Consider the following 49119-nt stretch of genomic DNA (forward strand, 5'->3'; position numbering starts at 1 on the left):
GAATTGATGATTATTCATATGATGATTTAGCTAATCTTTTAGCTATGCACATAAGGGACTATAAAGATATTAATGAGGACAATTCTTATGAAATGGCAAAAGCCGTAATTGATGAGGTTTCAACAACTTTAAAACTAAAATATAGTGATGATGAATTTTTACGTGAAATCATTGAAGTTCCAAACTCTGGTGTAGAAATGGGTAAAATGGGTGTTGGTTCACGTGGAGCAGGAGACTTTTTTGTACATAGAAGAATTGCAGATATTGTATCATCTACAAACACAGCATCATTAGTTAATCCGTCAGAGCAAGATGATGGAGGGGTTATAAAAGCAAAAGCTAAAAATGATGAAGTTTATATTACAACAGCAGTAGACGGAATACACTCTCGTTTAAGTGAATATCCATTTTTAGGAGGTTTTCATGTAACTAGAGCAACTTTAAGAGATGTTTGTGTAATGGGGGCAGACCCAGTAGCTATTTTAAGTGATGTTCACCTAGCAGATGATGGAGATGTTAGTAAAATTTTTGACTTTACGGCAGGAGTTGCAGCAGTTTCTGAGCTAGTAAATGTTCCAATAGTTGCAGGAAGTACCTTAAGAGTGGGGGGGGACATGGTTTTAGGAGATAGATTTGTTTCAGCTGTTGGAAGTGTAGGAGTTTCAAATTATCCTCCAACTGCAAGAAAAGGAGCAACAAATGGCGATGTAATTTTACTAACAGAAGGATCTGGTGGAGGAACAATAACAACAACAGCACTTTATAATGGATTTTTCGATGTTATATGGGATACAATGAACGTTAACTTTGTTCAAGCATCACATGCGCTATTTGAGAATGACCTTGTAAAAGACATTCATGCAATGACGGATGTAACAAATGGAGGACTACGTGGTGACGCTCATGAAATATCAAATACAACAGGGGTTGGATTAGAATTCGATGAAGAAGAAATTCGCAAAATGGTAGCTCCAAATGTATTAAGCATGCTTGAAACCTTAAATATAGATCATTTAGGTGTTTCAACAGATTCTTTAATGTTAATAGTTCCTGAAGACATTGTTGGGGATGTTAAAAAAGCCGTTAGTAGCTATGATGTAGCTATTGGTGAAATTGGTTCAGTAAACAATTCAGGAGAAGCAATTTTAAATAAAGAAGATGGTAGTAGTGAAAAATTAGTGCCGCTATTTAGGGAAGCTGCTTATACTAAAATAAAAAAGCTAGTAGGTGATACAACTCCCGAGGACTTTGAAGCTATGAAACAAAAAGTCCAGAAAGCTTGCGATGATGCAATATCTAAAAAAGAAAAAGTAATTAACTATATACATGAAAATTAATTATCTTTTAAATTTTCCATAGGAAAAACTGTTATATTATAATTTTTAGCTAATTTATATTCGATAAATTAGTTAAATACCTATTTAATTAGCATATTTTATAAAATATAGAATTAATAATAAATAATTGCTGACTTGGGACTATGTTTTTTCATTTAAATTATATTAAATTCTAAAAAATATATTTTTAAGCTATCTTTTATGATTATATTAATAAAATACAATGAAAATAATAGTGTATTTTTAAAATTTTAATCTTTATTTATTCATTCATTGGATAGTAGCACTGAAATAATTTATATGAATTTTAGAAAATATTTTTTTATATTCAATGCATTTATATATGATAAAAATATAATGCTAATTAAATAAAATTTAACAGAATTTTATTAAATTTTTTTTTAATAAAAAATTTGATTTTGTTAGTTTTATTTAAATCAGCATGATTTTCATGAAAACTAGTTCAATTTGACTCTTAAGATCATATAATTTAGAGGATTAAGTTCAAATTAGCTTTTATTTTAGTAAATCATGTATTAAATGAGGTATTGCAATGAAATACAAAAGAAAAATCTTGTTTGGTGTATTGATTATCATGTTAATCTGTTGCATCACTACTGTTAGTGCAACAAATGCTGATAATAATCAATCATTGGAAGAAAGTGATGTCATTGAAGTTGATAATGTAGATGATACACTTGAAACTGTTGAAATAGAGGATTTGGAAGTTGAAAGAACTGGTGTAAATAATGGATATAATATAAGTGCAATGTACACTGTAACTAATACTACATATGGTAATTTCTTTAAGCCAGATGGAAGCTTAGATGTTGGTTCACAGTGTGGTGCTTTAAGATTTAGTGGTTCATTTATAGATATTCCTTTTAAAAACTTTGTGATTAATAGGAATATAGGATTATATTTTTCAAATGATGCTGTATTCCAAAATACTGGTTTTAAATTAACTGCCCAGGGTTTATCTATTAGTGGTGCTAAATTTACTGGAGATAATTGGGCTGGTAATGGTGCAGTAATTTATATTAACGGTGAAAATGTTAAGGTAAAAAATCTATTTATAAATGTCACTGCTCCTGATGGTGTTGATTTTCATGGGATTGATGTTTTAAATTCTAGTAATGTAAAGTTATTAAATAATACAATTATTTATAATGTTCCATATGCTAACTCTAACTGTTATAATTATGTAATTCGGGTTAAGGATAGTCAAAATGCAGAAGTTGCAAATAATAATATAACTGCTTATTTGCCTCTTAAGGATGTTAATTTTAACGTTCCGGGCATTACTTTTCCAAACATTGCAACAGATCTTGTTGCGAGCGCAGCTATACAATCATCCAACGGTTTGAACTTTACTAACAATGTGATGCGTATAAATGTATCCTGCAGGGCAGGAAGCTATCCGACTTTAGATTCTGTTATTATTGTTGATTCAAATAATTCATATATTGGTCATAATGACATTGTTGAAATTGATAAAGTTACTCAACATAACCAAGCTAACTATTTGTATGCTGTAGATGTGTATAAATGTTATAATATTGTAATTGATGCTAATAAAATTAGACTTAATAGTGATGGTGGAGGATTTATTGTTAATAATGGTACTGGAGCAGCATATGGTGTTCAACTTACTGGTCCACACACAGGTGTAGTTATTTCTAATAACAACATTACCACTGTTAATAATGGTCCTAATCTTGGTATTTATTCCCAAAATTACTATGGAAATACTAGTTTAACTATTGTTGGCAATAATATTGATGTTACAGGTTCTGCAGGAACTGATTCATGGTCATTAGTATCTGGCATGGAATTGCAGGATACTTATGCTAATGTAACTGGTAACACTATTCTTGTTAATAATGTTGCAGGTTATAATCCGTCATTCAATGCATTTGGAGTTAGTTACGCTCAATGGACTTTTGGAAATCATACCTATGATATATACAATAATAATATTCTTGTTAAAAATGGAACATATGCGGTTTATTTAATGAGTGCAGTTAATACTAATGTGCATTATAATGCTTTAAAAACTATTAACTCTGCTGGTACTGTTAACTGTGGTGATGCTGCAGTATATATTGGTAGTGGAAGTAGTAATAGTGTTAGTAATAATTATTGCCGAGACATTATAAACACTATTTCATCTTCTTTCATAGATTTAAAAATACCCTTTGCGAATATTTATAAATCTGGTTCTTATTTAGGAAATTTTCAAAAAATAGGAGTTATAAGAAGTTAATTATGTAAAACTATTGGGAGTTTAAAACTCTCATTTTTTTATTTTTTTAGGAGGACTTTAAATATGACGTTTAAAAAAATTTTTCTTTTAATTTTAATTTTTACAATTTTACTTTCGTTTAATGCAGTCAATGCTTTGGAAGATATTAACTCTTCTGATACAGTTGATCAATCAATAGATTTATCAATAGATGATGAAAACATTAATGTTGAGGATAATTCATATGATGAAGATACTGTATTAAATGCAGCTGATGGTGATGTTTTAAAAGACGGATCAAATACTTCTTCTGAAGAAAATTCTCAACATGTTGTTTATGTTGGACCAAATACAGAGGATGGTAACGGATCTTATGATAATCCTTTTAAAACATTAAAGATAGCTGTTCAAAAGACTGAGAATGTTGAAAAGAATTTAACAATCAAGTTTTTTGAAGGAACTCATATTATAGAAAATACAGCGTTTTGGTCTTATACTAATGTAATTATGGAGCCAGTTAGTGGTGAAGTAATTTTAAAACCAAAACCTCATAATAGTGTTGAGTTAACATTTGATGGATGGTATTGGAAAATAAATAATTTAATTTTTGATGCTTCAGACTTAACTGGTAGTTATTATAGGTTAACTGGAACTTCTACGGGAGGTGAGATTTATAATTGTACTTTTAGGGGCTTTAATAAAAACCCAATTTTGTATTGGTTAAGAAGTTTGGAATCTAGTCTTATAGTTTCGAATTGTAAATTCATTGATATTGATAATCCAACAGGATATATTTTAGAATCATTCGGAGGACAATTTAAATATTGTATTTTTTCAGCTAATTGTTCCAGATTTATAAGTACATTCTCTAAAAATGTAACTTTGGAGGATGTTTGGTTAGGTTCTAATACTATTCCATCTTCTTTTAATATTACAGATGATCTATCTTTTTATCCTATTCCAATTTATTTTCATAACTGTTCATTAATTATCAATAGGCATGCGATATTTTCTATTTCTGAGAATTATATTAATGATACTGCTTATGAGATTGTTGGTAAATTGATGTGGAATGATAGTACAAGTGATGGTATTGATCAGTTAGGTCCTATGAATGTTACTTTATCTTCAACTACTGGTGAATTGCCAGATACTGCTGTTTTCAAAAATGGTACTTTCAGAGTAATTTATAGAAGTAATTCTAAAGACCATACAGTCACTGCTAAGTTAGACTTTGAAGAATTGGAATTGAATTTTGAAACAGCAGATATTGATGTGAGTGTTGAAGATATTCTTATTGGACAATATGCTAATATTACTGTGACTTTACCTGATAATTCAAATGGTATAGTTAACGTAGTGGTTAATAATAAAACTTATACAGTGAATGTTACAGACTCATCTTCTGTTAATATTACTGTTGATGAGATTTTAAATGAAGGAGAATACACTGTATATGCCACATTTAAAGATGAAGTAAATCAGGTTTATGGTGAAGCTTCAACTAATTTCACAGTATCCAAAATTGAAGATTATCAAATAAATATTATAGCTCCAAGTGAAGCTAAAGTTGGAGATGATGTTATTATAACAATTAATCTTCCAATTGATGCAACAGGAAACCTAACAATCCAAGTAAATGATGATAAAGAAAATTTAACAATTGTAAATGGTACTGCTTGTTTAAGCTTAACTCTTTTAAAAGGGGGAAACTATTCAGTCATCGTTAACTATGTGGGTAATGATAAATATGATGCTAATGAAAACAGCACTAGTTTTACAGTATCTAAACTTGAAACAAACAATACTGATGAGGTATTAAATATTACTACTCCAAGTGATGTGTCTAGTCCTAGTTTCAGCATTAAATTGCCTGCTGATGCAACTGGTAATTTAACTGTAACCGTGGATGGTAAAAATTACACCCAAGCACTTGTTAATGGTAGTGCTACTGTAAATGTTCCTGCATTATCAGCTGGAAATCATAATATAGTAATTACCTATTCTGGTGATGATAAATATGCTCCAATAATTAAAAACACTACTATAAACATTCCTAAACCTAAACTAGCAGCTAATGATGTTACAATATACTACAATAGTGGATATAAATATAAGATTCGTGTAACATTAAATGGTGTGGCTGTTAAGGGTAAAAAAGTAACAATTAAATTCAACAAAAAAACCTACACCCTTACAACTGATAAAAATGGATATGCAATCTTAAAAATTGATGCAAAACCAGGAAAATACACTATAACTGTAACGTACAACAAAGTCAAAGTAACTAAAAAAGTTACTGTAAAAAGTATTGTTTCAGCTAAAAATTTAAAAGTTAAAAAATCAGCAAAAACACTTAAAATTATAATATCTTTGAAAAATGTAAACAAAAAATACTTAAAAGACAAATTAACTTTAAAATTTAATGGCAAAACATACAAAGCGAAAATCAACAAAAAAGGTGTAGCAACATTTATTATTAAGAAAAATGTTCTTAAAAAGTTAAAAGTTGGTAAAAAATACACTTACAAGGTATCTTACCTAAAAGATAGTGTAAATAAAAAAATTACAGTTAAAAAATAGAGATTAAATTTTCTCTATTTTTTTTTTATTTTTTATCTAATAGGGGGGGGGGGTGCGACAAAATACATTTTTTTTTATAATTGGACTTTTGCCAAACACTCTTTTTTTAAAAATTTTTGGAGGTAAAATCATGAAAAAGTATTTTATTTTTATATTATTGATCGGTATATTGCTTTTAGGAGTTAACTTTGTATCTGCAAATGAAATCGATAATATAAATCTAACTTCAGATGATTCATCTGATTTAGAAGTTACTAGTTTTGATAATTCTAATGAATTACAAAGTTCTAAATCGGAAGAAATAATAGTTAATAATTGGGATGAGCTTCAATATTATGCATCACAGACAGATAAAGATTACATTGTAAAGTTGAAGGAAAATACTAATTTTTACCCTACTGATGCTTCTGATTCTAATTGTCAAATCAGGGTTATGAATAATTTTACTATTTTAGGCAGTTCTGGTGCATATATTGGTGATAATTCATCAAATCCTAGAGCAATTAAATATACTGCAATTATTGTCCAAGATAATGTTAAAGCAGGATTAATAATTAATGATGTTGAGTTTAAATGGATTAAAACATATCACTCCCCTGATGCAATATTTCTCCAAATGGGAGGTAAATTTAATAATACTATAGCTAATTGTTCATTTCATAATATTAATACGGACTTAGGTCATTCTTGTATTGTATATTTAAAAAAAGGTTTTGCAACTTTAGATAACTGTACTTTTATTAATTGTACAACCGATTTTGGATGCGTCAGTATTTTTGAACGTTATCATTTCAAATCTGCACACATGTTTGTGAAAAATTGTTATTTTGAAAACAATTATGCAAGAATGGAACCTGGATGTATTAATAACTGTGCACTTTTAACAGTTTCTAATACTACATTTTATAAAAATAGGGCACGTGTATGGGCAGGAGCAATACATACTCATGGAGGAGCTAATACTACTATTTACGATTCTAATTTTACAGATAATGTAGCAGGTTGGAATGGTGGAGCTTTGTATACATATAGTTACTTACAAATCTACAATACAATATTTGAAGGTAATAATTGTACTACCAATAATGGTGGAGGAGCAATTGGAGCTTGTTATTATGAATCAGCTCCTCATATTTATGTTGAAAATTCTTTATTTAAAAACAATGAAAATCTTTGTTGGGCTCTTGATAATTTATCCACAACTGGAACTGGTCGTGGAGGGGCTATTTCTATAATGGATAGAGGTTCAATTGCGGTTATAAATACAACTTTTATTTCAAATGCTGCTTCAATAGGTACAGCTATTTGTGCATTAGATCCTGGTGGAGATTGGGGATCTCCTAATGTTATAATTACTGGAAATAAATTTATTAATCATACAAGAAGTGGAGATGTTTTGGTTATTAGATTAGGCGAATCTGAAGGAATCATTCAGGATAATTATTATTTAGGTAATTCGATTGAGTTTTCAAAATTAGATTTAAAATTAGAAAATGTTAATGTTAGCCAAGCCTCTTTTAAAATCGATACAAAACTATCTAATCCAAAATATTATGATTCTGATATTTTAGATAAAACACTTTATGATGTTTATGTGAATGATAATTACGTTAAAACAGTAAATTCAAAAAAATTTACTTTAGATTTCGGTGATTTAGATATTTTTAATGTTTATGTTATTCCAACTATATCTAATCAAAAATCAAATAATTTAACTGTAATTAGTACTCGTGAATATATTTTTGTTTCAAAAGGAATGGGAAATGATGCTAATAATGGATTATCAAGAAAGTCTCCAGTTCATTCCATTAAAAAAGCAATAGAGCTTGCTCAAAATTGTAAAAATATTTTAATCATGGATGGTGAATTTTGTGAAGAGAATCTTCAAGTAAATTATGACTTGACAATAAAAGGTGAAGGAAATGCTAAATTTATAGGTAGTCTTTCAAACACTATGTTCAACATAAATTCTTGTAATTTTACTCTTAAAAATATGAATATTATAAATTTAACAGGGAGTTCCTTTATTAAGCAAAATCAAGGAAATTTAATTATTTCTGGATGTGTTTTTACAGCTAATTCATTATCTAAAATTATTGATTCATCTTCTGTTGAAATATCTAACTCTATAATTAACAATAATAATGCAGTTATTATCTATAATAATGGCTTTGCAACAATTAAAAATTCAATTTTAATCAATAATACTAAAGTTATTGATGGAAATACAGAGAATATTAATCTTAATTATAATTGGTGGGGTAATACCTTAGATAATTTAACCAAGCCAAATAATCTAAAAATGGATAACTGGTTAATTTTAAATATTACTTCCAATTTCAATTCCCTTGAACAAAATCATGTTGCTTTAGTTCAGTTTGGTTTTAATTTAATTAATGGAGATAAATATGTGGATTTACCTAAATTTGATTTAGAAATTATTTCTGTCAATGGAAATGTTAATAAAAACATCACAGACTGTTACTCTCATGTTACTTACACATTAACAGAATTATCTGATGGATCTTTAAAGGCTATTTACAATGGAATTTCATATATTGTTAATTTTAAATTTTTAAAGTCTGACCCGAATCTTTCGGTTAAGAGTGAAAATGTTATGTATGGTGATAATTTAACTGTTCGTGTAACTCTTCCAAATGATGCTAGTGGTAATTTGACTGTTATTATTGGAAATATTACTCAAACAAGGGTAATTGAAAATGCCAATACAATATTTATTTTTGAAAATATAACAGCAGGTAATTATCCAGTTACTGTTAACTATAGTGGGAATAAAAAGTATTTATCTCAAACAAAATCAACTTCTGTAGGGGTATCTAAATATGAATCATCTACTAAAATTTTAATTGGTGAATTTGAAGTTGGAGGAGATATAGTTTTAACTATTACAACTAATAGTGATGCTACAGGTAATGTGACTATTTCAATCAATGGTGTAATTGAAACTATTGAATTAGAAGATGCTAAAGCAATACATATCATGAAAAATGTAACTAGAGGAGATTATATAATCAAAGCCCTTTATAATGGTAATGATAAATATTTAATTAGTGAAGATACTTATAAACTTGAAGTAGATAATTTAAATTCAACCATGAATGCAATAATTGATAATATTACTTATGGTGAAGTGGTTACAATTCAAATTACTTTAAATGATAATGCTACAGGGAATGTAAGTGCTACTGTTGATGGAATAACAAATACTTCTAAGGTTCTAAATGGTAAAGCCACAATAACTCTTGTAGATGTTGATGCAGGAATTAAAAATGTTGTTATATTTTATACAGGTGATGATACTTACTTTAATAAAACAATAATTGTTAATTCTACAATAAATAAGGCTAATTTATCATTTAATATTTCATCTATTGATATTAGAATAGGACAAGATGCTATTATTTATATTAAAGTTCCTCAAAAAGTAAAGGGAACATTTGATATTAACGGAAAAACAATAAATATCCCGATATCTGGAGAAATAGAACATAAAATTGAAGATTTAGACATTGGTGAATATACATTTGTTGCAACATATTATGGTAATAATTATTTAACAGTTTCTAATTCCACTACATTTACAGTATCTGAATATCCTATTCCACAATGGTCAAATGAAGGTTCTAATACCAATAATGATGGAAAATCAATCTATGATAGTGAAATTAACGGCAATCTATTGTGGAATCACACGATTAATGGCGAAATTGTTGGTAGTTTATTAATTGATAGTGAAGGCAATATTTATGTAGCAACAAAATCTGGAATTTATTCTTTTAGAAATAATGGAACTCAAAGATGGTCTTTCTCACAAAATAATCTTTATGGTAATTTTTCAGGTATTGCTATTGGTCGTGATGTTATAATTTCACCAAAATCTGGAGATACATTATACTTTATAAATCAAACAACTGGTGAAAGGTATGGAAGTTCTAATATTTATCAAGGATCTAGTTTATTTTCACCAATTATTGATTATAATTCAAATTTATACATTGTTAGTGAATACCAAGTTTCATCAAATAATTATAATCTTGTTATAGTTCCATATAAAGCTTGGAAATATGGTGGACAAATTAAAATTGTTGATTTAGGTAATTCAGCACCTATAGCCTCACCAACACTAAATGATGAAATTATCGTTGTTTTATCAGAAAATAATCTTAGAGTAATTAATGCTAAAACTTTGAAAACTATCTTTATCAAAAATGGAAATTATGCTAAAGTAAGGCCAATTGTTGGTGATGGAAATATAATCTATGCAATACATGAAGATTCTATTGTTGCTTATACTGTTTCTGGTAGTAGAATATGGAAAACTAAAATAACTGGTGGTGTTGGAGACGTTTTAGTTTTGAATTCAGAAAAAGGATTGTATTCAGTTAATTCCAAAGGTAATTTATACAAATATGATTTAGTTAACGGTAATGAATCTTTAATTTGTGATTTAAATATAACATCTGGAGTTTTAGTTGATAATGGTGGAAAATTGTATTTTGCAGCTGGTGAAATATTCTATGGAATGGATAGTAAGGGCAATATATTGTGGAAGTCTAATTTAAAATCTAAAATAGTCGGAAATCCAATAATGAACGCTGATGGAGTGATTTATGTAACTTCTGAGGATAATAAGATTTTTGCACTAAATACTGCTGAATTAATTAATCCTAATTTATCAGTTAATGTTGAAAATATTGTTGTTGGCGATGATGCAGTAATCATGATTACTTTAAATAGTCAAGCAACAGGCAATATATCAATAAAAATTGGCGAAAACACTTATATTGGCATTGTTAAAAATGGATTGTTTATAAAAAGGATTTCTAATTTAGTTCATGGAGACTATTCTGTAAATGTTACATATAATGGAGATATGAGATTTAATAATGTTAGTAAATTAGCTACTTTTAAGGTTATGGATATTCCAACAATCACTGTTGATAAGGTGATTCAATCAGATGCTAGTTTATTGTTTATTATTACCTTACCTATTGATGCTACAGGTAATTTAACTCTAAATATTGATAGTAAAAACTACACTGCAATACTTGTTAATGGCAGTGCTTATGTAAAGGTTTCACAATTATCTTTTGGAGAACATGACATGATTGTTAGTTATTCTGGGGATAATAAATATGATTTCATTGTTAAACATACAATAGTAAATGTTCCAATGCCTAAACTAGTTGCAAAAGATATTGTAATGTTGTACAGTAGTGGAGATAAGTATAAAGTTAGATTAACTCAAGGAAATGTTGCGTTAGTTGGAAAAACAATAACATTCATAATTAATGGTAAAAAAACACTGGTTAAAACTGATAAAAATGGTTATGCATTATTTAAAATAAATCTGAAACCAAATTCTAAAAAATACACAATTTCTACAATCTACAATGGAATTAAGAAATATAATAAAATAACTGTAAAAAGCATTGTAGTTGCTAAAAATTTAAAAGTTAAAAAATCAGCTAAAACACTTAAAATTAAAGTATCTTTGAAAAAAGTAAATAAAAAATACTTAAAAGCCAAAAAAATTACTTTAAAATTTAATGGCAAAACATACAATGCAAAAACCAGTAAAAATGGAGTAGTAACTTTTAGTATTAAGAAAAATGTTCTTAAAAAGTTAAAGGTTGGTAAAAAATACACCTACAAAGTATCTTACCTAAAAGACAGCATAAGTAAAAAAATCACAGTTGAAAAATAAGGTTATTAAGGAATTATTAATATGATAAAAGGTGATAATTTGAAGACATTTAAAATTTTTGTTTTATCAATGATTCTCCTATTAATTTGTTGTGTTGGGATAGCTAGTGCAACTGATAATAATGATTATTTAAACGATAGTGAATATGAAATTAATGATATTGATGAAAATGTTCTAAGTTCAGATAATCCTGATATTTTAGGTGATGATATTCAAGATTCATCTGAAAATGTCTATGAGATTTATGTTGGTTCGAATATTACAGAGGATGGAGGTAATGGATCTTATGAAAATCCTTTTGCAACACTAGATTTAGCATGTAGTGATGTTAATGGTAAAAATAATGTAAAGATTAATATTTTTGATGGAACTTATTATGTTGGTTCAAACTTAAAATTTAATACAAGTAATTTATTAATGCAGTCAATTAATGGAGGCAATGTTATTATTAAACCTGTTGGCAGTGAAAAAAATTCACAGTCATTGGGCTTTGTTTCCCAATATGCTAATTTTACATTTTCCAATATTACATTTGATGCAAATGTTACTGGTATTACTAGTGAGTCTTGGAACTGGTTTCGTGTAATAGAAGGTAAATTTATGGATGGTAAATTTTATAATTGCAATTTTTTAAATTTTAAAAATACAGTTGTTTTAAGTTACCATTCTCCTTTTGAATTTATAAAATGTAAGTTTAGTAACTTTAAACACCCTCTTTGGGGACATCGGTGGAATGTTAAAGCCGTATATAAATACTGCGTTTTTTTAGATCATCATGATGTTGTTTTTGGCCATATGTACACATCACAAATCGGCATGTTAAAGGATTGTTGGTTTGGTCAAAATACACTTCCAGATTATGCATTTCCTCTTCATGCATTCATGGAGAGTCAATCAGGAGCTTGGGTTGACAATACATGCATAGTTTCAAGATATGCTATATTTTCCATTTATGAAAACTACTTAGGAAACAACAAATACGAAATTGTTGGCAGGTTAATGTGGAACGACAGTACAATAGATGGGATTGAAAATTTAAGACCAATGAATGTAACTTTATCTTCAACTACTGGAGAAATAGCATCAACAGCGATTTTAGAAAATGGTACTTTTAAAGTGAGTTATACTGGTAATTCTTCAAATAATAAGGTTACTGCTAAATTGGATGAAGAAATAATAAATTTAAAATTTAACAACATAGTCATTGATGCAAGTTGTGAGAATGTCAATCCTTCTGAAAATGCTAATATTACAGTAACTTTACCTTCTGCTTTATCAGGTATTGTAAATGTAATTGTTAATAATAAAAGCTATTCTGTAGTTGTAAATGACTCATCTTTGGTTAATGTAATTATTGATGAGCTAGATGAGGGTAATTATACAGCTGAAGTTCATTTTACTAATAAAAATCATGTTAATGCTTTTATTTTAGTTAATTTTTCAGTGTCTAAAGTTGATGATTATCAAGTTTATATAATCGCTCCAAGTGAAATTAAAGTTGGTGAAAATGCAAGTATTATAATTGAAGCACCTGAAGATGCTACTGGTAATATTACCATTATAGATAAAGATAAAAATTACACAAAAGAATTAAATAATAATACTATTACTATTGATATTTCTGGTTTAGTTTTAGGCAATAATAATCTTATTGTAGTTTATTCAGGTAATAAAAAATACGCAGAAAAAACAGAAAATGTTATTGTAACTGTTGATAAATATGATCCATTTATTAATATTATAAGTCCAAAAGAAGCAAAAGTTGGTGATGATGTAGATATAAACATTAATTTACCAACAGACATTAATGGAAAAATCACTGTTGAAATAAATAACGAAAAACAAAATTTGACTATTATAAATGGTGTTGCAACTTTGAATATAAGTTTTTCTAAAGAAGGCCATTATGTTATTAGTGTAAATTTTTGGGGTAATGATAATTATTACTCAAGTGAAAATAAAACAAGTATTGATATCTCTAAGGTCATAAACAATATAAATGATATATTAAACATCAATACTTTTAAAGACAAAGAAAATCCCTACATTGCTATTAAGTTACCTGTTGATGCAACAGGTAATTTGACTGTTACTGTTGGGGGTAAAATTTATTTCAAAAATCTGGTAAAAGGAAGTGCTAAAGTCACAATACCTGACTTAACTCTAGGCAAACACAGTATCAAAATCGAATATTCTGGAGATGAAAAATACGAATCATTATCTAAAAACATGGTTGTATCTATAATAGCACCTAAATTAACTACAAGTAATTTAGCAGTGTATTATATGAGCGAAGCTAAATATAGTGTTAAATTAACAAAAGAAAACACAGCATTATCTGGAAAAACCATAACATTCTTAATAAATGGTAAAAAAATAGTGGCAAAAACTGATAAAAATGGATATGCTTCGTTTAAAATAAACTTAAAACCAAGCTCTAAAAAATACACAGTAACAAGCATCTACAATGGAATTAAAAAACTTAATAAAATAACAGTAAAAAGCATTTTAGTCGCCAAAAATTTAAAAGTTAAAAAATCAGCAAAAACACTTAAAATTAAAATATCTTTGAAAAAAATAAACAAAAAATATTTAAAAGCTAAAATAACTTTAAAGTTCAATGGTAAAACATACAAAGCAAAAACCAACAAAAAAGGCATAGCAACATTTAATATTAAGAAAAACATGCTTAAAAAATTAAATGTTGGCAAAAAATACACATACAAAGTAACTTGCCTAAAAGACAATATAAGTAAAAAAATTACAGTTAAAAAATAGGGATTAACATATCTCTATTTTATTTCATTTTCATCATAGTTTAAATAATCAGATTTTACAATAGCTATTTTATTTGAATTAACAATTATTTAAATCTTATTTTTAATATTTACTATCCCAAATAATTAGGTCTAATTTTTAATTATTCACATACTTTCAAAATTAAACATATCTGTGAAAATTCACACTTTCCAATTTTTTATTAGAAATAACAACAAATTTTTTATTCATGAAAGATAAAAAAGGAAATTTTTATATTTTCGATGCAATTTTGGCTTTAATTTTAGTTTTAATCGCTATTTTTATAGTTAACACAGTAATTTCCACGCCAGATCCATCATATTCAGATACAGCAAAAGATTTTAAAACAAGTCAAGACATCATGGAAACATTAAGTGGAAAAATCAATTTTACAGATAGGACATTTATAGAAAACATTTCAACAATACTTAAAGATGGTAAAAATTCTAAAGCTTCGATTCGTGAAGTTTCAGGCATTTGTAAAGAAAAATTTGATAGTATGAATTTTAAAAATTACAGATTTAGTGAAACAAATGCTCTAGACAATCAAATTTTAGCTAGTAAGGGTGATTACGCATTAGCCAGCAATATTTCAGTAGCTAGTCGTAGTTATGGTGAGTATTCTTATACTTTGTCTTTATGGTAATTATTAAATACTATAAACAACTTAAATCTATTTGTTATCTTATTTTGTTTTGCCCCGATGGTGTAGTTTGGATAACACATGGGACTGCGGATCCCATTCCCCGGGTTCAAATCCCGGTCGGGGCATTTATTTTTCCGTGATTATTATGTTAAACGCTAATACTTATGTAACCAGTCAAGAAGGCATTGGTGGAACAATTAGAAATAAATATGAAGATTTTCATGTTGAAGAAATTCCTGATGTTCTTCCAAATGGAGAAGGGCCTAATGTTTGGATTTGGATTGAAAAATTAGGAAGAACCACATTAGACGTTGTTTTAGATATTGCTCGTGATTTACACATTTCAAGAAAAAGAATGGGCTTTGCTGGAATGAAAGATAAAAAAGCCTTTACTCGTCAATGGATTTGCATAGTTAATATGGAATCGGAAGAGCAATTAAAAGAGGTTCAAAACCTAAATATTTATAAAACTGATTTTTTAAAAGTTGTTAGAGGTAGAAAAAAGCTTCGGATGGGTCAGCTTAAAGGAAATAAATTCAAAATTTTAATTAGAGATTTAGATGATATTGAAGGTAGTGCTAATATAGCTAATGAAGTTTTAAAAGAATTGGAACTTACTGGTGTTCCTAACTATTTTGGATGGCAAAGATTTGGCAAACCTAGAACAAACACTCATTTAGTAGGTAAAGCTTTAATTGAAAATGATTTAGCTGAAGCTGTTAGAAGATATATTGGAAACCCTTCAGAAGATGAAAATGAAGAAAATCAAAAAGCTAGAAAAGCCTATGATGAAGGAAGATTAAATGATTCTCTAGATTTGATGGGTAAAGGAATGCGTTATGAAAAAATGATGATAAAGGAATTGATTAAATCTTCTAAAAAAGGTGAACTAACAGATCAAGCTTATATCAATGCATTACATTCACTTCCAAAACCACTTCAAAGAATGTTTGTACATGCATATCAATCTTATTTATTCAATGATGCTGTTAGTAAAAGGGTAGCTATGGGTATTAATAAGTATATTGAAGGGGATATTTTAATAGATAATGAAGAAAAAATCGTTTATGATAAAATGACTAGTCAATGTCAAGATTTAATTAGTAAATTTGAAGTTAATCCAACCTGCCCATTATATGGAACGAAAGTGCCTTTTGCAGGAGGAAAAGTTGGAGAAATGGAAAAATCTGTTTTAAATAATTATAATTTAACAAAAGAAGATTTTAAAGTTCCAAAAATGCCTCGTTTAGGAAGTCACGGATTGAGAAGGGCCATGAGATTTCAAATTTGGGATGCATCAGCAACTCCCAAAGATAATGGTGTTTTATGCGAATTTTCTATTAATAAAGGATCTTATGCTACTGCAGTTCTTCGTGAAGTAATGAAAAAGGACGTTGTTTGATTATAAATTCATATTTTAAATAGTACTTTTAATAAAAATAATAAGTGATTTTATGATTGATTGTAGAAATATTGCAAAAGGAAAAGAAAAAGGTGAATTAATTGTTTCATCTGAGCCAATTAGTTTTTTAGGGGGAGTTGACCCTGAAACTGGTATAATAATTGATCCTAATCATGAACTTAAAGGAAAATGTATTAAAGATAAAGTTTTATTCATTCCTGGAGGTAAGGGTTCAACTGTGGGGTCTTATGTAATTTTTCAAATGAAAAAGAATAATACAGCACCTAAAGCAATTATTTGTCTTAATGCAGAACCTATTATAGCTACTGGAGCTATCATGTCTGACATTCCCATGGTTGATTCTCCTTCAAGCACAAAGGAATTAAAAAACGATGTTTTAGTTGAAGTAGATGGTAGTGGGGGTAAAATTAATATATTAGGCTGATTTTATGCAAACTCTAATTAAAAACGTAAATATTGTAAATCCTTTTGAGGAGTTAAAAACAAATCAAAATGTTTTAATAGATGATGAATATATTAAAGAGATTTCTTCTTCAAAAATAGCTACTAAAAATAATGTAAAAGTCGTTGAAGGGGAAGATAAGTATTTACTCCCTGGTTTTATCGATTGTCATACTCATATTTTGGCTCGTGGATTTCATAAAGAAGAAAACATGGTAAATCCATTAGTATTCATTTTTATAATGCTGTTCCTCATGCAACTCAAACATTAAATGCAGGCGTCACAACAATTAGAGATTGTGGTGGTGCTGATTTAAGTTTTAAATTAGCTCAAAAAAGAAAGTTATTTAAAGCTCCTAAAGTATTTTTATCAATTACTCCTTTAATCATGACTGGTGGTCATTTTGACTTATTTTTACCCTCTGGTTTTGATATGGAAATTATCTATCCCGGATTTCCTAAGGGGAGGTGTGATGGAGTTTGGGAAGTCTTGAAAAAGACAAGAGAAGTTAAAAGGGCTGGAGCAGATTTTATTAAAGTCATGTGTAGTGGAGGAGTTTTAACAACTAATAATTCGCCTGAATTTTCTCAATTTAACAAGGCAGAACTTAAAACTATAGTTGATGAGGCCGAAGTTAATAATATTGGAGTAGCAGCTCATTGCCATAGTTTAAAAGGAATAAATAATTGCATTGAATCAGGAGTTTCTTCAATTGAACATGGAACATTTATTGATAGAAAAACTTCTCAAAAAATGCTTAAAAACAATATAAGTCTTGTTCCAACATTGCTTGTTCATCAATTTTTATATAAACACGGTTTTCCAAAATGGGATAATTATGCTAGTGAAAAATTAGGAAAATTAAAGGAAATTGTAAAAGTACATAAAGAAAATATAACCATGGCTTATGAAGAGGGAGTTAATATTTTAATGGGGACAGATAGTGGTGTGATTCCACATGGTCATAATTTAGAAGAATTGACCTATCTTGTAGATATTGGAATGTCAGAAGTAGAAGCAATAGCTAGTGGAACTGTTAGAGCAGCTGAATTTTTAAATCAAAAAGATTTAGGATTGGTTAAGCCTGCTATGGTAGCGGATTTAATTTTGGTCAATGAAAATCCTTTTGAAGATATTTCTATTTTAGCTAATAATGATAATATATGTCATGTTTTTCAAGATGGTGTTTTGGTTAAATGAAACTTATTATAGATGATGATAACTGTATTGGATGTGGAATTTGCGCATCTGTTTGTATTAGGGATAATATAATAATTGTCGAGGGTGTTGCTTTAGAAACAGGCAGCAATTGTTTTGAATGTGGGCATTGTATGGCAATTTGCAAAAATAATGCTATTAACCTTAAATTATTTAAAAATCAAGAATATAGAATTATTGATCATGATTTTAAAGATATTCCTGTTGAATATGTTGATTTGCTTCGATTATATAAACAAAGAAGATCAATTCGCTGGTTTAAAAATAAAAAAATTGATAAATTAACTTTTGATAAATTATTTGAAGGGGCATATTATTCTCCGTCAGCTCAAAATGAACAGGATGTTGAATTTGTGGTTTTAGATGAAAAAACTGATGAATTTTTAGATCTTGTATATGATATTATAAAAGTTGAAGAAGATCAATTCTTTAGAATTAAAGAATTTGGGGAGTATTTAAAAGACAAATCCACTAAAAAATACAATCCTCTTTTATGGGGAGGCAAACAAATAATTTTAACATTTTCTAGTGATAAAACAAGTGCAGTTATAGCTAATACCAGAGTTGAATTATTGGCTTACTCATTAGGTCTTGGTGGTTTTTATTCATTATTTTTGTTAAAAGCTGATGAAATTGATCATATTAGATTAATGAAATTTTTCCCTCAAATTAATCCTGAAAAACACTTGTATTCGTCTTTTATAATTGGTTATCCAAAAATTAAATTTAGAAGAACTATTCCTCACAAAAAAATTAATGTTTCGTATCAATAAAGTTTTGTTTTCCTAAACTTTATAATGTAGTAAGTTATAGTTATTATCATGGTAAAATTAAAAGAAATGGATTTACCAATTGAAGGAATGCATTGTGCTTCATGTGTTCTCTCAGTTAATAAAACATTTGAGCGGGTAGAAGGTGTTGAGGCAGTTGATGCAGATTTGGCTTCAAACAAACTTCATATTACTGTAAATCCAAAAAAAATTACTTATGAGGAAATGGAGAGATTAGTTAAAAATTTAGGATTTGAACTCCATTCGGATGAAATGACGATAAGAATAGGTGGTATGCATTGTGCATCTTGTACAATGAACGTTGAAAATTATCTAATAAGATTAGATGGTATTTTTGATGTTAAAGCTGATTTAACTTCTCAAAGTGCTACTATTCGTTATGATAAATCTAAGGTTGAAATTAGTGAAATTGAAGAGGTTCTAAATAAACTCGGCTTTGAGCTTTTAGGAATTGAAGGTCAAAGTGACATAGATGAGGAGGCAATTTACCAACAAGATTTAAAAGATAAGTTAAATAGGGTTGTCATTGGTTTAATAGCTTCAGCTATTTTAATGATCTTAATGTTTACAATGATAGATCCACTAAGTGGGCCAGTTAATGCATTAAACAAATCATTAGGAATTCATATATCTTCAATGGGATTACTTTCATTAATTGTAAGTATTGCTCCTTTTTTATATGTGTCTCTTCCTACTCTTAAAGCAGGAATTAATGGACTTTTACATAAAAATTTAAATATGGATGTAATGTATTCAATGGGTATTCTTGTTGCATATATATCTAGTATTCTTGGGACATTTAATATTGTATTAAATCATACTTTCATGTTTTATGATTCAGCAGTAATGCTCCCTTCTTTTTTACTTATAGGAAGATATCTTGAAGCTAGGGCTAAAAAACACACTTCTGATTCTATACGCGAATTAATTGGTCTTCAACCGACAGTAGCTACTTTAATAGAATTAGATGAAAGTGGAAATATTTCATCCCAAAAAGAAGTGTCAATTGCAGATATTAGTATTGGAGATGTTTTACTTGTAAAACCTGGTGAAAAGATTCCGGTTGATGGTGATGTAATTGGAGGGGAATCATATGTTGATGAGTCAATGATTAATGGTGAGCCAATTCCTAAAGTTAAAAAAGATGGTGAGGAAGTATTTGCAGGTACTATAAATCAAGATGGAATTTTACATATTTTGGCTCAGAAGATTGGAAAAGAAACCGTGTTGTCTAATATAATTCGATTAGTTGAAAAAGCTCAAAGTTCAAGACCTCCAGTTCAAAAATTTGCAAACACGATAGTATCTTACTTTATTCCAGTAATTCTTACAGTAGCTATTGTTGTTTTTTTAATGTGGTACTTTGTACTTGGTGCATCGTTATTATTCTCTTTAACATGTTTAATTTCAATTTTAGTCGTTGCTTGCCCTTGTGCTTTAGGTTTAGCTACTCCGACTGCAGTAACTGTTGGGGTTGGAAGAGCTGCAGAATTTGGAATTTTAATTAAAAATGGAGATACCTTAGAAAATGCAGGCCAAATTGATGTAGCCGCATTTGATAAAACTGGAACTATTACAGAAGGTAAACCTGAAGTTGATGATATTATAACTTATGATATTTCTGAAGATGAATTAATTAAACTTGCAGCTAGTATAGAGCAAAATTCAAACCACCCTATTGCTAAAGCTATTACAAATAACGCAAAAGAACTAGGCATTGATTTGTATCAAAGCGAAGAATTTGAAAATATTACAGGTAAAGGTTTAAAAACAGAAATTGAAGGTAAAAAGATTTTAGCAGGCAATCTAGCTTTAATGACCTTGGAGGGAGTTGATGTTTCCCAGGATATTTTAAATACTTATCATAATTTAGAAAACCTTAGTAAAACAATAATATTTTTAGCTGAGGATGATTCAATTAAAGGTATTTTAAGCTTATCTGACAAAATTAAATCTACTTCTAAAAGAACAATCGATGAACTACATAAAATGGGTGTTAAAACATATATGCTTACAGGAGATAATGAAAGCACAGCACTTAATGTAGCTCGTGAAGTGGGAATTGATAATGTAAAAGCAGGTGTTCTTCCTGAAAACAAATTAGATATTGTAAAAGAAACTCAAGCAAACAATACTAAAAAAGTTTTATTCGTTGGAGATGGGATTAATGATGCTCCTGCATTAACACAAGCAGACATTGGTGTAGCTATGGGTAATGGTACGGATATTGCCATGGAAAGTGGAGACATAGTTGTAATGGAAGGGGATTTAGAAAATGTTGTTGCTGCAGTGCAATTTTCTAATAAAGTTATGAGAAGAATAAAGGAAAATATTTTCTGGGCTTTTGCTTATAATTCGGTTTTAATTCCGGTTGCAGCAGGAATATTATATCCAACATTTGGAATTACATTCAACCCAGCATTTGCAGGTCTTGCAATGGCAATGAGTTCAGTAACAGTTGTTACATTATCTCTTGCACTTAAAAGATATGTCCCTGAAATAAAAAAAGAAAATTTAAATTAATTAATCATTGATTAATTAATTCTATTTTTAATTTTCCAAGTCTTGGAGCTAAGAAATTATAGAAAATAGCTACTAAAGCACTATCAATAAATCCATTTACAAATCCACCAATGATGGTTCCAATAGCTATGTTAGTTGCGCCACCACTAATTATCATTATGATTGCTAAGATAACATTTAATATTCCATATATAATTGAAAATACAATAGCTAATTTTAAAACACTAATTGACTCAATTGTGGTAATTCCATTTTCTTCACTTAAAGTTAGTAACACTCCCCTACCTTTACTTGCAAGAATATTGTAAATATAAGTTCCAAGTAGTGTAAATACAAAGGTTATAATGAAGGTTCCTAAAATCATGTAAGCTACTGTTAATGGATTGTTAACTATTAATAATACGCTGTACATGCTATAAGCCAACATTGTTTGGCCAGAATAAAGTAATGTTTGCATTATGCTATTTATCATCAAAGGAAGAATAAACATTGATGCTAAATATATTAAAATAACATATATTGTTGAAATAATTGCGATTATAGTTGCAGTTGAAGTAGTAGAAATCTTACTAATTTCATTTTTATCATTAAATTCAATTTTTATATTGTTCAATCTTTTTGATAAAACATTATAAAGATATCCAATTAAAAAATTAGAATAAATTGAAATCATAAACGTAGTGACGATTATTGTGGGAATTAGATATAGTAAAACTTTGATATTATTTGCAGAGGTTGTTACAATTCCAAGCATTATAATAATAGATACTATAACTGAAAAAAGAACCGCAATTCCAGTTGAAATAATAGTAAGTCTTGATATATCAATTGATTTTAACTCTTTTATATTCATTTTATCACCTAAAACCATTTTTTAGATTTTTCTAATAGTTCCTCTATAATAATTGTAGTAGATCCTATATATGTGTGTGGGTCCATTATTTTTTCAACATCCTTTTCTGTTAAGTATTTTTGAACATCTTGGTCTTTTAGAATTAACTCTCCAAGTAATAATTTTTCTTTATTAGCTTTAATCGCGTTTTTCCTTACAATTCCATAAGCAGTTTGTTTTCCCATTCCTGCACGTGTAAGCTCAGCCATTAATCTTTCAGCCATGATTAATCCATTTGTCATGTTTAAGTTTCTTTCAATGTTTTCATCATAAAATACAAGATTAGACATTAATTTAATAGTTAAATTAAGAATGTAATCGGTTAAGATACAACTTTCTGGAAACATTATCCTCTCACAAGATGAGTTAGTTAAGTCTCTTTCATGCCAAAGAGGATTATTATCTAATGCAGCATTTACATATGATTTAATGATTCTTGCAACACCACAAATCCTCTCAGCAGTAATTGGATTCATTTTATGTGGCATTGTTGAACTTCCAACTTGTTTTTCTGGATCAAAATATTCTCCAACTTCTGCAAGTTCGGTTCTCTGCAAACTTCTAATTTCAAGACCAATTTTATCAAGAGTACTTGCAATATTAGCTAACACACTAATAAATTCCACATGATTGTCTCTTTGAACAACCTGATTGGTAATTGTTGCTGCAGGTAAACCTAAGATTTCTGCAACACATTTATGAATTTCCCATCCTTGTTCGCCTAAAGCTGCTGTTGTACCTACTGCTCCATCCATCATACCAATACAAACATTTCCTTCAGCATGTATTAGTCTATCATATTGTCTGTGAAGTTCATCTGCCCAAATACCAAATTTCATACCATAAGTTGTTGGAAGTGCATGTTGGCCATGTGTACGTCCAATACAAACTTTCATTTTATTTTCTTCAGTTAATTTAAGCATTATTTTTGTTAATCTTTTTAGTTTTTCTTTTAATACTTCAATAGAATCTTTTATAAGCAATGAATTTGAACTATCTACAATATCATTAGATGTAGCTCCAAAATGAACATATTCTCCTGCACCATTTTCACATACTTCAGTTATTCCTTTTGATAATGCAGCAATATCATGGTTAGTTTCAGCTTCGATTTCATTTACTCTTTCTAATTTTACATATTTGGTATTGGCCTTTGAGGCAATTTCATCAGCAACTTCTTTTGGGATTATTCCAAGCTTTCCTTCAGCCTGAGCAAGGGCAGATTCAACATCTAACATTCTTTGTAGTTTATTTTCGGATTCCCAAATATTTTTCATTTCAGGAGTTCCGTATCTAAATTCAATTGGGTGTATAGCCATTTCATATCATCTCATTTTAATCAATTAAAATACTATTATATTAGTTCAATACTTTATATTTTAACAAAAATATTTATTATACTTATTTAAAATTATTATATATTATTGAATTTGGTGATAATTTGGAAACAAAAATTAGACAGTTACGTCAGGAAAAGGGCATAACTCAACAGGCTTTGGCCGATTCATCTGGTGTAACACGTCAAACAATAAACGCTTTGGAAAATGCAAGATATAATCCTTCCTTATTATTAGCTTTTAAAATAACAAAAATATTAGGTAAAGAATCTATTGAAGATGTTTTTATTTTGAAGGAGGAAGATTAATGATATTAGATATTTATAAAGATTCTTTTGAATTTTCTGCAAAAAAAATTACCACCTTGTTGGTAATGGGAGTTTTATCATTCTTTGGTTTTTTAATAATTCCATTAATTATTGTTACAGGATATAATTATAACGTAATTAAATCTTCTATCGAAGGAATGATTAATGGAGGGGATGTTCCTCCTGAAATTGAGGGATTTAAGTCACTTTTTATTAATGGATTAAAGTATTGTGTGGTTATTTTTTGTTATAATTTAATTCCATTTATTCTTTTAGCTGTTAATTTCCAATATCCACATATTGGTCTTATATTATTGAGTTTAATCTTAATTTTCATTGGAGGTATTGGAATATTTATTGCAATTCCTCACATGGCTTCAAATGGGGATTCTTTAAAATCAGCATTTAGTTTTAAAGAATTAATTAGTATTATTAAATCAATTGGTGTTTTAAATTTCATTGGATCCTATATTGGAATTTTAATTATTAATTTTGCGATTATTTTAGTTGTATCTCTTATACTAATTGCAATCTTTTTAATTTTAGGATTAACTACCTATGTTTTTTCAACTGAAGGGTTATTGGCAATTTCTGCATTTGGTAATCTTGTGTTATTCTTTGTTATAACATTTATAGTCAGTCCGTATATGTCTTTATTTTATGATAGATGTTGTGGTTTAATTTATAATATGCGTTAGTAGATATAATGTCTTTATTTAATGAAAAACTTGAGCAAATTAATTTAATTGGATTGTTAATTTTAATTATTTTACTTTGCTTAGTTTATTTTTTATTAGATTTTTTTAATATTTCTCTTAATTATCAATTGATTAATATTTGTGTTATTTTCTATTTTGTTATTTGTCTATTGCCTTTTCGTAGTGGGTTTAAAGATGAAATTCAAAATATTTTCTCTAAAGTAGCATTTAAATATGTTTTACTCATTGTTGGGGTGAATATATTCTTTTCTTATGGTATGCTTTATTTAAGTGGTGCTGTTATAGAGTATTTACCTATTAAATCTGCTCTTTTTGGAGGAGTTATTGCTACGGTTTTTATTTCCCCAATTTTTGAAGAATTGTTGTTTAGAGGAGTATTTTTTAATAAATTGAAGCTAATTGTTCCAGTTCATTATGCAATTGTTATTTCTTCAATAATTTTTTGCATGTTTCATGGTTATGGGAGTTATGTCTCTGCTTTTGTTTTTGGAATGTGTATGGGGATTCTTTATATTAAGAGTAATAATATCTTACTTCCTATTTTAGCCCATTTTTTAAATAATTTAATTGCAGAATTAATGGCGTTTATTGATTCAAGTAATTTAATTTTCACAAATTCAATTATTATAATAATATTTTCTATATTAGCTATTGTATCTGCTTTTATGATTTTTAAATCTATTTTTAAAGAATTAAATATTCTTAAATAATAGTGTAGTTATATTAATTACTAGGTGTTTTAGATGGATATAAGAAAAATAGGTTTAGTTCTTATTTTTGTTGGCATTGCATTATCAGTTATTTTCATAGATAATCATGATTATTTGGTTGTTGCTTTAACAATTACTGTTTTAGGATTATTTTTAGTTGTTGTAGGTTACATTGAAGAGATCAAAAAAGCCAAACTTGTTAATGATAAATTAAATGAGGATATTCCGAGAATTATTCAACCTTTAATTACCAAATATTCTAATTTAAATAAAGATTATAAAATACAATTTGAAGATGATGAGTATAAAGTCAAAAGAATTCAATTAAATCAAGATTTAGAAAAAGAACTTACTCATAACCTTCCTTATTTGGAAAGTAGGGATATTAAAAAGATTGTCATCGATTTTAATAAGGAACAAGATAAAATGAATTAATATATGTGTATGTGTAAGTAAATAAATGATATTTACTCTAAAACATACTTTTAAATTACTTTCATGATATTTAATTATTAAAAGAATTCATTTTAATATCAGTATATTTGACGAATTTATCAATATATTAAATGAAATTTTCGTGTCATGTGTTAGTTGGGATTTTATGAAAAATCTTAAACTTGATAAAAAAACTCATATAATAGGTTTATAAATAATAAAAATATAAATATAATTATATTTTATTTAAATTTATTAATCATAAATTAGAGGATTATTTATGTTTAAGGCAGAATTAAGCGATTCTAATATACTAAAAACAAGTTTTGATGCTATTTCATCTATCGTTGATGAAGTACAAATCCAAACTGATAGTGAGGGCATGAGACTTGATGCTCTAGACCGTAGTCACATAACATTCGTACATTTAGAACTTAAAGCATCTTTATTCGATGAATATGTATGTGATGTTCCTGAAAAAATTAATATTGATACTGATGAATTTATGAGGGTACTTAAACGTGCTAAATCTCAAGACAGAGTTTTAATGTCTGTCGATGATAATAATTTCATAATTACTTTTGAAGGGGATGCAACTAGAACTTTCAAAATAAGGCTTATTGATATTGAGTATGATAACCCAACTCCGCCACAAATTGATCATCCAACTTCGTTTAAAGTTCGTTTTTCAATTTTAAAAGATTCTATTAATGATATAGATATATTTTCAGATAAAATTGCTTTGGAAGTTGATGAAGATTACTTTATAGCTTCTGCAGATGGTGATTTTGGGGATGCAAGTATTAAATATCTTCATGGTGAAAATATAAATGAACATGTAAAATCTTTATTTTCATTAGAAAAGATTAGAGAGATGCTTAAAGCAGATAAATTTTCAGAAGAAGCTGAAATTAGGTTAGGCAGTGACATGCCATTAAGTTTAATTCTTAACATGGTAACTGGTGATGGTAATCTTAGTTTCTTGCTTGCTCCAAGATTAGAATCAGATGAATAATTCATTTGTTTTATTTTTTTTTTAAATTTTAAGAGATGGTATTAAGTGGATCAGTTTTATCAAACTTTACGTAAAATTCAGAAAAAAGAACGTAATAATGGTACGTTAGCTCGTGTAGAAGAGACTTTTTATCCTGATATTCATAACTATTTGGATAGTTTAAAACAAAAAGCAATGACTGATCCTTTTTCCAACGCACATGGATTATTAAAAGAAGCTCAAATTATAGCTACTGAGATTTGTGAGAGAAGAGAACATAAAATCACTGATGCTGCTGTTGTTAATATCCACAGATCGTATAGTTTATTTATTGGTGAACCTCAGTTTGATTTAATTGATACAACTCCGTTAAATTTAACTCCTGAAGAAGAAAAGTTCTATTTTTCAATCATTGATACTTTAAAAAATCATAGGGAAAATATTTCATTAGAAAAGTTATCTGAAGATACAGAAGTTAAACCTAAAAAAGAAGTAATATCAAAGCAAACAAATACTTTAGATACAAAAATTCAAAGTAAAACTAAATTAGAAAATGATGATAGATTAAATCGTTTAGATGAAATATCTAAAGCTAAACCGATTGTGGAAAAAAGAGAAACAATTGAAAAACAAATAGCAAAAAGTAAAGTTTCTATTGAGGAAAATCCTAATGCTCATGATGGGTATAATGAATTCATTGATTTAGAATCTAAAAAAATAGCTAAAGACTCAGAACTCGTTAAAATGATAGTTTTTGATGATGTAGGAGCTATTGTCGGTGTTGATGAGAAGATATATGGTCCATTTAGACCACAAGATATAGTTATTATTCCAAAAATTAATGCAAAAATTTTTGTTAAAAATAGAAAAGGTCGTCTTGTAAAAGTTTGATATTTTCCATTGCTGTCAATCTAATGGTTTTCAATAACTTTAAATATTGTAATAAATAGATATATTAATCGTATCTATTTGTGATAATAAAAAATTATATTTTTTTATAATTTGGATTTCTGCTGAGTGTAGACTTGATGCGTTACAATACAGTTTTAATCTCTAACGTTTTTTCAAATTAGAATTTAGATAAATTCACTGATAGGTTTAAAATGATTTATTAATTAAAAGCACTCTAAGAGTGTTTAATGATGGTGGAAAAATGAAAATACCAAAAGAAAAAAGAACTTACTGTCCACATTGTAAAAGACACACAATTCATGAAGTTCACACTGCTAAAAAAAGAAAAGCTAGTGAATTAAAATGGGGACAAAGACAATTTAGACGTGTTACTGCTGGTTACAGAGGTTACCCAAGGCCTTTACCTGCTGGAAACAAACCTGTTAAAAAATTAGACTTAAGACTTAAATGTAAAGAATGTGGAAAATCTCACATTAAACAATCTTTCAGAACAGGAAAACCTGAATTTGTAGCTAAATAGGTGGTAATATGGTTAGTAAAGGTAGAGGAAACTTTTTAAAAGTTAAATGTTTAGATTGTGATAATGAACAAATTATCTTTGATCGTGCTGCATCTGATGTAAAATGCATTATCTGTGGTAAAACTCTTGTAAAATCTCGTGGTGCTAAAGCTAAAATTACAGCACATATTGAAAAAGTTTTAAACTAATTTTTTTTAGTTTTAACTTATTTTTTTACTTTTTTTATAATTTTTATTTAATGTTGGTGAGTGTATGGTAAGAAAAAGTCAAGAATGGCCTGATGAAGGAGAACTTATTGTTGGTACTGTTTATAAAGTTCTTAATTATGGGGCATTTGCTAAATTAGAAGAATACCAAGGAAAAGAAGCTTTTATTCACATTTCTGAAGTATCTTCTGGTTGGGTAAAAAATATTAGAGATCATGTAAGGGAAAATCAAAAGATTGTCTGTCGTGTTCTTAGAGTAAATCCTAAAAAGGGGCATGTTGATGCATCTTTAAAAAGAATTCGTGAAGATCAAAGAACTAAAAAAATCCAGCACTGGAAAATTGAGCAAAAAGCTGAAAAGTTCTTAGAATTAGCTGCCAAATCATTAGATAAGAATTTAGATGATGCTTATGAAGAAGTAGGTTATGAGCTCATGGATATCTTTGGTGATGTTTATGGAGCTTTTGAAACTGCTGCTGATGAAGGTATAAAATCTCTTATTGAAGAAGGAATTCCTAAAGATTGGGCTGAAGCTATTGAGGATGTAGCTAATAAAAATATCACTCCTCCTGAAGTTCATATTAGTGGTTATGTAGATATTGAAACATTTGTGCCTAATGGTGTTGATGTTATTATTTCTGCATTAAAAGCTGCTGAAGATAATGGGGATGATGAAGAGGAAATTAAAGTTCAATGTGTAGGAGCGCCTAGATACAGAATCACAGTAAAATCAAGTGATTATATTTTAGCTGAAAAGGCTCTTAAATCTGCAGCTGATAGGTGTATTGCTGTTGTAGAAGAATCAGAAGGAAATGGTTCTTTTTTAAGGGAATTAGATAACTAGATTCTTATGAACATGAAAATGAATAAATGTCCTGAATGTGGAATTTATACTTTAAAAAATGCTTGCCCTAAATGTGGAGGTAAACTTAAAGTTATTTATCCTCCAAAATTTTCTGTTGAGGATAAATATGGAAAATATCGTCGTATATTAAAAAAAGAATCAATGAAGGGGTAGTTTTATGAAAACTATTGAAGTTAATATTTTGGAAGAAATAGAATTAGATAATCCTATTTTTATTGAAGCTTTACCAGGTATAGGTCATGTTGGTAAATTAGCAGCGGATTATATGATTGATGAGTTAAATGCAATTAAATTTGCTGAAATTTATTCTCCTACTTTTCCACCTCAAGTTTTGGTGAAAGAAGAAGGAATAATTGAAAATATGATTAATGAATTATATTATATTGAAAATCTTGGTGAAGATGATGCTGATATAATTTTTCTAGTTGGAAATACTCAAGCATTAGCTCCTGATGCTCAATATTTGGTATGCAAGGATATTTTAGATTTTATTCTTGAACATTTTGATATTAATAGAATGTATACTTTAGGAGGAATTGCTACTGGCCAACCTGTTGAAGAAGTTAAGGTTTTTGGAGCAGCCACCACTCCTGAATCTATTGAATTATTAAAAGAAGCAGACATTGTTATTCGTTCTAATGATGGGGGTATTGTTGGTGCTTCTGGTGTATTTTTAGGATTAGGAGCTCGTTTAGGTATTCAAGGATCTTGTTTAATGGGGGAAACTTTAGGTTATTACATTGATGCTGAAGCTGCTGAGGCCTTACTAAAAAAATTGTCAATTTTACTTAATTTTGAAATTAATGTTGATAAATTAGATGAAAGAGCTGAAGAAACTAGAGAAATGATAGCTAGAGCCCAAAAAATGGAACAGGATTTAATTAATAGGGCAAATGCTGGAAATTCTGACGATTTAAGATATATTGGATAATTCAATTATCCTATTTACTTTTTTTTTAATAAACTTAATATATTTTCATAACTAATCATTATTCATGTTAATTAATACAGATTTTCATGTTCATAGTTGTTTTTCAATGGCATCATCAAAAGACATGATAATTAAAAATATGGCTCCCAAATCAAAATTGAAAGGTTTAGATTTATTGGGAACTGGAGATGCCTTCCATCCTAAATGGTTAGATATTATTGAAGACACCACAGAGTATATTGGTGATGGGATTTATTCTTATGAGGATATGGATTTTGTTTTAACTAGTGAGGTTGAAGGAAAAAATAGGATTCATCATTTGATAATAATTCCTAATATGGATATTGCAAGAGAAATATCTGATAAATTAGATTCTAAGAATAAAACTACTGATGGTAGGCCAAAAACAAATTATGGTGGTGCAGAACTTTTAGATTTAGTGCATGAATATGATTGTTTAATTGGCCCGGCTCATGCGTTTACTCCTTGGACTGGAATGTATAAATCTTTTGATAGTATTTATGATTGTTATTCTAAAAAAGCAGATTTTGTTGAATTAGGTTTGTCTGCCGATACATTTATGGCAGATAGAATAGCTGAACTTAAAGATTTTGTTTTTTTAAGTAATTCTGATGCTCACTCACCATGGCCTCATCGTTTAGGTAGGGAATTTAATAAAATAGAACTTAAGGATATCTCATATTCTTCAATAAAAAATGCAATTAAACACAAAAGTATTAAAGCAAACTATGGACTTGTTCCAAGTCTTGGAAAATATCACATGACTGCATGTACCAAATGCTATAAATTAATTAATCCAAGTCTAGCTATTCGAAATAAAATGAAATGTTCTTGTGGTGGAACTATTAAAAGAGGAGTTGATTTTAGAATTTCACAAATAGCTGATTATCAAAATGCTAAAAGTCCAGATTTTAGGCCTGATTATGTTCATTTAATGCCACTTTCAGAGTTGATAGCTAGTGTTTATGATAAAGGTGTTACAACAAAAGCCGTTCAGAGAAAATGGCAGTCTTTAATCAGCAGTTTTAAAACAGAAATTAATGTATTAGTAAATACTCCTGTTGATGAAATTAAAAAAATCGATTCAAGTATTGCAGTGGCTATTGAATCATTTAGAAATAGGACTATTGAAGTTATTCCTGGTGGTGGAGGACAGTATGGTCAAATTCTTTTTGAAAAACCAAAAGTAACTAAAAATAGTACGCTTGATTTTTTTAATTAAAATTTAAACACGGACTTGGAGGGATTTGAACCCTCGATCTTAAGATTAGGAGTCTTACGCCCTTCCAGACTAGGCTACAAGCCCAAAATAATTGAGGTAATTAGATATTGATTTAAAAAAAAGAATGTCATGTTGAGCGGACCCGCCGGGATTTGAACCCGGGACCTTCGGATTAGAAGTCCGACGCCCTATCCAGCTAGGCTACGAGCCCTACATATAACAGTATTAACTATGTTTTAAGTTTTATATATAGTTATCTATTATTTTAAAAAATAATAAAAGGATTGTTATTTAATCCTTAATATCTATCTACTTTTCCAGTAGCATCGCTAATAGCAATATTATCTACTGCAGTTCCATTTGGATTGTATATGGTTGCATACCAGTATCCATTAGAATAACTTACAGATCCAGCATAATATCCTGGTTCACCTACAGCATTATTAGCTATGCTTTGTGCTGTTGAATATGATAGTCTAGTATGTGATCCTGAGCCTGAACCACCTGATCCAGAACCCCCTGAACTGGAACCTCCAGAACTACTAGATCCTGAACTGCTTGAACTACCTCCACTAGATCCTGAACTACTTGATCCAGTTGAACCACCATTTTCACTATTTGCATTAGTTGAAACAGATCCAGTACCATTTCCTAAAGTAGTGTTATTTCCGATTCCATCTCCAGTATCATCACTAGTACCCATACTAGCTAAATTAGAGAATATAGGGTTATCACTATTAGTTATTCCATATGCTACAACTGCTGCTGCAATACATAAAACAATAATTATGGAAATTATTATATTTGCTTTATCCAATTTTTCACCCCACGAAAAATTTGTATAATTTATTTTACATTTTAATTATTATTTATCTAATATTTAAATATTATTATTAAATTAAATATACTCTAATATTTTTATTTTTCATGTTATATAATGTCTTTCTAATTGGAACGTTGATATAATATTCCTAAATAAAGTATTACTTTTATGGGAAATTATATAACTTAGTATTACAATATATACCTATTATTAGTTTTTACTAATAATTGAGGTGATTTTTTGAAAGAGAGAGTAGTTATATCTCCAACATCTCGACAAGAAGGGCATGCCGAGTTGGTCATGGAAGTCGATGATGATGGAATAGTTACAAAAGGTATGTATTTGAGTATAACTCCTGTTAGGGGTTTAGAAAAAATGGTGCTTAACAAGAGTCCTGAAACAGCTCCTGTTTTATGTCAAAGAATTTGTGGGGTTTGTCCTATACCTCATACATTAGCTTCAGTAGAAGCAATTGATAATTCTTTGGACATTGAAGTTCCTAAAGCTGGTAAATTATTAAGAAGAGCGACTCTAGCTGCTCATAATATAAATAGTGCTGCAATTCATCACTTTTTAATTGCTCCTGATTTTGTTCCAGAGGATGCATTTAATACAGCAGTTAATAGTGTTAGTGAAGTGAGAAAAGCTGTACAATATGTTGTTGATATGATAGCTGGAGAAGGTATCCACCCATCTGATGTTCGAATTGGTGGTATGGCTAGGAATATTACTCCTTTTGCGAAAGAAAGGTTAATTACTAGAATGAAAGAACTTAAGCCAACTTTGGAAGCACATGTTGAATTGATTAAGAATTGTGTCATTGAAAAAGGACTACCTGATGATTTAGGAGTTATTGATAATCCATTAATGGCTACTAGTCCTGCTTATGGTGATAATGATTTCTTTGACATGGATAGATTTTCAGAAGTTTTACCTGAAGCATGGTATGATGATCCAGAAATTGGTAAAAAAGCATGTTCTGTAATCCCATTATGGGAAGGTAAAAATGTTGAAACAGGTCCTAGAGCAAGAATGGATAAATTCAGTGGATTTAAAGATAAAGGTGTAAATGCACAACATGTAGCTCGTGCTGATGAAATGTTGAAAAACTATGAAATTGTTTTAGAAGTTTTAGATGAATTAGATACTTCTGCACCAGCAAGAGCAGACTTTGATCCTAGAGGTACTGGAAAACTTGGATTTGGTGTTATTGAAGGTCCTAGAGGAACTAATGTGCATATGGCTAATATTAATGAGGGTAAAACTCAATTTTATTCTGCAATTGTACCTACAACTTGGAATATTCCAACAATGGGTCCAGCTACAGAAGGTTTTCATCATGAATTAGCTCCACATGTTATAAGAGCTTATGATCCATGTTTATCTTGTGCCACTCATGTAATGGTAGTTAAAGATCATGATAAATCTGTTCTTAAAAATGAAATGGTGAAAATTTAATAGTTTATTTATAGGAGGAATAATATGCCTTATAATGCGGAGACAATTGTCGTTGGTTGTGGAAATACACTGTTTAAAGATGATGGTTTTGGTCCAATTGTAGTTAATATTTTAGAAAAATATTTTAAAAGTGAAAATAGTGATGATTTCGATCCTGCTATTATATCCTACATTGAAAACGATTTTCCACCAGCGATGATTGAAAGATTGGAGAATTCTTTTGAAGGTTTAACTATACCTGATAATGTTAAGTTTATTGATGCTGGAACCGGTGCAACACATTTTATTTTTTCACTTCCTGATGAAAAATGGAGGAAAGTTATTGTTGTGGATGTTGTTGAATTTGATGCAGAACCTGGAACTGTAAAAGTATTTTCTCCTTTTGACATGCCAAAAGCAAAATATGAAAATGTTCATACTTGGCCTGTTGAGGAACCTCTTCATGAACTTTCTAAAAATTGTGAAGTTGTTATAGTAGGTTGCAAACCTAAAGAGATTCCTTCTCCAGATGTGGATATGGGTTTAACAGAACCCGTAGAAAAGGCAATTCCTGAAGCTATTGAGATTATATTAAAAGAAATCGGGGTAAAAGAATGTTTGATAAAATCAAAAAAGCTTTCGGAGGTTCAAAAGAACCAGTAAAACCAAAAGCAGAAGAAAAAGTTGAAGCTCCTGTTGAATCACAAGTACCAGCAGAAGAAAAAAAAGCTTCAACCAAACCACGTGTAGGTTATATACATTTAAGTGGTTGTACTGGAGATGTAATGTCTTTAACAGAAAATTATGACATTTTAGCTGATGTATTAAGTGATATGGTAGACATTGTATATGGACAAACTTTAGTTGATTTATGGGAAATGCCAGAAATGGATTTATGTTTGATTGAAGGATCTGTTTGTTTACAAGATGAACATAGTGTTCATGAACTTCTAGAAGCGAGAGAAAAGTCTGGGTTAATTTGTGCATTTGGTTCTTGTGCTGTAACTGGATGTTTTACAAATTTTGCTAGAGGTGGTCAACAAGCTCAGCCTAAACATGAATCTTATCTTCCAATTAATCAATTAATTAAAGTTGATTTAGCACTTCCAGGCTGTCCTGTATCACCTGAAATGATTGCAAAAACTGTTGTTGCATTGTGTGAAGGGGATATGGATTATTTACAACCAGCTATTGATTGGGCAACATGTAACAATGGCTGTGGTTGTGATGTATTGACCAATGTAATTCGCCAAGGGTTATGTACTGGTTGTGGAACTTGTGCTCTTGCTTGTCAAACAAGAGCAATTGACTTTGTAGAAGGCAGACCAAGCTGTAATATAGATAGATGTATTAAATGCGGGTCTTGTTATGTGATGTGTCCAAGATCATGGTTGCCAGAAGAAAGAATTAAAATGGAAACAGGTCTCTAGGAGGTTTTGAGATGGTATTAGGTAGTTATAGAGAAGCATTATCTGCAAGATCTACTGAAAAAAGAATTCAAGATGTATCACAGGATGGTGGAATTGTTTCATCATTATTATGTTATGCACTTGATGAAGGAATTATTGAAGGAGCTGTTGTTGCTGGAGATCCTGGTGATGACTGGACTCCTGTTCCTCAAGTTGTAACTTCCTCTGATGAAGTTATTGATGCAGCTGGAACAAAATATTCAATGTCTCCTAATATATTTGCTTTAAAAGAAGCTGTACGTCAATATGGGCTTGAAAGTGTAGCTATTGTTGCAACTCCATGCCAAGTACAGGGTATTAGAAAAGCACAAGCTTATCCATTTTCAACTAGGTTTGTTACAGACAAAATTAAATTAATAATTGGTATTTACTGTATGGAAAACTTCCCAATGGCATCATTAGATACTTTTGCAGAAGCTAAATTAAATACTACTTTAGCTAATGCAGACAAAATGGACATTGGAAAAGGTAAATTCTGGCTTAATGAAAATGGAGAAGAAAAAGGTTTAGCACTTAAAGAAACACATGGATATGAACAAGCAGGATGTAATGTATGTCAAGATTATGTTTGTGAATATTCTGATATTTCAACAGGATCTGTTGGATCACCTGATGGATGGTCTACTGTTTTGACTAGAACAGATGCTGGTGAAGATATATTCAAAGCAGCTATTGATGCAGATTTAATTGAAACCAAAGAAATGGATGATGTAAAACCTGGACTTGGATTACTTGAAAAATTAGCTAAAGATAAGAAAGAAAAATCTACAGCTGAATGTGAAAGAAGAGCTAAAATGGGAGTTCGTATTCCAACAATTTATTAGATTAAAAAGAGTCAGGAATTTTTCAATTCTTGATTCTTTTTTTATTTTTTTTATAAAGTTGTGATTGTACAACCTTCTTTTTCTACAATAAAAGTATGTTCTTTTTGACTTACAAAACAGTCTTTTTTCTCTCTTAATGGAGCATAAGGATAAATTGACATTGCATCACTTAATTGTTTTAATGCAATTCCACCACGTCTTTCTCCAAATTTTTCACTTATCCATCTACCAGAAAATGGGACATGAGCATGATGGTGTTGAATGTATTTTAAAACTTTTTGAGTGCTTTTCATTCTAAACGGTTTTTTTGCCATATATGAAAAGATATAATGTCCAGGAGCATCATTTACCATTCCTTTTCCATTAGTTGCAAATGGTTCAATAGCTATTGCTTGGCCTTCTTCTAGAACATAATTGTCATTGTTATCATAATTTGGAATTGAAATTCCAGCATGAAGATTATATTGTTCTAAACTATGTCCAGTTAAATTAAATATAGGATTTAAATCATATTCAGCTATTGCTTCATGAACTGCTTTACCAATTTTTGATACTTCAATGCCTGCTCTAACAGTACTAATTGCTGCTTCAAGACCAGCTGCTGATGCTTCAACAATTTCTTCATGTAAGTTTATTTCATCTTGTGTGAAATTTTCATCTATATTTCCACCAGCTATAACTGTAACTGCAGAATCAGCAATATATCCATCAACCATAGCACCCAAATCTAATTTAACCATATCTCCAGCATTTATTGTTGTATTATCATTTATTGGGGAGGTGTAATGTGCAGCAATTTCATTTATTGATAAATTACATGGAAATGCAATTTCAGCACCACTTTTAATAATTTCGCCTTCTACATACTCTACTATATCAATAGCAAGTGCTCCATCAACTATCATTTTAGAAGCATCACTACGTATTTTTGAAACAATTTTTCCAGATTTTAAATATGATTCAATCATGGTCATGTACCTTCTTCATTAATAATTAATTATATTAACTAATAAAGTTTATATATATTTTATATCATTAGTTAAGTGGAGGTAAAAAAATATGGATGTTCCAACAATTCCTGATCAAATGTTTTTATTAATAATTTTGATTATTGTTGCTATTGTGCTAATTGTCATTGTATTTGAATGGAGAAAGGTTGCACAATCTAAAAACTCAATTCTCATGCTTGAAAAAGAAATAGAACTTAAAAAGATGTCCATGGTTGAAAAAGATTTAGAATCTAAAAGATTAATGGATAATCCTATTCCATTACCACAAAATCAACAAGATAACCTATCAGCTATTAGAGACTCTACAACTCAAGTAAGAAGTGAAGTTGGATATTTACATAGTGAAATTAATGAAAGATTGGCTCGTCTTGAAGCACAAACAGAACAAAGAAAGTTAGAAAAAATGCTTAAAGAAATTGAGGCAAAAGAAGCAAAACTTAAAAATATGAAATAAGGTGATAATATGGAAGCAATGGAAGCTGTTGCAGTAATTATTATTATAATAGCTATTGTAATTTTACTTTATTATTATTTCTTAAATAATCCTAAAACAGTTGATAGATTAAGGAACTATGTTCCATCAACTGCTGATGCACATATGGATGAAGTTTTAGGTAAAAACAAAGATGAAAAAAACTTAAAATCTGATAAAAATGATGAAACAGATTCAATGAGTAAAAGACTTAAAATAAAATTAACTGATATGGACATGTCTTCTATTAATACAGATGCATTTTCACATAAAATAGATTCATTTTTAGAAGAAAAAAGTGATGAATTAATAAAAGATTGGTCTTTAGCTACTGTAAATGATTTAAAAGATTTGGAATCTAAATTTTCTAAAACTACTAGCTCTGTTGATACTTTAGAAAAATCTTTTAAAGAATTCAGGGAAGATTCTAAGGAATTCAAAATCGCTACTGAAAAAAAATTAAAAGATTTGGATGAAAGAATAGAAGCATTAGAAAATAATTAATTTTCTTATTTTTTTCTATTTTCGCTTATTTGGTCGAAATATTTATATACTATTTAATGTATAGTATATTATGTAGTTTTAATTTACTATTTTTATTCATATAGCAGGGTGGGGTAGTCTGGTGATCCCGCGGGGCTCATAACCCCGAGATCCCTAGTTCAAATCTAGGCCCTGCTACTTTTAATTAATATTTTCATGGCAAGTTAAAGACAGCTGCTGGTTTTAATAAACTAAGGAAACTCCGCCCATCGTCACAGACTATGGCGTTGAAAAACGTATGCTGAGAAGTATGACTCTGGAGCAGAAACGATACGTCTTTTAATGAATGACAATGATAATTAATTGAGGACATTAAAAGAATAGGTGAAACGGCCATTCCATAGGATGCAAGAACAAAGAGGCCAATGACAACTGTTGGAGGCAAAGTAGTTCGCTAAGATGAATGCTGTTAAACAGAAGGTGGGTTACTCTTAACATGCCATGAAAATATTAATTGTTTATTTTTTTTAGATTGTATTGTATTTAATAAATTAATTTATTGAAATAGCTGATTTTTCGGAGTTTTCAATGATAGCTAAAATTAAAGTTCATGATATGTTGATTTAAGTAGTAGTTAAATTATATAATAATATTGGTTTATTAGAAGCGTATGGTCAGGTTTTATCTTGTTTTTCAATCAAAAATATCTTTTCAATTATCTATAAGTATTGAGGGTTATTTTTAGAGTTTCGAGAAAAAAATAATCATATTTCTTGAAAAAAAGATTAAAGCTATGAAAAATTTTACTTATCATCAAATATGATGGCATAGAATTTGAAATTATGTGGAATACTATTACAGTAGAGCTTCACGAAATCAAAGAAAATTTGACATTGTTAGTTTAATTTTCTCTTGTTCATAATTTGTTATTTAAAAGAGAATATTTTAAAAAATATTCATTAGCTTTATTTTTATTGTATACAATTTAATCAAAAAATATCTAATTATAATGTTTTATCTAAAATAATTATCTTTTTTTATTTAGTTATTATTTTTTTATTTTTTTTTAACATTTTTTAAATTTCTCTCATTTTTCTTGATATTAGGTAAATATTATATAATATCAAAAATAATTTACATTTATAGTAAATGTTTTTTTACTATGTTTATGGTAATTGATTAAATGGGGGTGAAAATATAAAGATAGATAATAAACTGTTGTTCACATTAATTATTTCGATAATGTTGCTTTTATCCCTAAATGCAATTTTTGCAGAAGATAATAATGCAACCGGTGATGTTGTAAGTCAATCAATTGAATTAGATAATGTTTCACAATGTCATGAGCTTTCAAATCTTCAAGCTGTTCAACATGGTGATGTGCTGTCAGCAGGAGGAGGAGTCATTAATGTTAAAGTTAGAGATTCTTATAATCAATCAAATAAATCTTGGGTTGAGGAAGGAATAGTTTTGCCTGGTGCTACTGTTAAGATTTATGATTCTTCAAATAGCTTAATATCAACACTTAAAACAAATTCCAAAGGATTAGCTTCATTTAAAAATCTTAATCCTGGATTTTACACTGTTGAAATTAGTTATTTAACGTATAATGCACATAAAGAAACAATAAAACTTACTAGTGGGAGTACTAAAACTATTTCACATATATTTAAACCAGATATTCTTTTATTAGTAGATTACTCTTCACATAATGAGAAGGTGGATTTGCTAATGAATATGTCAAGAAGAGTTGCATACATTAGTACGACTAACTTTGATAAAAGATGCGAATGGTTAGGAGATTGTGCAAATTATATTCATATAGATATGTTTTCAGAATCTGCTTACAGTATTTTCACTTCTCAATATCTAAAAGGATTTTTAGCTTCTAGTCCGGCTAATGCAAATTATAAGGTTGCTTATACATTTGGAACATATAATACAAGTCTTTTAAGCACAATAGGTTTACACATTGTCGGTTCGAATCCATTTAATAATACATTTGAAACAATTGAAAATACATATATTGGTTCTTATTTCCAAGCAGATGATATTAAAGAATCTAATGTATTGTTTCATAATATGAAAAATTATTTGGCTTATGTTAAATTTTTAATTGAACCGAATTTATATCCAAATCCAACATTAATTGATGCTAATGCACCTTTAATGATGCCTGAATGTGGGATTTATCATCCGAAATTAGGTTATTATACTATTTTACCAAATTGTAGTTTAATTAATTATTGGATTCAAACAAATCCTGGATTTTCGCATAGTGGTGATGGAAGTCTTAATTGGATGCATGATAATTATCCTGTTTGGTTAGATGAGGTATTGGATCCAAAGGAATTGTATAGACAATTTGAATGTGATTATATTTCAAATTTTGATGTAGATAAAAAATTTGTAGCTATTGTTTCTTACTATGGTGGTGGGGATGTTATTGATGAGTTAATTAACGCTTATGAAGCGAGAGGGAGGCCGGCATTTAATATTTTTAAATATGGTACTAAACCATCCGCTTCTTCTATATTAAATAAAATTGTTAGTGCTTCACGTATTGGCATATCATCAATTACTTCATTATATAGTTGGTCTTTAAACTATGTATATGGTTCTGCTGAATCAGATTTATCAGAAATTGATTTGGCAGTTCTTAAAGGTGTAAATCAAATTTCTCAATCAGGTTATTATAGTGATTTAGGTCCACAAATTGAGTGGACTTATGCTGTTACTTATCCAAGTTTTGAAGGAGTATTTGGTCCAATCATTTTATCTTATGTGGATTCTAATGGTCAAGTTCATCCTATTCGTGCTGGAATCGAAAAAATGGCTAAATTAGGTTCTGCTTGGGCGGATCTAAAAGATATGGATAATGCTGATAAAAAAGTTGCTATTGTATTGTATAATTATCCTCCTGGTAAAGGAGAGATTGGAGCTTCTTATTTAGATGTATTTTTAAGTACTCGTGATTTAATCATAAAATTAGCTCAAAATGGTTATGATATAGGTTGTAATCCTGAGGGGTTAATGTCTGTTCAAGATTTAACTACTTTAATATATAGTTTTGGTAATAAAGGAAGATGGGCACAAGGTTTGATTAATCAATATGTTGAAAACAATTGGGATTATTTGTATTCTCATAATCAATTAATTTCAATTAACCAATTCAATGATTTAACCGATGATTTTAACTCTGATTTATATAAAAAGATGGTTGATTATTGGGGTGCTGGTCTTGGAGAAAATATGATTTATGTTAACAAAACTACTGGGGAAAAATATATTGTTATTCCTGGAGTTTGGTTTGGTAATGTTTTCATTACTTTTCAACCAAGTAGAGGTTGGGAAGATGCTAAAAATTATCATGATTTAACAATACCTCCTCATCAACAATATGTTGCATTTTATCAATGGATTGATAAAGTTGCAGGTATAAATGCTATTGTTAATATGGGTACTCATGGAACACTAGAGTGGCTTCCTGGTAGGAATGTTGGTGTGTCTGAAGGAGATTGGACTTTTGAATTAAACTTAATTCCAACAATATATCCGTATATTGTATCTAACCCTGGTGAAGCAATGGTAGCTAGAGATAGGATTGCAGCATTGATGATTACTCACATGACTCCAGCAATGTTTTCATCATCATTATATGGTAATTATTCAACATTATTAGATTACATTAACCGTTATAAAGAACAACTAAAACTTAATGTTACTTCTAATGTTGAAATGTATCAAAAAAAGATTTTAAATTTAGCTCCTATTTTAGGTTTTAGAAAAAAATTAGATAATGAAACATTTGAAATTTGGATTGATGGATTGCATGAATATTTAGATGGAATGGAAAATGATTTCAATACTTATGGTTTGCATTCATTAGGTAAGATTTTAACCGGCTTTGAATTGGTTGAAGAAGTAATTACGATTTCCACTTCACAAACTAAAATCTATGATTATATACTGGCAAAATTATATCCGAAATTGGCAGGTAAAAGTTTTTATGATGATATTCAAGGTAATTTAAATTATCGGGATGTTGCTTTTAATGTTAAAAAGTTTTTAAATGATTATGTGTGGCTTTTAGTAAATGGAACTAGTATTGAAGATTTAAACAATAGGTTTAACATTGAGAAAAACTCTGCATTATATAATTCCACACTTTATCTTGGTGAAATTATTGTAAATATTCAAAATAACAATGAATGGAATGCAATATTGATTGCTTTAAGTGGAAGATACTTGAAAGCAGGGTTATTTGCGGATCCTTCTTATGGTGATTCAATCCCTACTGGTTATGATGGTTTTGCATCAGACTCTACAAGAATGCCTTCAGCAGCTGCTTATGACTCTGCTGTAAAAATCGTGGATTTATTAATAGCTAATTATTATCAAAAGCATGGTAAATGGCCTGAATTAACCTCATTAATTTTATGGGGTACAGAAATTTCAAGGACAGAAGGTATTGGTGTTGCAGAGTTTATGTATTTCTTAGGTTGTAAGCCAGTATGGTCACAAAATGGTAAGGTTATTGGAGTTGAAATGATTCCATTAGAGAATTTAACTGTAAAACTTCATAATGGAGCTGTTGTAAATAGGCCTAGAATTGATGTATTTGCAAGTATGGTTACAAGTAATAAAGATTGGATAAGATGGATGTTAACTTCTGTTAAACTTGCAAAATCTGCAAATGAATCTGCAAAAGATAATTATGTTATTAAGCATTTTGCAGAAAATCCTAGTCTTGATAGGTTATTTGGTCTTCCAGGTAATGTATTAGAGGGAACTGGTATGAGTACTCTTATTCCAAATACTGCTCATTGGAATATTTCTTCAGTAAATGACTATGCTGCCGATATTTATTTAAACAGAGTATCTTATTCATGGACTTTAGATGATAATGGTAATATTGTAATTAAACAAGAGAGAAAAAATTATGAGCACTTATTGAAAAATGTTGATTTAATAACTCAAAATTTTGATAGTACATGGAGATTATTCGATTCTGATGATTACTATGATTGGTTTGGAGGTCTTTATAATGCAGCTCGTGTACTTAAGAAGGGTACTGGTAATGTTGATCCTGATACTGCTTTTGTAGATATTAGGAATAAGAATAATTATATTTCAAGAACTTATCAGGAAGAAATAGATTTTGAAATCCGTAGTATGGTATTAAATCCTAAATATATACAAGCTTTAGTATCTTCTGGCGCGGCAGGTATGAACTCTTATGGTTCTAGATATCAAAATTTGTATGCATCCATAATTATGGGTGGTGGAAAAATTAACACAGAATTAGCTGATCAAATGGCGGATTCTCTTCATAATATTTATATTAATAATAAAGATCCTAATTCAGCTGCAGGTATTCAATCTTCAATGGCATGGATGATTTATATGCAGAATCAAGGAATTTGGGAAATATCTTCTAAAAGTCCCTCTTATAAAAAATTACAAAGATTGGTTGATGATTATGTTGATAGTGTAATTCAAGATGGAGTTGCATGTTGTCACCATACATGTAAAAACTTAGCTTTCAATGCAAAAATCATTCAAATGAGTTCACTATCTGCTTCAAAAAAAGCAAAATTTGCTCAAATTTTATCACAAGCAACTTTGACAGATCCATTGTATAAAATTGAAGATGAACAAACATCTGATGATAAAATGTGGAATGGAACATCTAACTCAAATTCTCAAGATTCTAATATTAAGTCTAATGCGAATCAAGGTGCTAATATTTTAAATAATGCTACTATTGAGGAAGAACAAGTGGTTGCAGGACATACTGCTGCAGGTAATAAGCCTGGAGACTCAGGTACTGATAAAGTATCAGGGGAGATGAAAGATTCTTCATCTGATGCATCTAGTAATGGCGAGTCAAATATTGATTCATATGAGATTTCAAAAAAATCAGCTTCTAAATCAGCTAGTGCTGGCGAATCTAGCATGTCAATATTTGTAATTGTTGCGATTATTATTTTAATTGCAATATTTTTAGTTGGATATGTTAGAAATCAAAAAGATGATTTTGATGATTATTAAATCATCTTTTTCTTATTTTTTTTAAAACAAATTTTTAAATATTATATTTTAATATAATTAAATATATAATTAATAATCGTTTTAACAATACTTTTATTAGTATGTTTAATGGTTATTATTAAGAGGTTAAATTATGTTTAAAAAGATTAGTATTTTTATATTTTTATTTCTACTCTTATTAGCTATTGGGACAGTTAGTGCTGTAGACGATGTTAATATTACGAGTAGTAATAATGATGTTGGTTCGGATGTTTTAGAAATGTCTGATTGCCAAGAAGATATTAATATTTTATCTAAATCTTCACATACAGTTAATAGTGGTAATTATAATAATTACTTTGATGGTAATGGTAATCTTAATTCTACATCTGTTAAAGAGGGAGATACCATAATATTAAATGGTGATTTCTCAAAAAAGAATTTTATTTTTAATAAAAAGCTTAATATTGAAGGGGGCTCTGCTAATTCATTAAATGGGGTTAAAGTCATTCTTTTAAGTGGAGCTTCTAATAGTACTGTAAGTAATTTAAAAATAACAAATAATGATGATTTTGAATATGGAATATTTTTAAATGGTGCAAGTTATTGTGTTATTAGTAACTGTGTTATAAAAAACAAGGGCAAATCCTCTTTTCCAATAGTTTTAGGAAATGGGGCAAATCATAATAATGTTACAAATAATAAGCTGACTACTCATGGAATTACATATGGGCATGGAACAAGATCAACTTCTCCAATGCTTATTTCAGGTTCACATTATAATTACATAGCTAATAATATGATACATTCTGCTGATGCAAATGGAATTTATCTCTCTGATTATAAAACAGAAGTAGTTTCAGGTGGTAAATCTAATTATAATACTATTTTTAACAATACTGTAATATATGATGTGCTTCCTACTTCTTGGAGTTATGGTATCCAACTTATGGGTGATAATAATATTGCAGATTCTAATAAAATCATTGGAGGTTATAGAGGTATTTCGTCTGCAGGGGTTAATAATAAAATAATTAATAATTTTATTGTTAATTTAACTGGTGCTGATTTTAACCATCCTGGTGTAGAAATTGGTGGAGAATATGGTATTGTTGGTGGAATTAATGCAATAATTAAAAATAACACTATTTTAAATGCTAACCTTTTAGCTAATGGTGCAGGAATATTTACTAGTGACAATGGAATAATTGAAAATAACCGTATTCACATAAAACTTAACGGTATAGGAGTTTATGCTGATGGTAACAATATTAAAGTTTTAAACAATAAAATTAACACTACTCGTGGATATGGAATATTTCAAATTGGAGCATTATATGGATTAAATGTAACTAAAAATATTATTAATAGTGCTTCAGCTATTGGTATTGCTCTTTTTAGATCTAGTCAATCAAGAATGCCTACAAATGTTACAATTATCAATAATACAATCATTACCACTAATGATATTGCTATTGATGCATCACAAGTCAATAAAAAAGGTATATTTATTCAAACTATGAATAATGTTGGTAATAAAAAAATTTTAACACCAGAAGGAGTATATGATCCATTAGCTCCATCTTATAATTTCAATGGAACAACATACAATATTACAAATGATACATATCACAGTTATTTTGATTCAAATGGCCGTATAATTGCTAATATAACTGATGGGGATATTTTGAACTTTTCAGGAGTATTTCATAATCATATTATGTATATTAATTTTGGTGTAAAAATAACTGGAAATAATCCTATTTTTTATAATACTACATTTGTTATATCTTGTGAAAATGTATGGGTTGAAAAAATAAAAATCATAAATAAAGATGCTAGTAGAATAAATGCTTGGGGAATTCTTGTTAATAAAGATTCTGGTGTTAAAATAATTAATTGTACAATTTCTGTTGATGATAAAAATGCAGCATATGCAATTTATATTCTTGAGTCATCTTATGTTGATGTTATAAATAATACATTATATTCTAGTGGTAATTATTTAACATTTACATTACTTGCATATGGTGCCGAGAAATGTAATTTTGTTAATAATACAATTTTTACAAATGGTAGTGGGGAGGTTTATTCATTTGAACCTTCAAAATGTTTAGATGGTTCTTGTCTCGATGGTAATTCTTCAACTACTGGAAATCACATAGTCAATGAAATTTACAGAACATATGGAATTTTAATGATTCGTTCTTCTTACAATAATGTTACAGGTAATATTGTTAATGTGACTTCCAAATTAAATCAAACATACAGTACTACTGGTGAGAATAATTCAACAAATTCCATTGTAGGTATTGATTTGTACTTTGATTCTCATTATAATACTTTTAATGAGAATAATGTATTTGTTAAAGGGTTTGATAATTATATTTATGGTATGGGTGTTTTAGGTACAGAAACTGGTATGGTAGGTTCACAAGAGCATGGTGCTTCATACAATAAGTTTATTAACAACAATATAACTCTTGAAGGAACTTTTTTTGCAACAGGATTTATTGCAGGTAATGATGCTAAAAACACAACTGTTAAAGGAAATATAATAAATTTAAGAAGTAATGATTTTGTATATGGTATTACATTAGAAATTTCCCAACAATCTTACGTTATTGCAAACAACCTCACATTAAATTCTCAAATCGTTTATGGAATGAGCATATATAGTTCTAATAAAAATCAAATAAAAACCAATATTATTGATGCAAAATCAAAAGTTGTATTGGGATTAGGACTTTCAAATTCTAATTATAATATTATTAATAATAACACTATAATAGCTAATGGAAGTGGTGAAGAAGTTAATATTCCATTCAATAATACTAAGTTTTATAATGCTGGAATTGCTGTTGAGGGTAATTCCAATAATAATTTAATTAATTCAAACAATGTTATTTCTAATAAAGGTTTTGCTGTTGATTTAGATGGTTTTGCTTTTAATAATACTGTTTTTGATAATTATTTAGTATCTCAAAAAGGTAAAGCAGACGGTGCTGTAAATAATAGTGATGGAAATATTGTTTTGGAAAATTATTATAAATTTATAAGTGGAACTTTTCCAAATGTTAATATGCTTTATTTAGAAGAGGGTGTTTTTAAATTAATTCTTAATGAAACAGTAACTGGTGGTACAGTTATTTTTAAAGATACAAATGGCGATGAAATAGGTACTTCTAACGTTATTGGTAATTCTACTTCAATAAAAATCAGATTGGATGAAGGGTATTCACCAACACAATATTCAATAACTGCTACATTTAAATTAAAAGACTATAAAACTACAATATTTGATTCAATGTTATATATTGAAAGAGGTAAACTTAATATCGTTGTAACTCCGATTTCTGTTAAACAAGGGCTTGATGCAATATTTACTGTAAAAGTCACTAATATTTTAGGAAATCCGGTTTCAGGAATTAAAATTTCATTTAATAGACCTAGTGGTTCGAACTCATATATTACCAGTTCGACTACTGATAAATATGGTGTTGCTAAATCAATAGCTAAAATCGAATTTAATAATCCTTATTTTGTTGCTGTAAGTGATAAAAGTAATGATTTATATGAGAGTTATAGTGCTAATATACCTGTTACATATTTAGATAAAGCTCCAGTTACAATAAAGATTAATTCTCAAGTTTCACCTGGTGGAGTTCTTTTACAAGTTGTTGATAATAATGGTCTTCCTTTAAAAGATAAACTAACTAATGCAGGTATAAAAGTAGTAGTTACAATATCTGGTAAAAAGTACGCTCTTAAACCAGATTCTAATGGGCAAATTTATCTTCCAGGCTCTATTACTAAGGCTAAATCATATAGTGTAAAAGTTTCATATGATGGTAATATTTATTATAAATCTGCTTATAAATCTGCTAATTTTAAGGTGTTGTCTATAATTACTGGAAGTAAAAACATTGTTAAATACTTTGGAAATTCAATACAGCATAAAGTACGTATTATGGCATCTAATGGTAAATATGTAGGGTCTGGAGTTAATGTAATTTTTAAAGTAGGTAGTAAATCTTACACAGTTAAAACTGATAAAGACGGATATGCAGCCAAGTCTTTTAAGTTAAAAGTAGGTAAATACACAGTCACTACAACTTGTAAAGGTCAATCTGTATCTCATAAATTAACATTTAAACCTACATTAACAGCTAAAAATATTGTAGGTAAAAAATCTAAAGACACTAAATTCACTGTTAAATTAGTTAATAAGGATGGTAAGGTGTTATCTGGTAAGAAAATATCTATTAAAGTTAATGGTAAGAACTATAAGGTTAAAACTAATAAAAAAGGTGTAGCTACTTTAAAATTAAAACTTAAGAAAATTGGTAAATATTCTGCTATTTCTAGTTATGGTGGTTGTAAAATTACGAATAAAATTACAATTAAAAAATAGGGATTTTTATTAAATTTCTATTTCTTTTTTCCTTTTTGATTAAAATTTATTATTTCATCTATCTATATTAATTTATAAATATTATTTTTACAATAGCTTTTACTTATAATTAAATATAGATTAATGTATTTAATAAGAAATTTATTTATTTTAATTTAATTATCTTTGATTTTGATTAAATCAGTTGAAAAATACTATCAAAATATTGTTTTTTTAAAATTATAGTTTTTCTCTAAAAATTTTTACCATATAGGTTTAGCCAATTTTCATAAAATGATTTGAAGCCAATAATTTCATAAAATTTATCTTTAAATAAGTTAATTAACTGATTTTCGGTTGTATAATAT

General features: G+C 28.8%; 34 protein-coding genes, 4 tRNA genes, 1 other RNA gene and 1 pseudogene (1 of these 40 cut by a window edge). 34 read left to right on the forward strand and 6 right to left on the reverse strand.

All coding sequences use genetic code 11. From position 1 onward, the window contains the following. The 12 genes and pseudogenes from MBORA_RS06970 to MBORA_RS07025 all read left to right on the forward strand — a co-directional run. On the forward strand, nucleotides 1–1337 hold the 3' portion of the coding sequence (locus MBORA_RS06970) for an AIR synthase-related protein (protein WP_063720444.1). The gene continues 28 nt to the left of window position 1, outside the view; the window shows 1337 of its 1365 coding nt (coding positions 29–1365); its start codon lies off the left edge, out of view; the stop codon is at nucleotides 1335–1337. Between the two features lie 553 nt (nucleotides 1338–1890). Continuing rightward, a complete protein-coding gene (locus MBORA_RS06975) occupies nucleotides 1891–3603 on the forward strand; it encodes a right-handed parallel beta-helix repeat-containing protein (RefSeq protein WP_042691972.1) in 1713 nt (570 codons plus the stop codon). Between the two features lie 63 nt (nucleotides 3604–3666). Next, on the forward strand, nucleotides 3667–6165 hold the full coding sequence (locus tag MBORA_RS06980) for an Ig-like domain-containing protein (protein WP_042691968.1): 2499 nt from the start codon (nucleotides 3667–3669) through the stop codon (nucleotides 6163–6165). A 130-nt stretch (nucleotides 6166–6295) separates the two neighbouring features. Then, nucleotides 6296–11893, forward strand: a complete 5598-nt coding sequence (locus tag MBORA_RS06985; RefSeq protein ID WP_063720445.1) for an outer membrane protein assembly factor BamB family protein — start codon at nucleotides 6296–6298, stop codon at nucleotides 11891–11893. A gap of 39 nt (nucleotides 11894–11932) precedes the next feature. Beyond that, nucleotides 11933–14671 (forward strand): Ig-like domain-containing protein, encoded by a 2739-nt coding sequence (locus MBORA_RS06990; RefSeq protein ID WP_042691958.1) that lies wholly within the window; start codon nucleotides 11933–11935, stop codon nucleotides 14669–14671. A gap of 229 nt (nucleotides 14672–14900) precedes the next feature. Next, on the forward strand, nucleotides 14901–15338 hold the full coding sequence (locus tag MBORA_RS06995; RefSeq protein WP_042691955.1) for a hypothetical protein: 438 nt from the start codon (nucleotides 14901–14903) through the stop codon (nucleotides 15336–15338). A 51-nt stretch (nucleotides 15339–15389) separates the two neighbouring features. Further along, nucleotides 15390–15463, forward strand: a tRNA-Arg gene (locus tag MBORA_RS07000). 20 nt (nucleotides 15464–15483) lie between these two features. After that, nucleotides 15484–16740: a tRNA pseudouridine(13) synthase TruD gene (gene truD / locus MBORA_RS07005; RefSeq protein ID WP_042692184.1), complete on the forward strand. Its 1257-nt coding sequence runs from the start codon at nucleotides 15484–15486 to the stop codon at nucleotides 16738–16740. 52 nt (nucleotides 16741–16792) lie between these two features. Continuing rightward, nucleotides 16793–17185 (forward strand): DUF126 domain-containing protein, encoded by a 393-nt coding sequence (locus MBORA_RS07010; RefSeq protein ID WP_042691952.1) that lies wholly within the window; start codon nucleotides 16793–16795, stop codon nucleotides 17183–17185. Between the two features lie 4 nt (nucleotides 17186–17189). Beyond that, nucleotides 17190–18403: pseudogene (locus tag MBORA_RS07015) on the forward strand (amidohydrolase family protein). Then, nucleotides 18400–19194 (forward strand): nitroreductase family protein, encoded by a 795-nt coding sequence (locus MBORA_RS07020; RefSeq protein ID WP_063720446.1) that lies wholly within the window; start codon nucleotides 18400–18402, stop codon nucleotides 19192–19194. Before MBORA_RS07015 ends, MBORA_RS07020 begins: the two are co-directional and overlap by 4 nt. 48 nt (nucleotides 19195–19242) lie before the next feature. Continuing rightward, nucleotides 19243–21735, forward strand: a complete 2493-nt coding sequence (locus tag MBORA_RS07025; RefSeq protein WP_063720447.1) for a heavy metal translocating P-type ATPase — start codon at nucleotides 19243–19245, stop codon at nucleotides 21733–21735. Between the two features lie 4 nt (nucleotides 21736–21739). Here the strand turns inward: MBORA_RS07025 and MBORA_RS07030 are convergent, their stop codons facing one another. After that, the gene (locus MBORA_RS07030) at nucleotides 21740–22588 is read right to left on the reverse strand and encodes a hypothetical protein (RefSeq protein WP_042692180.1); all 849 of its coding nucleotides are present in this window, start codon (nucleotides 22586–22588) and stop codon (nucleotides 21740–21742) included. An 8-nt stretch (nucleotides 22589–22596) separates the two neighbouring features. Then, the gene (gene purB, locus MBORA_RS07035) at nucleotides 22597–23946 is read right to left on the reverse strand and encodes an adenylosuccinate lyase (protein ID WP_063720448.1); all 1350 of its coding nucleotides are present in this window, start codon (nucleotides 23944–23946) and stop codon (nucleotides 22597–22599) included. Between the two features lie 122 nt (nucleotides 23947–24068). Here purB and MBORA_RS07040 point away from each other — a divergent pair, with 122 nt between their 5' ends. The 12 genes from MBORA_RS07040 to MBORA_RS07095 all read left to right on the forward strand — a co-directional run bounded on the left by MBORA_RS07040 (nucleotide 24069) and on the right by MBORA_RS07095 (nucleotide 31807). Beyond that, complete coding sequence (locus MBORA_RS07040; protein ID WP_042691950.1) at nucleotides 24069–24272, forward strand: helix-turn-helix transcriptional regulator; 204 nt, start codon at nucleotides 24069–24071, stop codon at nucleotides 24270–24272. After that, the gene (locus tag MBORA_RS07045; protein ID WP_063720449.1) at nucleotides 24272–24970 is read left to right on the forward strand and encodes a DUF4013 domain-containing protein; all 699 of its coding nucleotides are present in this window, start codon (nucleotides 24272–24274) and stop codon (nucleotides 24968–24970) included. Before MBORA_RS07040 ends, MBORA_RS07045 begins: the two co-directional genes overlap by 1 nt. A gap of 170 nt (nucleotides 24971–25140) precedes the next feature. Then, a complete protein-coding gene (locus MBORA_RS07050; protein WP_157944493.1) occupies nucleotides 25141–25701 on the forward strand; it encodes a CPBP family intramembrane glutamic endopeptidase in 561 nt (186 codons plus the stop codon). 33 nt (nucleotides 25702–25734) lie between these two features. Continuing rightward, nucleotides 25735–26136, forward strand: coding sequence for a hypothetical protein (locus MBORA_RS07055; protein ID WP_042691945.1), 402 nt, complete (start codon nucleotides 25735–25737; stop codon nucleotides 26134–26136). A 280-nt stretch (nucleotides 26137–26416) separates the two neighbouring features. Next, nucleotides 26417–27151, forward strand: coding sequence for a proliferating cell nuclear antigen (pcna) (pcn, locus tag MBORA_RS07060; protein ID WP_042691943.1), 735 nt, complete (start codon nucleotides 26417–26419; stop codon nucleotides 27149–27151). Between the two features lie 45 nt (nucleotides 27152–27196). After that, on the forward strand, nucleotides 27197–28021 hold the full coding sequence (locus MBORA_RS07065) for a DNA replication complex subunit Gins51 (protein WP_042691940.1): 825 nt from the start codon (nucleotides 27197–27199) through the stop codon (nucleotides 28019–28021). Between the two features lie 262 nt (nucleotides 28022–28283). Further along, on the forward strand, nucleotides 28284–28562 hold the full coding sequence (locus tag MBORA_RS07070; protein ID WP_063720450.1) for a 50S ribosomal protein L44e: 279 nt from the start codon (nucleotides 28284–28286) through the stop codon (nucleotides 28560–28562). Nucleotides 28563–28570: 8 nt separating this feature from the next. Further along, nucleotides 28571–28750 (forward strand): 30S ribosomal protein S27e, encoded by a 180-nt coding sequence (locus tag MBORA_RS07075; protein WP_042691937.1) that lies wholly within the window; start codon nucleotides 28571–28573, stop codon nucleotides 28748–28750. Nucleotides 28751–28814: 64 nt separating this feature from the next. After that, complete coding sequence (locus MBORA_RS07080) at nucleotides 28815–29612, forward strand: translation initiation factor IF-2 subunit alpha (protein ID WP_042691935.1); 798 nt, start codon at nucleotides 28815–28817, stop codon at nucleotides 29610–29612. A gap of 6 nt (nucleotides 29613–29618) precedes the next feature. Further along, entirely contained in the window at nucleotides 29619–29786 is a 168-nt protein-coding gene (locus MBORA_RS07085; protein WP_042691933.1) for an RNA-protein complex protein Nop10, read from the forward strand. Between the two features lie 4 nt (nucleotides 29787–29790). After that, entirely contained in the window at nucleotides 29791–30564 is a 774-nt protein-coding gene (locus MBORA_RS07090) for a proteasome assembly chaperone family protein (protein ID WP_042691931.1), read from the forward strand. Nucleotides 30565–30628: 64 nt separating this feature from the next. Beyond that, nucleotides 30629–31807: a TIGR00375 family protein gene (locus MBORA_RS07095; RefSeq protein ID WP_063720451.1), complete on the forward strand. Its 1179-nt coding sequence runs from the start codon at nucleotides 30629–30631 to the stop codon at nucleotides 31805–31807. Between the two features lie 10 nt (nucleotides 31808–31817). Here MBORA_RS07095 and MBORA_RS07100 read toward each other — a convergent pair. From MBORA_RS07100 to MBORA_RS07110, 3 genes are all read right to left on the reverse strand, one after another. After that, nucleotides 31818–31891: transfer RNA gene (locus tag MBORA_RS07100), tRNA-Arg, on the reverse strand. A 53-nt stretch (nucleotides 31892–31944) separates the two neighbouring features. Beyond that, nucleotides 31945–32018, reverse strand: a tRNA-Arg gene (locus MBORA_RS07105). An 87-nt stretch (nucleotides 32019–32105) separates the two neighbouring features. Beyond that, nucleotides 32106–32624 (reverse strand): hypothetical protein, encoded by a 519-nt coding sequence (locus MBORA_RS07110; RefSeq protein WP_042691929.1) that lies wholly within the window; start codon nucleotides 32622–32624, stop codon nucleotides 32106–32108. Nucleotides 32625–32870: 246 nt separating this feature from the next. Between MBORA_RS07110 and frhA the strand changes: the two genes are divergently transcribed. The 4 genes from frhA to frhB are packed head-to-tail and all read left to right on the forward strand — an operon-like array spanning nucleotide 32871 to nucleotide 36360. Next, nucleotides 32871–34088, forward strand: coding sequence for a coenzyme F420 hydrogenase subunit alpha (gene frhA / locus MBORA_RS07115; protein WP_042691926.1), 1218 nt, complete (start codon nucleotides 32871–32873; stop codon nucleotides 34086–34088). A gap of 24 nt (nucleotides 34089–34112) precedes the next feature. Continuing rightward, nucleotides 34113–34730, forward strand: a complete 618-nt coding sequence (gene frhD, locus MBORA_RS07120; RefSeq protein ID WP_042691924.1) for a coenzyme F420-reducing hydrogenase, FrhD protein — start codon at nucleotides 34113–34115, stop codon at nucleotides 34728–34730. Continuing rightward, nucleotides 34682–35497: a coenzyme F420 hydrogenase subunit gamma gene (gene frhG, locus MBORA_RS07125; RefSeq protein WP_042691922.1), complete on the forward strand. Its 816-nt coding sequence runs from the start codon at nucleotides 34682–34684 to the stop codon at nucleotides 35495–35497. Before frhD ends, frhG begins: the two co-directional genes overlap by 49 nt. An 11-nt stretch (nucleotides 35498–35508) precedes the next feature. Then, nucleotides 35509–36360, forward strand: a complete 852-nt coding sequence (gene frhB, locus MBORA_RS07130; RefSeq protein ID WP_042691919.1) for a coenzyme F420 hydrogenase subunit beta — start codon at nucleotides 35509–35511, stop codon at nucleotides 36358–36360. 50 nt (nucleotides 36361–36410) lie between these two features. Here frhB and map read toward each other — a convergent pair whose 3' ends face one another. Beyond that, on the reverse strand, nucleotides 36411–37328 hold the full coding sequence (gene map, locus MBORA_RS07135; RefSeq protein ID WP_042691916.1) for a type II methionyl aminopeptidase: 918 nt from the start codon (nucleotides 37326–37328) through the stop codon (nucleotides 36411–36413). 91 nt (nucleotides 37329–37419) lie between these two features. Here map and MBORA_RS07140 point away from each other — a divergent pair, with 91 nt between their 5' ends. The 6 genes from MBORA_RS07140 to MBORA_RS07165 all read left to right on the forward strand — a co-directional run bounded on the left by MBORA_RS07140 (nucleotide 37420) and on the right by MBORA_RS07165 (nucleotide 48772). Further along, on the forward strand, nucleotides 37420–37824 hold the full coding sequence (locus tag MBORA_RS07140; protein WP_042691913.1) for a membrane protein: 405 nt from the start codon (nucleotides 37420–37422) through the stop codon (nucleotides 37822–37824). A gap of 9 nt (nucleotides 37825–37833) precedes the next feature. After that, nucleotides 37834–38346 carry a hypothetical protein gene (locus MBORA_RS07145; RefSeq protein ID WP_042691910.1) on the forward strand — a complete coding sequence of 171 codons (513 nt, stop codon included), beginning with the start codon at nucleotides 37834–37836 and terminating at the stop codon, nucleotides 38344–38346. Between the two features lie 102 nt (nucleotides 38347–38448). Further along, nucleotides 38449–38523, forward strand: a tRNA-Met gene (locus MBORA_RS07150). A 21-nt stretch (nucleotides 38524–38544) separates the two neighbouring features. Further along, an RNA gene (rnpB, locus tag MBORA_RS07155) (RNase P RNA component) lies at nucleotides 38545–38825 on the forward strand. A 742-nt stretch (nucleotides 38826–39567) separates the two neighbouring features. Beyond that, nucleotides 39568–44379 (forward strand): cobaltochelatase subunit CobN, encoded by a 4812-nt coding sequence (locus tag MBORA_RS07160; protein ID WP_042692178.1) that lies wholly within the window; start codon nucleotides 39568–39570, stop codon nucleotides 44377–44379. Between the two features lie 133 nt (nucleotides 44380–44512). After that, on the forward strand, nucleotides 44513–48772 hold the full coding sequence (locus MBORA_RS07165; protein ID WP_042691907.1) for a right-handed parallel beta-helix repeat-containing protein: 4260 nt from the start codon (nucleotides 44513–44515) through the stop codon (nucleotides 48770–48772). The last annotated feature ends 347 nt before the right edge of the window (nucleotides 48773–49119 follow it).

This window comes from Methanobrevibacter oralis, assembly GCF_001639275.1.
Lineage (GTDB): Archaea > Methanobacteriota > Methanobacteria > Methanobacteriales > Methanobacteriaceae > Methanocatella > Methanocatella oralis.

Coding starts and splice junctions, on each gene's coding strand:
- MBORA_RS07160 (WP_042692178.1), top strand. CDS start 39,568: ATGTTGCTTTTATCCCTAAATGCAATTTTTGCAGAAGATAATAATGCA.
- MBORA_RS07030 (WP_042692180.1), bottom strand. CDS start 22,588: ATGAATATAAAAGAGTTAAAATCAATTGATATATCAAGACTTACTATT.
- truD (WP_042692184.1), top strand. CDS start 15,484: ATGTTAAACGCTAATACTTATGTAACCAGTCAAGAAGGCATTGGTGGA.
- pcn (WP_042691943.1), top strand. CDS start 26,417: ATGTTTAAGGCAGAATTAAGCGATTCTAATATACTAAAAACAAGTTTT.
- frhB (WP_042691919.1), top strand. CDS start 35,509: ATGGTATTAGGTAGTTATAGAGAAGCATTATCTGCAAGATCTACTGAA.
- MBORA_RS07010 (WP_042691952.1), top strand. CDS start 16,793: ATGATTGATTGTAGAAATATTGCAAAAGGAAAAGAAAAAGGTGAATTA.
- map (WP_042691916.1), bottom strand. CDS start 37,328: ATGATTGAATCATATTTAAAATCTGGAAAAATTGTTTCAAAAATACGT.
- MBORA_RS07045 (WP_063720449.1), top strand. CDS start 24,272: ATGATATTAGATATTTATAAAGATTCTTTTGAATTTTCTGCAAAAAAA.
- MBORA_RS07140 (WP_042691913.1), top strand. CDS start 37,420: ATGGATGTTCCAACAATTCCTGATCAAATGTTTTTATTAATAATTTTG.
- MBORA_RS07080 (WP_042691935.1), top strand. CDS start 28,815: ATGGTAAGAAAAAGTCAAGAATGGCCTGATGAAGGAGAACTTATTGTT.
- MBORA_RS07095 (WP_063720451.1), top strand. CDS start 30,629: ATGTTAATTAATACAGATTTTCATGTTCATAGTTGTTTTTCAATGGCA.
- purB (WP_063720448.1), bottom strand. CDS start 23,946: ATGGCTATACACCCAATTGAATTTAGATACGGAACTCCTGAAATGAAA.
- MBORA_RS07070 (WP_063720450.1), top strand. CDS start 28,284: ATGAAAATACCAAAAGAAAAAAGAACTTACTGTCCACATTGTAAAAGA.
- MBORA_RS07090 (WP_042691931.1), top strand. CDS start 29,791: ATGAAAACTATTGAAGTTAATATTTTGGAAGAAATAGAATTAGATAAT.
- frhD (WP_042691924.1), top strand. CDS start 34,113: ATGCCTTATAATGCGGAGACAATTGTCGTTGGTTGTGGAAATACACTG.
- MBORA_RS07020 (WP_063720446.1), top strand. CDS start 18,400: ATGAAACTTATTATAGATGATGATAACTGTATTGGATGTGGAATTTGC.
- MBORA_RS06975 (WP_042691972.1), top strand. CDS start 1,891: ATGAAATACAAAAGAAAAATCTTGTTTGGTGTATTGATTATCATGTTA.
- MBORA_RS07025 (WP_063720447.1), top strand. CDS start 19,243: ATGGTAAAATTAAAAGAAATGGATTTACCAATTGAAGGAATGCATTGT.
- MBORA_RS07075 (WP_042691937.1), top strand. CDS start 28,571: ATGGTTAGTAAAGGTAGAGGAAACTTTTTAAAAGTTAAATGTTTAGAT.
- MBORA_RS07145 (WP_042691910.1), top strand. CDS start 37,834: ATGGAAGCAATGGAAGCTGTTGCAGTAATTATTATTATAATAGCTATT.
- MBORA_RS06985 (WP_063720445.1), top strand. CDS start 6,296: ATGAAAAAGTATTTTATTTTTATATTATTGATCGGTATATTGCTTTTA.
- frhG (WP_042691922.1), top strand. CDS start 34,682: ATGTTTGATAAAATCAAAAAAGCTTTCGGAGGTTCAAAAGAACCAGTA.
- MBORA_RS06995 (WP_042691955.1), top strand. CDS start 14,901: ATGAAAGATAAAAAAGGAAATTTTTATATTTTCGATGCAATTTTGGCT.
- MBORA_RS07055 (WP_042691945.1), top strand. CDS start 25,735: ATGGATATAAGAAAAATAGGTTTAGTTCTTATTTTTGTTGGCATTGCA.
- MBORA_RS07085 (WP_042691933.1), top strand. CDS start 29,619: ATGAACATGAAAATGAATAAATGTCCTGAATGTGGAATTTATACTTTA.
- MBORA_RS06980 (WP_042691968.1), top strand. CDS start 3,667: ATGACGTTTAAAAAAATTTTTCTTTTAATTTTAATTTTTACAATTTTA.
- MBORA_RS07165 (WP_042691907.1), top strand. CDS start 44,513: ATGTTTAAAAAGATTAGTATTTTTATATTTTTATTTCTACTCTTATTA.